The organism is Kolteria novifilia, assembly GCA_007748055.1.
GTDB classification, from domain to species: Bacteria; Planctomycetota; Planctomycetia; order Kolteriales; family Kolteriaceae; genus Kolteria; species Kolteria novifilia.
In genome coordinates this window covers 3114262-3171932 of record CP036279.1, presented here as the reverse complement: position 1 = coordinate 3171932, position 57671 = coordinate 3114262, and the positions used below count along the sequence as shown (strand labels likewise).

General features: G+C 62.0%; 40 protein-coding genes (2 of these 40 only partly in view). 24 read left to right on the top strand and 16 right to left on the bottom strand.

Going from position 1 to position 57671, the window contains the following annotated elements:
• Positions 1-156, top strand: partial view of a hypothetical protein gene (locus tag Pan216_RS11615; protein WP_145258156.1) — the end only. It extends 1629 nt beyond the left edge of the window; 156 of the gene's 1785 nt are visible here — the last part of the coding sequence; the start codon falls outside the window, past its left edge; it ends in the stop codon at positions 154-156.
• 327 nt (positions 157-483) lie between these two features.
• Here the strand turns inward: Pan216_RS11615 and Pan216_RS28280 are convergent, their stop codons facing one another.
• The gene (locus Pan216_RS28280) at positions 484-3879 is read right to left on the bottom strand and encodes a tetratricopeptide repeat protein (RefSeq protein WP_419193545.1); all 3396 of its coding nucleotides are present in this window, start codon (positions 3877-3879) and stop codon (positions 484-486) included.
• Positions 3880-4182: 303 nt separating this feature from the next.
• Between Pan216_RS28280 and Pan216_RS11605 the strand changes: the two genes are divergently transcribed.
• Entirely contained in the window at positions 4183-6258 is a 2076-nt protein-coding gene (locus Pan216_RS11605) for an ABC transporter permease subunit/CPBP intramembrane protease (protein WP_145258155.1), read from the top strand.
• Between the two features lie 147 nt (positions 6259-6405).
• Here the strand turns inward: Pan216_RS11605 and Pan216_RS11600 are convergent, their stop codons facing one another.
• A complete protein-coding gene (locus tag Pan216_RS11600) occupies positions 6406-8352 on the bottom strand; it encodes a hypothetical protein (RefSeq protein WP_145258154.1) in 1947 nt (648 codons plus the stop codon).
• A gap of 357 nt (positions 8353-8709) precedes the next feature.
• Between Pan216_RS11600 and Pan216_RS11595 the strand changes: the two genes are divergently transcribed.
• Together Pan216_RS11595 and Pan216_RS11590 are read left to right on the top strand one after the other, a co-directional pair.
• Positions 8710-9849 carry a M14 family metallopeptidase gene (locus Pan216_RS11595; protein WP_145258153.1) on the top strand — a complete coding sequence of 380 codons (1140 nt, stop codon included), beginning with the start codon at positions 8710-8712 and terminating at the stop codon, positions 9847-9849.
• Positions 9850-10103: 254 nt separating this feature from the next.
• A complete protein-coding gene (locus tag Pan216_RS11590; RefSeq protein ID WP_145258152.1) occupies positions 10104-10616 on the top strand; it encodes a YbaN family protein in 513 nt (170 codons plus the stop codon).
• 56 nt (positions 10617-10672) lie between these two features.
• On the opposite strand, the gene Pan216_RS11585 is transcribed toward Pan216_RS11590, so the two are convergent.
• A complete protein-coding gene (locus Pan216_RS11585) occupies positions 10673-11143 on the bottom strand; it encodes a GAF domain-containing protein (RefSeq protein ID WP_145258151.1) in 471 nt (156 codons plus the stop codon).
• A 139-nt stretch (positions 11144-11282) separates the two neighbouring features.
• On the opposite strand from Pan216_RS11585, the gene Pan216_RS11580 reads away from it, so the two are divergent.
• Positions 11283-13946 (top strand): PEP/pyruvate-binding domain-containing protein, encoded by a 2664-nt coding sequence (locus tag Pan216_RS11580; RefSeq protein ID WP_145258150.1) that lies wholly within the window; start codon positions 11283-11285, stop codon positions 13944-13946.
• Between the two features lie 589 nt (positions 13947-14535).
• On the opposite strand, the gene Pan216_RS11575 is transcribed toward Pan216_RS11580, so the two are convergent.
• On the bottom strand, positions 14536-14949 hold the full coding sequence (locus Pan216_RS11575; RefSeq protein ID WP_145258149.1) for a ferritin-like domain-containing protein: 414 nt from the start codon (positions 14947-14949) through the stop codon (positions 14536-14538).
• 283 nt (positions 14950-15232) lie between these two features.
• The gene (locus Pan216_RS11570; protein WP_145258148.1) at positions 15233-16987 is read right to left on the bottom strand and encodes a cation:proton antiporter domain-containing protein; all 1755 of its coding nucleotides are present in this window, start codon (positions 16985-16987) and stop codon (positions 15233-15235) included.
• A gap of 558 nt (positions 16988-17545) precedes the next feature.
• On the opposite strand from Pan216_RS11570, the gene Pan216_RS11565 reads away from it, so the two are divergent.
• On the top strand, positions 17546-18646 hold the full coding sequence (locus Pan216_RS11565; protein WP_145258147.1) for an AI-2E family transporter: 1101 nt from the start codon (positions 17546-17548) through the stop codon (positions 18644-18646).
• A gap of 138 nt (positions 18647-18784) precedes the next feature.
• On the opposite strand, the gene Pan216_RS28275 is transcribed toward Pan216_RS11565, so the two are convergent.
• Positions 18785-19423, bottom strand: a complete 639-nt coding sequence (locus Pan216_RS28275) for an IS66 family transposase (protein WP_419193544.1) — start codon at positions 19421-19423, stop codon at positions 18785-18787.
• Positions 19424-20315: 892 nt separating this feature from the next.
• Complete coding sequence (locus Pan216_RS11555) at positions 20316-21392, bottom strand: DUF4240 domain-containing protein (protein ID WP_145258145.1); 1077 nt, start codon at positions 21390-21392, stop codon at positions 20316-20318.
• Between the two features lie 461 nt (positions 21393-21853).
• Here Pan216_RS11555 and Pan216_RS11550 point away from each other — a divergent pair, with 461 nt between their 5' ends.
• Complete coding sequence (locus Pan216_RS11550; protein ID WP_145257603.1) at positions 21854-23098, top strand: ISL3 family transposase; 1245 nt, start codon at positions 21854-21856, stop codon at positions 23096-23098.
• Positions 23099-23133: 35 nt separating this feature from the next.
• Here the strand turns inward: Pan216_RS11550 and Pan216_RS11545 are convergent, their stop codons facing one another.
• On the bottom strand, positions 23134-24276 hold the full coding sequence (locus tag Pan216_RS11545; protein ID WP_145258144.1) for an IS66 family transposase: 1143 nt from the start codon (positions 24274-24276) through the stop codon (positions 23134-23136).
• A 246-nt stretch (positions 24277-24522) separates the two neighbouring features.
• Here Pan216_RS11545 and Pan216_RS11540 point away from each other — a divergent pair, with 246 nt between their 5' ends.
• Genes Pan216_RS11540 through Pan216_RS28265 form a run of 4 tightly spaced genes read left to right on the top strand, consistent with a single transcriptional unit; the run spans position 24523 to position 26205 of the window.
• The gene (locus tag Pan216_RS11540) at positions 24523-24927 is read left to right on the top strand and encodes a hypothetical protein (protein ID WP_145258143.1); all 405 of its coding nucleotides are present in this window, start codon (positions 24523-24525) and stop codon (positions 24925-24927) included.
• 41 nt (positions 24928-24968) lie between these two features.
• Positions 24969-25457, top strand: coding sequence for a hypothetical protein (locus Pan216_RS28270; RefSeq protein WP_419193543.1), 489 nt, complete (start codon positions 24969-24971; stop codon positions 25455-25457).
• Complete coding sequence (locus tag Pan216_RS11535; RefSeq protein ID WP_419193542.1) at positions 25397-25969, top strand: IS66 family transposase; 573 nt, start codon at positions 25397-25399, stop codon at positions 25967-25969. The genes Pan216_RS28270 and Pan216_RS11535 overlap by 61 nt, the downstream gene beginning before the upstream one ends.
• Positions 25867-26205 (top strand): IS4 family transposase, encoded by a 339-nt coding sequence (locus tag Pan216_RS28265; RefSeq protein ID WP_419193669.1) that lies wholly within the window; start codon positions 25867-25869, stop codon positions 26203-26205. Before Pan216_RS11535 ends, Pan216_RS28265 begins: the two co-directional genes overlap by 103 nt.
• A gap of 114 nt (positions 26206-26319) precedes the next feature.
• Here Pan216_RS28265 and Pan216_RS11530 read toward each other — a convergent pair whose 3' ends face one another.
• Both Pan216_RS11530 and leuS read right to left on the bottom strand, forming a co-directional pair.
• A complete protein-coding gene (locus Pan216_RS11530; protein WP_145258141.1) occupies positions 26320-27168 on the bottom strand; it encodes a glycerophosphodiester phosphodiesterase in 849 nt (282 codons plus the stop codon).
• Positions 27169-27406: 238 nt separating this feature from the next.
• Positions 27407-30202, bottom strand: a complete 2796-nt coding sequence (gene leuS / locus Pan216_RS11525; protein ID WP_145258140.1) for a leucine--tRNA ligase — start codon at positions 30200-30202, stop codon at positions 27407-27409.
• 354 nt (positions 30203-30556) lie between these two features.
• On the opposite strand from leuS, the gene Pan216_RS11520 reads away from it, so the two are divergent.
• The 5 genes from Pan216_RS11520 to Pan216_RS11500 all read left to right on the top strand — a co-directional run bounded on the left by Pan216_RS11520 (position 30557) and on the right by Pan216_RS11500 (position 36418).
• A complete protein-coding gene (locus Pan216_RS11520) occupies positions 30557-32152 on the top strand; it encodes a c-type cytochrome domain-containing protein (RefSeq protein WP_145258139.1) in 1596 nt (531 codons plus the stop codon).
• 230 nt (positions 32153-32382) lie between these two features.
• Positions 32383-32886, top strand: coding sequence for a GNAT family N-acetyltransferase (locus tag Pan216_RS11515; RefSeq protein WP_145258138.1), 504 nt, complete (start codon positions 32383-32385; stop codon positions 32884-32886).
• 95 nt (positions 32887-32981) lie between these two features.
• Positions 32982-33701 (top strand): hypothetical protein, encoded by a 720-nt coding sequence (locus Pan216_RS11510; RefSeq protein ID WP_145258137.1) that lies wholly within the window; start codon positions 32982-32984, stop codon positions 33699-33701.
• A gap of 728 nt (positions 33702-34429) precedes the next feature.
• The gene (locus tag Pan216_RS11505; RefSeq protein WP_145258136.1) at positions 34430-34621 is read left to right on the top strand and encodes a carbon storage regulator; all 192 of its coding nucleotides are present in this window, start codon (positions 34430-34432) and stop codon (positions 34619-34621) included.
• A 723-nt stretch (positions 34622-35344) separates the two neighbouring features.
• Positions 35345-36418: a PD40 domain-containing protein gene (locus Pan216_RS11500; protein ID WP_145263870.1), complete on the top strand. Its 1074-nt coding sequence runs from the start codon at positions 35345-35347 to the stop codon at positions 36416-36418.
• A gap of 362 nt (positions 36419-36780) precedes the next feature.
• Here Pan216_RS11500 and Pan216_RS11495 read toward each other — a convergent pair whose 3' ends face one another.
• Both Pan216_RS11495 and Pan216_RS11490 read right to left on the bottom strand, forming a co-directional pair.
• On the bottom strand, positions 36781-37614 hold the full coding sequence (locus Pan216_RS11495) for a glycosyltransferase family protein (RefSeq protein ID WP_145258135.1): 834 nt from the start codon (positions 37612-37614) through the stop codon (positions 36781-36783).
• A 4-nt stretch (positions 37615-37618) separates the two neighbouring features.
• Positions 37619-39673: an ArnT family glycosyltransferase gene (locus Pan216_RS11490; RefSeq protein ID WP_145258134.1), complete on the bottom strand. Its 2055-nt coding sequence runs from the start codon at positions 39671-39673 to the stop codon at positions 37619-37621.
• Between the two features lie 257 nt (positions 39674-39930).
• Here Pan216_RS11490 and Pan216_RS11485 point away from each other — a divergent pair, with 257 nt between their 5' ends.
• The 6 genes from Pan216_RS11485 (at position 39931) to Pan216_RS11460 (ending at position 46531) form a co-directional block, all read left to right on the top strand.
• The gene (locus Pan216_RS11485) at positions 39931-40836 is read left to right on the top strand and encodes a PfkB family carbohydrate kinase (protein ID WP_145258133.1); all 906 of its coding nucleotides are present in this window, start codon (positions 39931-39933) and stop codon (positions 40834-40836) included.
• Between the two features lie 144 nt (positions 40837-40980).
• Complete coding sequence (locus tag Pan216_RS11480; RefSeq protein ID WP_419193541.1) at positions 40981-41508, top strand: GNAT family N-acetyltransferase; 528 nt, start codon at positions 40981-40983, stop codon at positions 41506-41508.
• A gap of 573 nt (positions 41509-42081) precedes the next feature.
• Positions 42082-43188: a hypothetical protein gene (locus tag Pan216_RS11475; RefSeq protein ID WP_145258131.1), complete on the top strand. Its 1107-nt coding sequence runs from the start codon at positions 42082-42084 to the stop codon at positions 43186-43188.
• Between the two features lie 524 nt (positions 43189-43712).
• A complete protein-coding gene (locus Pan216_RS11470) occupies positions 43713-44204 on the top strand; it encodes a DUF2203 family protein (protein WP_419193540.1) in 492 nt (163 codons plus the stop codon).
• Positions 44205-44443: 239 nt separating this feature from the next.
• Positions 44444-45700 carry a histidinol dehydrogenase gene (gene hisD / locus Pan216_RS11465; RefSeq protein ID WP_145258129.1) on the top strand — a complete coding sequence of 419 codons (1257 nt, stop codon included), beginning with the start codon at positions 44444-44446 and terminating at the stop codon, positions 45698-45700.
• Positions 45701-45790: 90 nt separating this feature from the next.
• Entirely contained in the window at positions 45791-46531 is a 741-nt protein-coding gene (locus Pan216_RS11460; RefSeq protein WP_145258128.1) for a TVP38/TMEM64 family protein, read from the top strand.
• Between the two features lie 166 nt (positions 46532-46697).
• Here Pan216_RS11460 and Pan216_RS11455 read toward each other — a convergent pair whose 3' ends face one another.
• Positions 46698-48875 (bottom strand): TonB-dependent receptor, encoded by a 2178-nt coding sequence (locus Pan216_RS11455; protein ID WP_419193539.1) that lies wholly within the window; start codon positions 48873-48875, stop codon positions 46698-46700.
• Here Pan216_RS11455 and Pan216_RS28260 point away from each other — a divergent pair.
• Both Pan216_RS28260 and Pan216_RS11450 read left to right on the top strand, forming a co-directional pair.
• A complete protein-coding gene (locus Pan216_RS28260) occupies positions 48814-49503 on the top strand; it encodes a hypothetical protein (protein WP_419193538.1) in 690 nt (229 codons plus the stop codon). The genes Pan216_RS11455 and Pan216_RS28260 overlap by 62 nt on opposite strands.
• Positions 49504-49985: 482 nt before the next feature.
• Positions 49986-53744, top strand: a complete 3759-nt coding sequence (locus tag Pan216_RS11450; RefSeq protein ID WP_419193537.1) for a serine/threonine-protein kinase — start codon at positions 49986-49988, stop codon at positions 53742-53744.
• A gap of 47 nt (positions 53745-53791) precedes the next feature.
• Here the strand turns inward: Pan216_RS11450 and Pan216_RS11445 are convergent, their stop codons facing one another.
• The 3 genes from Pan216_RS11445 to Pan216_RS11435 all read right to left on the bottom strand — a co-directional run.
• Entirely contained in the window at positions 53792-55645 is a 1854-nt protein-coding gene (locus Pan216_RS11445) for an adenylate/guanylate cyclase domain-containing protein (protein ID WP_145258125.1), read from the bottom strand.
• A gap of 66 nt (positions 55646-55711) precedes the next feature.
• Positions 55712-57058 (bottom strand): hypothetical protein, encoded by a 1347-nt coding sequence (locus Pan216_RS11440; RefSeq protein WP_145258124.1) that lies wholly within the window; start codon positions 57056-57058, stop codon positions 55712-55714.
• Positions 57059-57445: 387 nt separating this feature from the next.
• A protein-coding gene (locus tag Pan216_RS11435) for a glycosyltransferase (RefSeq protein WP_145258123.1) crosses the window boundary here: on the bottom strand, positions 57446-57671 show its 3' end. 5018 nt of this gene lie beyond the right edge of the window; 226 of the gene's 5244 nt are visible here — the last part of the coding sequence; the start codon falls outside the window, past its right edge; it ends in the stop codon at positions 57446-57448.

The following is a 57671-nucleotide window of genomic DNA, read 5'->3' as shown; positions in this document are numbered from 1 at the left end:
TCGGGACTCGAACGAGTCTACCGAGAAACCGAACGGGGTCGTGTGCCGGTCCTCACCCATCGACGCTCGGACGATCACCGCGTGGTCATCGAACTGCCTGCCGGGGAACACCAAGTCACCGTTCGGCTACCAACTCTCGGCAATCTGCTGAGATGAAACGTCACACCACTCGTGAAGGTTGCCAACGAGTTCGTTTGATGGAGCCAGCCGACATCCGCGGCCCGCTTCAATCAATGGACTGCCATGCACTGGCTGGCAAGCAGCCAGTGGCACCCAGTTTGGATCCAAATCCAGCATCCCGGTTGGCAAACGGAATGCTCAACAACTCTCTTGGGTCCCAACTCTCTTAGATCCCAACTATCCGGGGTGGCATGCCCACGCTCGCCGTGGGCATGCGCGAAACGCCCCTGATTCAGTAAGTTCCCACCCAAGCGATGGCCGACCTTACTTGTCGGCGAACTTGCCAGTCAGGTCGTCGGTTGCTCACTCGGTCTTCGGAGAAGCCGACTTGGACCCGGCCTTCGGAGAAGCCGACTTGGACTCGGTCTTCGGAGAAGCCGACTTGGACCCGGTCTTCGGAGAAGCCGACTTGGACTCGGTCTTCGGAGAAGCCGACTTGGACCCGGTCTTCGGAGAAGCCGTTGTCGTCTTCGCCTTCTCCGACGGCTCCGTCACCGGTGCCTCGGGCTTCTGCGGTTCCGTCGGCGGCCCCTCCGCCTTGGCGGACGCGGGCGAGGCACTTGGCTTGGCCGGCTTGAGCAAGAGGTCCTCAAGCATCAAATCGCCCGGAGCCTCACCGAGTTTCTCGTCGGTCAACAGCGACCAATAGGCGGCGATCAGCGGGCGATACTGGAAACGTGGCGTCAGCTTGAGAGCCTGCTCGAACGCTTCCTTGGCCTTGTTCGGCTCTCCCGCCTCCAGGCGCATCATGCCGAGCGTGAGCGAAAAGTCGCTCTGGGCCGATCGGCTCTGGGCCAAGGTCTGGGCGCTGCCCGTCACCGTCATGAGGTTGCCGGCCAAAGCGGTCTGCTCGAAGAGACTCAACTGAACCGACATCCGCTCGAACCGAAGCTCGGCCAACCCGACTTCCAACAGGCGAATCGCCTCCTCGTAGTTGCCCTGGAGGTTCTGAACGACGCCCATGAACCAGTTCCATTGACCGGTACCAAAACCCGTGCGGCGCCCCGCTCCGGCATCCCGAAACTTGGCGAACGCCTTCTCCGCGAACCCGAGTTCCAGGTAGAGCGGTCCGATCATGCGTGCCGCCTCCTGCGACTCCGGACCGAACGGCCCCACAAGTTCGAGTTGCTCCATCGCCAATAGCGGAAGTTCGAGCTGCATCGCCAGCGCCGCCCGCTCGAGCGGCCGCTCCTCGGAAACGCCCGCTTTGGCCAACTGTTCTTTCTGTTGGGCGACAAGTTCGTCGTAACGCCGGCGCCGAGCGTCGACTTCCTTGGTGATCCCCGGGAGATAGCGGCTCTCCAGTTCGCCCGCCGCTCCCTTGGGAAGCTTCTCCAAGGCCTCTTGCAGTTGTTGCAGCGCAACGTCGAAGTGGCGGTTCGCCAACGCGATGTCGAAGAGCTTCAAGTGAACCGCCGCATCTTCCGTCCCGGCGATCGCGGCACTCTGATACGCGAACATCATCTGGTAGTGCCGCAAGGGCAACAGCACGCGCGATGGCGGCAACACAAGTTGGCGCGGCGTCGTGGGAGCCTGAGCATTGGCTTGGGCCGAGGTGTCCCTCTTCGCCGGAGCGTTCTCCGTTGGAGCTGTCGTTGACGGCGCCGCGTCGGGCGTGGCGTCGGCGCCCTTGCTCTTGTTGGTCGCGGTCTTGTCCGTCTGTTCGGTGGCGCCTTTGTCGGTCTTGCCCTCCCGCTCAAGCATCCGCTCGGCGGCGGCGCGGGCAAGCGCCTCCCGCTCCCACACGAAGATGTTCGAGAACGCGCTGCCCAGCCGCAGGTACGCGCGCGGGCTGTCGGGCTGATTGGCGACGGAGTTGCGGAGTTCGGTCAGTCCCAGATAGTCGCGACCCGGACGCTCCAGGGTTTGATTGGGAACGAGAAAGACCGATCCCGAGACGAAATTCTTCGGCACGATCAGTCGCGTCCGCCAGAGCCAGTCGATGATGCCCGGCTCGCTCACGAAACGACCCGAGAGCTGCGGTGCCTCTCGATCTTCCCGAAAGACCGCCTTGTTGGCGCGAATTCGGTTGGCTTCGATCAGGTCCTTGTCGAGGGAGGAGACATCGCCGAAAACGACGGCCGCGTCACTGACGTAGAGGGGGGCAAGTTCCGGCGTGGCGAGCATCGACTTGAGCGCCAGCTCCATTCCCGGTTCGCTCGGATCGATGATGATCATCGACACTTCTTCGTCCGCGAAGGTCTTCTTCCAGGTCTCCGGCTTGCGTTGGACCAGCGCCTGCCGGACTTCCGAGTACTCGTCGAGAACGTCGCCGTAGACCTGCCAACGGCTGTCGACGAAGTTGCGTCGTTCCGGGTTCCCCCACGCGAGGTAGGAAGCGATGCGATTGGAAAACGCGAACTGATTTCCCTTCGGTCTGACCTCCGAAAGCCACGCGTCGGCATCGACCATGTAGCGGCTCATGTCGAAGCCCAAGCCGAACCGACCGACCATCCCCTGGAGACGACCGGTGAACGCGCCGACCAGCGCGACGAAAATCAAGACGATGCTGAGCGCTCGTCCAATCTGTGACCAGAGAAACCAAGGTGTCTCGATGCGGGTCTTGTCGCCGAACCGTGAGAGGAAGAACTCTTGAGCGTTGAGCGAGAGGGCGTAGGCGAGCAGAAGGGCCGAGAATCCCTCCAAGCGATGGGCCAGCATCGGCAATCCCAAGGCGAGCAGCGTCACCAGGAAACGACCGATCGGTAGTCGCGGCAGGTTGAGCACGAACGAACTGAGTCCGCCGACGATCAGCATGCCCCACGCGACCCCTTGCCAGGGAATCGTCCCCTGTTGCAGGCTCTCGAAGTAGGTCTTCCACGAAAGCGGCGCCCACGCCGTGGCGACCCGCTCGTATTTGGGTACCTCGGGCAGAACGCTTCCGAACCACTCGAAGGGGAAGGTCAGCGTCGACCAGCCATAGGGGGTGACCATGCCGGCGAGCCAACACAAGAGGGCGACGCCAAAGAGTTGGGCGATCTGTCCCTTGGAGAGGCGATCGCTTCCGAACTGGCTCCATGCCGGAAGGAACATCGCGGCGACTTCGCCAAGAACCATCAGCAGCAGGAAGAGGGCGACGAGCACGTACCCCATGCCCGAGTTCGCCCAGAGAACCGCCACGGGAATCGCCAGGTAGATCAGACCGAAGCGCTGCCGGTAGCGGGCCTGGAACCAGACCAGCAACAAGAGCCCCAGAAAGAACAGTCCGACCACTTCGGGGGAGATCGACAGCCAGGAGGAGAATCCGATCATCGCGAGACTGGCGACCATCACCGACCACCAAAGGGTCGGCCCCGAATGGCGTACCCATAATAGGGTCAACGCGATCAAGGAAACGAGCAGCGCCTTGAGGAAGATCAGTCCCGCGGGGCCGAGTGTGGAGTAGCAACGTTCGGCGCCGGTGTTGAAAAGCCACCACGGGCAAACCCACGGTTTTCCCTCGGCGGTGTAGCTGAGCGAGTCGCTATCCGGAAGCGAGGGAAAGGTGGCGGCGAAGATCTCCCCCGACTTCAGCCGCATCCACAAGTCGGCGCCATCGTCGCGGAAACACCCGAGAAAAAAGGAGAACAACAACAGTCCACCGGCCAGGATCAGATCGATGCGCCGATTCTCGCGCCGCATCACCTCCGGTGTCAGGACGAATTCCTCTTCCTCCTCCGGATCGTTCTTCGGCCCCGATGACGACGCTGACTCGGCCACGTTCTCTCCATCTTCTCGATCGGCGCTTCTCGGACGGCGGAATCACTTCCGCCATCGTTGGCGTTGCTCTTGAGGTCCCACGAATGAGGGTCGGCCGGTGTCACGTCGCCGCGCCCGACCACTCGGGTAGAGGGGAATCCATTCGACAAGTCGTCCAAGGTAATCGAGCCCGGCCCAACTCGCAAGCCATGGCTCGTCGCGTCGGCTCCGCTTGAGCTACCCTTGCGTATTCGTACGGAAGCGATACCAAAATGGTGCGACAAGCACGTTGAACTTCACCAAGAGGGGTCTTTCCACGCAACGATGGAAGCGCGCACCGTCAAGTTGATCTTTCTGCGAGAGGTGCGCGATCAACTTCGGGACCGCCGAACCCTCTTCATGATCGTCCTGCTTCCGGTATTGCTCTACCCGACCCTCGGACTTGGCCTCGTCCAGCTCACCCTCAACTTCGGCGCCCAAACGCGTCGGATCGGCATCGTCGGCGTCGATCAAATCCCGGCCTCCGCCCCGCTCCTGAACGCCCAGCGCGACCGCTTCAACGTCGAGCTCTTCCGCGACCCCGACTCCCAAGCCAACTATGTCGTGATTCCCAGGGACGACTGGAGCGAGTCCGACGTGATGTCGGGCAAGATCGACGCTCTGATCATCTTCGCTTCCGATGCGAAACGGGATTATGAGGAGGGGGGAAGGCTGCGGTTGCGCGTCCTTCACAACGGAACCGACGACGACTCCGAACTCGCCTATCGAGTGACCCTCAGCCTCTTGGAGACTTGGGAAGAGGATCTGGTCGCCGCCCGGATGCGGCAACTCGGGCGCCCCGACGAATTCGCCCAACCTTTGGAGATCGAAGAGGAGGACTCCGACATCTCCCCACCCGCGGCCCGTTCCGGCACGGTTTGGGGCAAGGCGGTTCCCTTCCTGCTGGTGATGATGGCTCTCACCGGGGCCTTCTATCCCGCGGTCGACCTTTGCGCCGGCGAGAAGGAACGCGGCACGATGGAGACACTGCTGATCACGCCCGCGTCGCGTGGGGAGATCGTGACGGGGAAGTTCCTCGCCATCTTCCTCTTCAGCGTCGCCACGAGCATCTTCAACCTCGGCAGTCTCGGCCTAACGCTCGGGCAGATTTCGATGCTGGTTCCCGAGACGGCGCGCAATGCCGCCGAGTTCACCGCACCGTCGTTGGTCGCGATCCTGTGGATGCTGGTGTTGATGCTTCCGCTGGCGGCCTTCTTCAGCGCCATTTGCATGGCGATCTCGGTCTTCGCCCGCTCGACGAAAGAGGGGCAGTACTACCTCATGCCGATGTTCGTCATCGTCATGCCGCTGGTCTTCCTGACGCTCGTTCCCGGCGTCGAACTCAACTTCGCCTACAGCCTGCTGCCAGTGACCAACGTCGCCCTGCTTCTGCGGACGTTGATGCTCAACCAGTACGAAGTGGCGATGACGTACCTCTTTCTCGTGCTGGTGCCGACCCTGCTCTACAGTGTCTTGGCGCTACGATTCGCGATCGAGCAATTCAACCGCGAGGAGGTCCTCTTCCGGGAGGCCGAACGACTCGACCTAGGGCTTTGGATCCGCCATCTCCTGCGCGACAAGGAAGCGACGCCCACCAACGCCGAAGCGTGGAGTTGTTTCTTCCTACTCTTGCTGCTTCGCTGGTACTCGCAAGGACATCTTCCGTCAAACCTGATGGCGCAAGCGGTCTACCAACTCGCATTCATCGGGTTCCCGGTCGTCATGATGGGCATGCTGCTGACAAGTCGGCCGGCGATCAGCCTCGGGCTGCGCCGTCCGCTCTTGTTACCGACTCTCTTGGCGTTCGGAGCGGTCTTCAGTCTACACCTGGTCGAGAAATCGTTCGTCCCGGTCCTCTATCGACTCTTCCCGATCCCCGACGAGGTCGTGGTTCAGCTCTCGGTCTTGCTCCAGGGCAATTCAACTCTCTCCAAGCTGATCGTCTTCGCCGTCGTGCCGGCGATTTGCGAGGAGCTCGCGTTTCGCGGATTCATCCTCTCGGGACTCGAGCGCCGTCACGGACCGTGGATGGCGATCCTGATCAGCAGCATCCTTTTCGGCGCCTTTCACATCGTCACGCCGCAAGTCATCAACGCGACGATGCTCGGCGTGGTGCTGGGGATCATCGTCACTCGCTCGGGGAGCATTTGGCCCGCCATCGGCTTCCACATGCTGCACAACGGCATGATGGTGCTCAGTTCGAGTGGCGACGGCGCCGAAGCCGCGGCGGGCTACTCCCTGCCGCTCGTCGTGCTGGGTTCGCTGGCCTCGGCGATGCTAATCGGCTACTGCGCGACCCTTCCCTGTCGTCTCCCGCGTCATGCCGATGCGGAAAACCAAACGGCCGCGAACGCCGGTTGATTGGTCCAGCCCCGAGTCCGGAACCAGCGATCCTCCCCCATCAACGCGTTCCCAAGAAAGCAAACATGCCCGCGGGAATCCACGGGCACGTCGCGTTTCGCTGTCCTTGGTGGGGCTTCGCGGGGATCGCTCTCCCCGGTGGCCGCCTTAGAAGGTCACTTCCATCGAGCCGGCGAAGCCGTTGAAGAAGACGCTGTCGTGGTGCTTGGGCCGCGGGCGTTGATCGAGCTGGAAGACGATCTGCTCGGTCGCCGTGCCGACCCCGATCAGCCAGAGGAATTCCCAAGCGGCTTTGAACTTGACGCAGCGGTGCGGGATGAACGAGAAGCCGACATCACCCTCGATGATTCCGCTGGTCGCGGCGACTTCCTTGCGGTAGTCGATCAGGTTGAGGTAGCTTCGGGCGTCGCCGGGAACACCACGATAGAGCTGAATGTGATTCTCAAGGAAGTTGGCGACGAAGCCACCACGCCCCGAGACGTCGAACTCGAAGTAGCGCCACAGCGGCAAGTGGGCCTCGGCCCCGATCTGCGGACCGACCAGGTCGTTGTCGATCGCGGTCCGGTAGGTCGCATAGGTCTCGGCCGAGTCTTGGGGGCGAACAAACGCCGGTCCGGTGTTAACCGCGGCATCGTAGAAGTACTCGTTGCTGTTGAAGAAGCCGAGTTCGTCGTTCAAACGCGTCTGGCCCGCCCGATTGAAGGGACTACGCACCGAAGCACCCAGCGGGGTGTCTTGGCCCGCGACGTCCGCGAAGAAGAACGAGAACATCTCGTCCAGGGCGATGTAGCGGACGCTCCCGGTCACGTAGACGCGCCAATCGGAGGCGACGAAGTCCTCGAAGACACGTTGCTTGTAGGTGATGTCGCCACCCTGCACGTTGAACGAGTAATTGGCGATGGCCAGTTCACCGTCTTGCCAAAGGAGACTGATCGGACGATCGTCCTCGGTCAGGTCGGTGTTGTCCAAGAGTGTCGGGTCGTCGGTCGTGGCCTCTCGTGGGATGTCACGACTCTTGAGTCCTTCCTCGTTCCCCTCGGCGACGACCGCGAAGACCCGCGAGTCGGTGTCGAAGAAGGCACCCAAGGCCGGAATCTCGTTGAGCGGGTAGTGCGGCCCGGCCTCTTCCCAGGCGGGTGCCGGCAGGAAGAAACCCAACGGATGCTCGACGAGAATCGTCGCTTGCCCGTTGGCGTTGCGCTGAACGCCCACCGGCCCCGGAACGATCGAACGGTCGCCGACGGGAATACCCGGACCGCCGTCGTCGATGTCCTGAGGCGTGTCGGCGTTGAAGTACTCGCGCCGCGATTCCCCATTGAGCAACCCGTTGAACGCGTCGACGTTCAGGATGAAGGGGGCGGAAAGGTAGCCGAAGCGGAAATACTCGAAGTTGTTCGTCGGCGACTCGCTCACCTGCTGCGTGAGAAACCCGGCTCCACTGACGTCGTCAACAAGTTGGGTGGCGTTCCAGTCCTGAAACCAGAAGTAGCCAGCCTCGATCTTGTTTCCACCGGAGAATTCGATGCCGAAGCGGGGTTCGTAGCCGAACCGCTGCCCGAAGTTGAAGTCGTCGGTCTCCATCCGGACCTCGCCGGGGATCAGGACTTCATCATTGGGAACGTCGACGCGGTACGCGGGATCGTTGGCCGATCCGGAACGTCCTTGACCACCGTTGTAGGGATCGAACGTCAGGGGAAAGAGCAACGCCCCCGGCGTCGCGGTAACCGCTTGCGGGTTGTCGATGAAGATGTCGGTGTTGCCCTTTTGAGGAATCACGTCGAACAGGTTCTGCGTCGTGGTGACGAGTTCCTTGTTCGTCGGCTTGCTGCGGAAGTAGTACTTCACGCCCGCCGAGAAATAGGGCTTCCAGCGGTTCTTGAGCCTCCACTTCGCCTCCCGCATCTCCTGCGTGGGGGCAACGTGCTCGGGCGCCCAACACTCCGGGTTGTAGAAGCGATCGGTGTACGTCGAATAGACGTCCGTCCGCTCCGGAATGGGACCACCGTCGAACTCCTCCTGTCCCCGCGCCGCACCAGCCATTGCCAGCAGCAGCAGCCAAGGCCCAGGCCGACAGATCGACATCATCCTTCGCATGCTCCGACTCCTCGGTCTCTCCCCGCTCGCATCGGCTGGGGCCGCGTTCGATCGCTATCCCACCTCGTTCGTGGGGACCCGGCGCGATCAGAACGGAGGGAACCGTTCTGACGCTGGTAGCGGTTGTAGAGCTAATAGGGTTATCGACGTGGGGACTTCGACCCTTGAGTGGATTGGTGGAAATATGGGAAGATCCGGCACTACCGGTACAACCATACTTCCGCGATAAGTTGCCTCTGGGAACGATCGGATCGCGGGCCCTCCCAACCCGGCGCCGAGCCCCCTCCCCGGGAGCCGACTCGGCCAAAAATTCGCCCGGCGACATGACTCGGCGCTCAGCGCCATTAGAATGTCCCGATGGCCACCATCGATCTTCCAGAACACGCCACGGCTCTCGTTCCCGCCGATTACGCCACCGCCCGAAAGCGGTTCGTCGAGCAGTGCTCGCGGGTCGGCGTGACCTGCCAAAGCTACCCAATCGCCGCAAACTCCCCCGCCGGGGAAGAGCTGTTCATCGACGTCTGCCGGATCGGATCGCCCTCCGCCTCCCGCGTCGTCTTTCTCTCCAGCGGCGTTCACGGGGCCGAAGCCCCCTTTGGCTCGGCGGTTCAACTCGCGTTCCTCGACTCCCTCCGCGAGGAGTGGACGCCACCGGTCGACGTCGCCGTCGTGCTGCTGCATTGCCTCAATCCTTACGGCTTCGCCTGGAACCGCCGCGCGAACGAGGACAACATCGACCTGAATCGCAACTTTCTCCCCGAGGAGGAAGAGTACGAAGGCTGCCCAGACCTCGTGCCCGGCATGAGACGGGTACTTTCACCCCAACGACCGCCTCGACGACGCAATCTACTTTCCCCAGGCTGCATCGCTTACGTACTTTTCCACGGAAAGAAGAACGCGATGCGTTCGCTCGCCGCCGGGCAGTACGAGTTCGACGATTGGCTCTTCTACGGAGGACGGGCGCCGGCCGAATCGAACAGAATCGTCGCCGCCAACATCGAGCAATGGCTCGGTCAACCCGAGGAAGTCGTGCATCTCGACTACCATACGGGTCTGGGCAAGAGTGCCTCCTATTCCCTACTCCTCGACGATGCCTTGGGATCCGACGAAAACACCTGGTGGGAAACACACTTCGGGGAAAAGAACGTCGCGGCCTCCGACAGCCCCTCGACCGCCTACCGACCGCGCGGCTCGTTCGGCAGTTGGTGCCAAGCCCGATTCCCCGACACCGATTATCACTTCGCCACCGCCGAGTTCGGCACCTATCGTCCGCGACAGGTCCTCAACGCCCTCATCGCCGAGTTGCGGGCCTACAACCAAGGCCACGATGCCACGAACGCGCAGTACGCGTGGACTAAGGATTTGATTCGCGAGACCTTCGTGCCCGGCGACAAGCAGTGGCGTAAGACGGTCATCAACCAAGGCCAGATGTTGATCGACGAAGCCTTCGAGGCACTTGGCAACTCCCTCGAGACCCGACTCACCTCAGGAGGCTGAAGACGCCGAGATTCCGGTGAGCCTCCTTCCGCGGCCATCACGTATCAACCGCCCCCACGGCCTGTGGGAAGTGGAAACCGAACTCTTTCCGCGCCACGCCCTTCGCCGGAAGACCCTATACTGAGTGCTGGCGATTGCTTGGCCCGATTGCCCACCTGGCCGAGCGAGCCGACGGAAGAGTAGACGTTTCCAGGGCAACGTCACGGTCGCCACTTCGATTTGCTGACGTTGAGTTCGGGGCAATAGTTCGCACCATGATCGACGCAAACCAGTGTTGGAACGTGCCCCGCGATCCCGACGAGGCGAACCGCGATCCGCGTGTGTCGGCACAACCGGTCGCCGTCGCCGCAGAGACCGATTCCATTTCGGTCGCCCCGGTCCCCGATGCCATGTCGGTCCCTCGTCGCGCCTTTTCCCTGATGCTGGCGGGCGTCTTCTTCACCCTCGGCCTTCTCGGCGCCTTGTTGCCTCTCCTACCGGCGACCCCGTTCCTCTTGCTGACAAGTTACTTCCTCGCGCGGTCGTCTCCCCGTCTGCAAGCCGCCCTGCTCCGCTCGCGCTTCGTTGGTCCGATTCTCGTCGATTGGGAGTCGCGCGGCGGTATTCGCCAACACGTAAGGATCAAGTCCATCGTGATCGTGCTGCTCGCGGTCGCCTTGACGATCTATTGGAGCGGCGCTTCGCTTCCGATCGGCCTGGCGACCATCGGACTAGCGTCGATTGGCATCTTGGTGATTCTTCGCTTACCCGCCGTACGGGAGGCATAGCCCCCCAAGCATCGTCTCTCGAGGCCGTTCACCCCCCGAAACCATGAGTGAGCGGCTTACTCCAACGGCAAGACCGCCGCGATCTGCTCGAGCGCGGTTCGCTGGGCGTCCAGGTCTTGCGTGCTGAAAAGCGCGATCGCCAGAATTCCGGTGACCCTCTCCCCCGCGTGAAGCGGGATCGCGACCGAACACGCGGCTCCGAAGCGTTTGAGCCAACTCGACGAGTCGACCGGTCCCGCATCGGTCCGCGCCACCGCGGTCGCGTCATCGACCGCCGCCTTGACGATGCCTAGCCCGGTCCGCTCAAGGCTGACCGACTCGACCGCCGCCATGAACTCGCGTGCCACGTCTTTGTCGAAATCGGGGGCGAAGGCATGCCCCAGCACGACAAGATGCTCTCCCTCCCGCCGCCAAAGGCCCGAAGCCCGCGCCTGGAATCGGGATCGAAATCGCTCGAGCCACGCCTCGACCTCTTGCGGTTCGCGGAGTTCCTCGGTCGTCAAGATGCGTAGCGGTGTCTCATTCATCCCGAAATGATGAGGGTTTCCCCCTTGGACGGCAAGGGGGACTCGAGACGAGTAACGCCGCCAGCATGTTCCTCGCGTCAAATCACCGTAGGATGCCCCAAGACGATGGTGACCACATCGTCATCCCTACGGGCCGACCATGCAAACGAATCCATCCAAGACATCGCCATGGGTGATTCCCTTCACCACTCCCGACACGCTCTCGATCGGAGAGGTTGGCGGCAAGGCCTTCTCGCTGATCGAATTGGCTAGCGCCGGCTTTCCGGTTCCCACCGGAGCCGTCCTCGCGGTCCCTTTTTTCGAGCCATGGCTCCGTGAAATCAAAGCCTCCTCCCTCTGGGCATCGTTCGTCGACGCTCCGCGTGAGCAGTGGACCGCGCTGTGCGACGAAATTAAGCAGTTCGCGCGATCCCTCTCCCTGACCGAGGAGCAATGTCAGGCACTCGACCGGCTTCGCGTCCTGCTCGCCGAGCGCCCCGAGGAGCACTTCTACGCCGTTCGCTCTTCATCTCCCGAAGAGGATCTCTCCGCGGCATCGTTCGCCGGCGGCTACGAAACGCGACTCGGCGTCCGTCGGGACGACCTCGAGTCCGCGATGCGCGCCTGCTTCGTCTCCTGCTTCGACGAACGCGTCTTCGTCTACAAACAAGAACATGGTTTTGAGACCTACACGCCGCGGATCGCGGTGGTCGTTCAAGAGCAGCTCGCCAGCGAGATCTCCGGCGTCGGCTTCTCCCTCAACCCGTTGACCAACGACTACGACGAGGCGGTCATCGATGCCTGTTGGGGGTTGGGGGAATCGGTTGTCTCCGGCGCCACCGCCCCCGACCACTTCGTCGTCGACAAGGTCGAACGAACGATCCTGGAGCGAACGCTCGGCGACAAGCGTCTTTCGGTCTGGCTCGGCGGCGACGGCGGCACCGAGGAGCGCCACGATCACTGCTCCGGCGAATGCTCCCTCTCCGACGATCGAGTCTTGGAACTGACCGACCTGATCGGCCGCGTCGAAGAGCACTACGGACGGCCAATGGACATCGAGTGGGCCTACGCCGACGGCCGACTTCACTTGCTCCAGGCCCGCGCGATCACCGCGTACGTCCCGCTGGCCCCCGAGATGCGAACCGAGCCGGGAGAGCGGCGCCGCCTCTATGCCGACGCGGCGCTTTCGAAGGGCATCACCACCAACGCCCCGATGTCGCCGCTCGGTCTCTCGTGGTTCGAGGAGATGCTCTATTCCAACGCCGCCCGCAACCTCTCGGGAATGGAGGACCGAACCCCCGCCGGCGGCTTGGTCTTCGCCGCGGGTTCCCGTCTCTACATGAACGTCTCGAACCTCATGCGACTCGGTTTCACCCCCGAAGCGATGGGAAAGAGCAATGCTCCAACCGACGCTCTCGTCGCCGAAATCTTCGCCCACATCGACGCCGAACGCTATCGCCCCCAGGGAACCTCACGGACCCAGACGCTGCGCAAGCTTCTGTTGATCCCGACCTTCCTCGGGGCGGTGGGCGGCGTTGCCGGCAAGGTCCTCCACGCCTTTCTCGCGCCGGAGCGATGCGAGCGGATCTTCGCCCGAACCATCGACGACTTCGCCCACGAACTGCGCGAACGCCTCGACACCAGCCTCTCCCTGAAGACCTTCGCAAGACGCACCACGATGCGGCTTTGGAGCAAGATGTTCGGCGTCATGCTCCCCGGCCTGCTCGCGGGCTTGGTATCGCCTCACTTCTTGTTCCCCAAGGAGGCCCACGAGGAACGGGCCCTCGCCGACAAGCTCCGTCAGGGCTTTCCCGACAACCTCGTCGTCGAACAGGGAATCGCGCTCTACCGACTGGCGAAGCTCCTCGATCGGGAGGACTTCGCCGACATCGCTCGACTTGGCGAACGTCTGCGGCGACGGGAATTGAACGGAGCCTTCCTCCAGGCCTGGGATGCGTTCCTCACGCACTTCGGCCATCGGGGACCGCTTGAGATGGACATCGCCAGTCCGCGCTACGCCGACGACCCGACCCTGGCCCTCGAGCAGATGGCCATGATGGCAATCGAGGATGGCGTCGACCCCGAACGTTCCCACCTCGACAATGTCGAGCATCGGCTTCGCGCCTATCGGGAACTCCACCAACGACTTCGCTGGCCGAAGCGGGCCATCCTGACGCGGATTCATCGGTTGATCGAGTGCTTCGGAGGCAAGCGGGACACGCCCAAGTATTTCGTCGTCATGCTCACCAACGCCATTCGCAAACGAGCTCTCATGGAGGGACAGCGCTTCGTCGCCGCCGGTCGGCTCGACGCTCCCGAGGAGATCTTCGACCTGACGTTGGACGATGCCGCTCGGGCGACGCGCGAACCGAAGCTCGACCTACGTCGCCTTCGCCAAGACCGGACCGCGTTCCAGAAGCAACTCGTCGCCCACGTGCGGCACTTTCCGCAAGTGATCGACTCTCGCGGCCGCATTCTCCGCCCCCCGAAACGCGAGGGCCGACCGGATGAGTTGATCGGCATGGCGGTCTCCCCAGGCGTCGTGACCGGTCCGGTCAAGGTCCTGCATCATCCCCGGGAAAAGCCGATCGCCAAGGGCGATATTCTCGTCGCTTACACCACCGATCCCGGTTGGACGCCCCTCTTCGTCAACGCCGCGGGCATCCTCTTGGAAGTCGGCGGAATGCTTCAACATGGCGCCGTCGTCGCGCGGGAGTACGGCAAACCCTGCGTCGTCGGCATCGATCGCGTGTCGACCAAGCTTCACGACGGCCAACAGGTCGAAGTCAACGGCAGCGAAGGCATCGTTCGCGTGCTTTCCTAGAGTCCCGATTGGTTCATTCATTGTCTAGGTGACTCTTGGGTGCCATGTCCACGCTCACCGTGGGCATGCGAAAAACGCGTATGATTGGGCAATCCTCCGCACGATCACAGGGCCGAGATTTCATGAACGAACTTGCCTATCAGAACACTAGGCTTCGTCTCAAAAGTTGATCGTCGGCCCGAGGCACAGCGAGTTGGTGGGGGACGAGGAGGTCGAAACAGGCGAATCCGTTGGATTCGTCGATGCAGACCGACAAAGTCCCGCGGCAACGTAGCCAGCCGAAGCCAGAGCCGACTTTTGAGACGGAGCCTAGCAGTCCGTTGATTTGAGCGGGCCAAGGCGAGAACGAGCCATGTTGGCCAAAATCGAGGCGAAGAGACGCAGGCGAATCGGTCGATTCGTCAAATCAATTCAACGCCGAGACTGGTCGAGACAGACGTTCGTGGCCGGGATCGCATGAATCAACGGGTTGCTCGGGTGATCGCAAGACCGTCGGGTTAGTGTCGTCCCCGACGGTCGAAATGGACGCCGGTTCACCTCGACGCGACCACGACGAAAATGATCGACCGTTCAAGGCGACAAGTCGACTTCAGCCCAACAGCCGTTGCATCTCTTGGCCGTGGGCGTCCTCGTCGGCGGCTTGGTCTTCCATCTGCATCTTCAGCGCGACCAACCCTTCCTTCTCCGCCAAGGACGCGAGTTCGATGTAGTTGCGCACATCGATCCGTTCCTCTTCGCTGTCGCGTTGGAGCATCTCTCGGACGTCGCTCGGTGGAGGGGTGAGGTCGGGATGGAGATCGGGCTTGCCACCGAGCATGACAATCTGGTCCGCGAGGTACTGGGCATGTTCCACTTCATCAGTCACTTCCGACTGGTACATGTCCCGCACACTGTGCCACTGAGCTCCTTTGATGCTCGCCACCTGAAGCATGTACCGCAGGAACGTGGTCACCTCGCGGTTGAGTTGGTCATTCAGTCCGCCGATCAGTTCTTGACTTGCCATCGTTCGGTCTCCTTAGCCTAGAGCCAATTACCTTCCACTCGTGTGAACTGCCGCCCCCACCAATCAAACATATAGATACATCTAGACATATCAACCTATTGGCTCGGGAAACACTCAAGGAGGCGTCCGTCTGGCAATACCTCCTTCCCCACCTCATGGTGACCGGTAGTGCCCGTTCCCGTCGCGGCGCTCGACTGCCAGCGGGAAAGAGGCATGTCGCCCGTTGTCCCGAACCGGGCCTCGCTCAACGCCCCCCGACTCCATCCCGATCAGGCGCGTCGACCTAACCCTCGTCATTCTCGCTCGAAGGGCTCTTCATCTCTTGAGTTTCTTGGCGGTCGACGCGGTCAAAGGCCTGGCGGACCGCGGCGAAGTTGTCGGCCCGGAATCGCTTGATCGTCGGCCGAACCTCACGCTCCTCGAAGCCGAGCATCTGCAAAATCGCCTGTGCCACGGCGAGGGTGCTCGCGACGTAGATCGGATGGGCGGCGTCGATGCCTTTCTCGACGAGTTCGTCGACTTCCCGCAACGTCTGCGTCCGCGCGACGACCATGACCTCGGGAAAGAGTCGCTTCAGGGAGATCGCCAGATCCTTGTCGTCCTCGCTGCCGGAGCAAACGACGATCATCGACGCGTGCTCGATCCGAACGACCTCCTGCACCTCCGCGAGACTGATGTTCCCGAAGTGGACGTTGCTCTTCTCCCCCTTGACCGCTTGAACGCGGTTCCAGTCACGCTCCACCACCACGTGGGGAACGTTGAACTTCTCCAACACAACACAGAGGAGTTGGCCCACGCGGTCGTAGCCGACGATGACCACGTGCTGCTTGAGCTTATCGGAGTCCTCGATGTCGGGTTTGGATCGTCCCGGACCGAGTCGCCTCGCGATCATCTCGCCGATCTGCACCATCAGCGGCGTAAAGCTCATGCTGATCGCCACCACGAGCAGCGCGAAGGTGAAGTCGCGATCCGACAGGAGCTGATAAGAGTACGCCGCCCCAAAGAGCACGAAGGCGAACTCCCCCGCCTGCGACAGAAGAAACCCGACCCGCACCGCCGTCGCTTTTGTCAACCCGAAGAGGAGTCCCAGAAGCACCAGGATGACCAGCTTCGACGAGAGGACAAACGCGACATCGCGAAAGAGATTCACCCAGTCCGCGGCGATCTCCTGCGGGTTGATCGACATCCCCACCGTGATGAAGAACATGCCCAAGAGGATCTGCTTCGAGGGGGCGACCGTCGCCTCGATCTGATAGCGAAAGTCCGACGTCGCCAGCAGCATGCCGATCACGAACGCCCCCAACTCCATCGAGATCCCGACCAGTTGCAGAATGAACGCCGCGGCCGCCACGCTCAGGAAGATGTAGATGCCGAAGAGTTGCATGTCGCGCCGGCGCGCCGCCCAGTGCAGCGACAGCGGGGTCAGCCACTTGCCGATCATGAAGACGGCGATCGCCGCCCCCGCGACCTGGAGGCCCACCGTCAGCATCGGCTGCGTTGCGGTGTTGGTCACGCGCGGCCCGAGGATCGGAATCATGGTCAACAGCGGAACCGCGACCAGGTCCTGCGTCAACAGCACCGCGAATGACGCCTTGCCATGCTCGGTGTCGGTCTCGTTTCGCTCCTGAAGCAGGATCATGCAGATCGCGGTCGAAGACATCGCCGCCCCCGCGCCGAGAATGAACGACGACTCCAGCGCGTGCCCGAACTGCATCAGGTAGAGTGTGATCACCCCTGCCGTCAGCGCGAACTGGGTCAGCCCAAGCCCGGTGATCAGCTTCCACATCCGCAGCACTTTTCTCAGCTCGAATTCCATTCCGATCAAAAAGAGAAAGAGCACGATCCCCAACTGCGCGACCTGCTGCAACTGCTCGACGTGCTCGGTGAGGACATAGGCCTTCGTATGCGGGCCCACGATGATCCCCACGGCGATGTACGCCAGAACCGAGCCGAGCCGCAATACCTGAAACAGCGGCAGACAAAGCCCGGTGACGATCAGCAAGATCACGGTGGCCAGCAAAATCGAATGGAGTTCCATGACAATCCTTGGTCGGAACAAGAGGCCTAGAACTTGTGATGCACGCCCCGAAGTGACCTGCCACGATGGCGACCGCCGACCACTCCCGCCGCGTCACTCACCCTGGAACCACCGTGATACATGCGACACCTTCGGCAGGCAATCCCCCGCACCACAGAGCCTCCATTTCCTCCCCATCCTCCCCCGTGTCCAAGGGAAACCTCTTCTGCTCCCCCTTGTCCAAGGGGGAGATAGAGGGGGTCTTCCGCCCCCAGAGCGGAGTCCCACTTCCCCTTCTCGACTTGCCTCACACCGAGCTGGAGAAGCCTCCACGGAATCCCGACGACCTGAACACTTAACGGCCGATTGCGACGACGGCCCCGTTCCCACGGACCGGTCAACTCCTACAACCGGGCGCACCGCGTCAATCTTTCCCACCGACCGCTCCGCCGGTGCAACTTCGCGTTCATCGTGCGGGATCGACCGTTTAGACTCGACCCACTCCCTGCGCGATCGGGCAATCGACGCTGAGTCCCGAAGCCGTGCGCACAGCCACCGCGCTCATTGAGGAAGGTCGACGTGGATCACGACAGCACGCCCGCAACGCCTCCGGCGACCCAGGAGTTGATGACGGAACTCCGCTGGCAAGGTCGCTGCCTGTCGGTGGTCGCCCTTTCCACCGTGGTCGGCATGCTCTACCTGCTCAGCTCCGTGCTCGTCCCCTTCGTCGTCGCGATCTTCCTGACCGTTGGGCTCAAGCCGATCCTCGATCTCTTCCAGCGCTACCTGTTGCAAAGTCGCCTTGCGGCCGTCACCGCGGCCTTCGTCCTCGGCGTCGCCCTGCTCCTGATTCTCGGCCTCGCCGTCACCTCGTCGGTCGACGAACTCACCCACGACGCCGCGTATCAGCGCAGCGCCGCCATCGCGACCGAGCGCATCGCGGACCTCGCCGAAAAGCTCGGCCTCCTGCCCGAGATCTCCTCCGACTCCCCCAACGCCCTCTCGAGTTCTGATCGGCTGGAAATCGTCCTGCAAAAGGCCGCGACTTCCGCGCAGCAGTGGTTGCTCAACGGGATGGCGTCCCTCTCGAGTTCCCTCGGAATCGTCCTGATCTACATGTACTTCCTGCTATTGGGAGCCAGCGCCTCGCCCGAGGCGAGCAGCGAGCTGTGGGAGATGATCGAAGGGAAACTGCGCGAGTACATCGTCCTCAAGACGGTCATCTCGATCGCCACCGGGCTTGCCGTCTGGGTCGTCCTGGCCCTTTTTCAAGTCCCGCTCGCCTTCCTCATGGGGTTGCTGACCTTCCTGCTGAATTACATCCCGAACTTCGGGCCGCTGGTGACGTGCATCCTGCCGCTGCCGCTCATATGGCTGAGTCCCCACCTCAGCGTCGTATCGATGATCGCCGCGACCATCCTCACCTGTGGTGTTCAGACGGTCAGCGGCAACGTCATCGAGCCCCGGATGATGGGTTCCTCGTTCGACCTGCATCCGATCGTGGTGTTACTCGCGCTGATGGTTTGGTACGCCATCTGGGGGTTCGTCGGCGTGCTCCTCGCCGTCCCGATGACCGCCGCGTTGAAGGTGATCCTCCAGCGTCTCGACCGCACCGCCCCCCTTGCTCGTCTCCTCGGCGGCGATCTCACCGTCCTCACCGTCGGCTCTCAGCCCGCGTAGCGTTTGCTCCCTCTTGTCCAAGGGTGGTTTCCTATGCTCCCCCTTGTCCAAGGGGGAGATAGAGGGGGTCTCTTGCCAGGCAGAACATCTCGATTGCCGAAATGGACAACGCCCTGAGCCACCAACTTTACGTAACTGTTAACCCGCTTCGCTGATCGGAAGGGGGAGCGGTTGGTTTGGCACGCGGGAAGTGACGGCGTCGAGGGCGTAGCGAAAGAAGTTTAGGCCGTTCTTCTGGCAGGTGCGGACGATCGTCTTGGCCACGGCGAAGGCGTCGGCGCTCCACGCGGCGCGGTTGACGCCACCGTCGGAGCGGGCGGCGGCGACACTGCGGATGTCGCGTTCGGCCAAGTTGTTCTCGGCGGGAACGGCGGGACCGTCGAGGAAGGTCAGCAGTTCCTCCTTGTGGCGGCGCAGCGGATCGTAGATCCGTTGGCAATCGGGATCGCTCGACGAGCGCCACCAACGTGCATCAAACCGTTCGCGGATCTGATCGGATTCGGACGCGAATTCATCAGGCGATAACTCCTCGCGCCGGCGTGCCAGGGTGATGGCATCTTGGAATAGGTCGATCAGCGGATGGATATTTTTGGCGACCAGCCGGGCGGGCAACTCCTCGCGAAGCTTCGCCAAGTCTCGCAAGAGATGAGTCAGGCAGCGTTTTTTCTTCGCCTCGAGCCTGTGGTAGGCGGCGTAGAAGTCGGTGACCAAGACGCCCGTTAGCAATGAGTCTCGGGCTTTGGTTCGGGGATGTCGGTCACGAACTTTTCGTCGCACGTGGCAGTCGCTTCGAGTTCGCCGCCGCAAAGGGGGCAAGCGTCGAGCTCGACTTCGTGAACGATGGCGTTCTCGGTGTCGGGAGGATCGGGACGGGTCGTTCCGCCATGACGGCGAAACTCCTTGCAGCGCCCGTCCGGCTTGTTCTGGGGTCGTTTGGGAGTATTCGCTTTGGGACGATACCGCTTGCCCCGGCGTGCCAGCTCGGCCTCGAGTTCCCGGTTGCGTTCGGTCGTAACCGTTCACGGATTGGTGATAAGGGATGGGCAGGGTCGCGATCGGAAATGAGCGTCGACGGCGTCGGTGAGGTAGGTGAAGAGGTCGCGGGATTGTTGTCGGCAGGTCTCGATGACGGTCAGTGTGGTTTCGACGAAGCGACTTCCCGCGGCGCTCTGAGTACCGAAGGAGAGCTTCCTCCCGGCAGAATCTCCGAACGCTCTGCCCGCTCTCCTCTTGCCGACGAACGACCTGCCGCCAATACGCTTCCTTCTCCGCGCTGCGATCTCGCATCTTCCGCCTCGCGACAAACCAGGGCCAACCAACCCAAGCCTACCGCAACCCACAAGACGCCACCGTTGCAACGCTCACCCTCACGCGTCAGTTGCCCTGCAAGATCGAAGGTGTAGTCGTAGTCGAGCAAGAGTTGGTCGAGGTTGTCTCGGTGAGTGAGGTCGGTCAGCCGGCCGACATCGTCGTACTCGAAGAGCGTGTTGCCCACGGCCGACGTCTGGTCGATCGACGCGAAACGATCGGTCCGCGTTCGTTCGCCACGAGCATTCCGAGTGCATAGGCTTTGCGCTAACGGAGGGAACTCGGAGATGCAGCCATGCTGTCGATTGGACGTCGATCTAGGACAGAATGTTTGGCCCGTTGACTAACCGGGTCTTCGGAGTTACTTCTTCTTGACGAAACGCTTCCAAAGTTGCGGATAGAGCTTCGGCAAGTCCTCTTCCTGCCACGGTTCGCCGACAAGATCTAAAGGCACCTCTCGGAGATGTTCGTCGATGTCCCCGCCACCCTTGCTGCTGTAGGCCTCCGGAGCTGCGTAGAGCAGTAGCTCGCACTCGACATTTTCGCTGGGTTCAATTGTCTCGGCCGCCTTTTCCGGTGCGTCGAGCCAACGCTGATAGGCTTCGGATCCCTGAGAGATGATCCATGCTCGAAAATACTCGAATCCATCGTCTGAGCAAAAGCCACCGCTAATGATGGACGCGATCGCCCAAAGGTCTTGGCGATAGAGTTTGCTCATCCGCTCGCTCAGGATGTTCTGGAAAGATACGATGCTTCGCTTGCCGAACGACTCAAGCTTCTCCTCGAGTAGCCCCGGATAGTCCTCGTCCTCTTCGGCTTGTTCACGACACGTCGATATAACGTCCCAGAACACCTCTTCAGACATCTTTCGTCGGTCAGCTGGAAAGCGACTTTTCGGCTTCCGTTTCCTGCGAACACTCTCAAGGAGCGATTCTCCTCTAAGCCTTTCAGTCGATTCAGGGTCGCTATCCACGAGTACCAGGTACTCATGGATGGCAGTCTCAGCACCGTATTTGTAGAACTCCGCATACCGTTCGTGCAATAGCCGCTCCTCGCTTGACATCTGCTGGAGTTCATGCTTGGTCGGAAGCGATTCGAAGAACTGTCGGACCCGATCCTTAGCAAGGCCAAACCAGAACCTCCGAAGGAGTAAAAGCTCGCCATTCGCCCTGAGGACTCTCGCAAGCCTCTCAATCCTTTGAGATTGCCTGAGGTTCACACCGTTTTGCTGGTTTTTGTCAATATCGTCAATTTCACGCAAGCCGTCAGAGAGCTGTACGAAACGTGATTCTACCAAATATTTCTCAAAAGTGCGCTGGATTGCCAAGTGTAGCGCATCAGACAATGTGAAGTCTTTGCCCAGTGTCTCGCCGTTCCTTGTCCGTTCTTGTACCAGGTGATTCATGGCTGCCGTGCTATCTCTATCAAATGCAGACATCTTCACGCTCCAGGCATGGCGATCTTGGTGCTACTTTAGTTCTTAGCTCACCGAGGAGCAAGCGTCTGGACGATAAGAGAGCCTTCGAGATCACGGGCAAATATACGGATTGTGTTTGGCCGGGTTCCGGATATTCTTTGTGGCTCTATTGCCAAATCTGTGGGTGGTGAGTGTCTTCTCCGTTCCGCTTGGTAGTGGAGGTTACCGCCGTATGCCAAGGGCCGCGTCCGGCTGCTGCTTTGCCTGGTCTTCTCGCTTCGCTCGCCCTGCATCCTCGCCATCGTGGCTCGGCTTCGGTCGCCCGGCAAAGACTCCTCCTTGGCCGTTGGCGGGGAGGATGTTCCACTGGTCAAGCGGAAAGGAGAGAAGTCGGCAGGAGGGAGTAAAAGAGCATCCCGCTCTCGAGTGGCGCATGATGGAGTTTGCGAGGACTTCTTCAAACGCCAGCCGCGAGAGACGGGATGCGACTTCAGGTTATCCTCAACGCCTTGGAGCGTCACGGGAGTTTCGTCTACGAATCGGCGGCTTGGGCCGATTCGTCGAAAGAGGGACTGCTGGTTCGGGTTCGCCCACGGCGTCGCAGCCGGCCGATCTGTTCGGGTTGCGGGAATCGTGGCGGCACGTACGACCACTTGCCGGAGCGCCGTTTCCAGCATGTGCCGCTGTGGGGCCTGGCGGTCTGGTTCGTCTACGCGGCACGGCGGGTCGCATGCCCTGTTTGCGGGGTGAAGGTGGAACGCCTTCCCTGGGCGTCGGGCAAGGAGCGAACGACCACGAGTTTCCAATGGTTCCTGGCCCGTTGGGCCAAACGCTTGAGTTGGCGTGAGACCGCCGCGATCTTCGGCACGAGTTGGCACACCGTCTTTCGTGCGGTGAAAATGGCGGTTTGCTGGGGAATCCGCCATCGCGAGCTGGAAGGGATCGAGGCGATCGGCATCGACGAGGTCGCCTACCGCAAGGGCCATCAGTACTTCACCCTGGTCTATCAGATCGACCGCGGATCGCGTCGTCTGCTTTGGGTCGGGCAAGACCGGACCAAGGAGACGCTCGGTCGTTTCTTTCGCTTCTTCGGCAGGCGGCGAACCGAGCGGCTGAAGTACATCTGCAGCGACATGTGGAAAGCCTACCTGTCGGTCATCGCTCGCGAGGCCAATGGGGCCCTGCACATCCTCGACCGCTTCCACATCATGCAGTTGTTCAACAAGGCGATCGACAAGGTGCGGGCCCAGGAGGCACGCGAACTCAAACGCAAGGGCTTCGAGGTGCTCAAGCGGACGCGTTGGCTGCTGCTCAAGCGTCGCGGCAACCTCAAACGCAAGGAGGTCCTTCGTCTCAACGAGTTGTTGACGCACAACCTCAGGACGGTCAAGTGCTACCTGATGAAGGAAGATTTCCAGCGGCTTTGGGACTACAAGGCTCCCTGGCGGATCGGATCCTTCTTCCAGGAGTGGCTCGACCGGGCCTTGAGCACACGGATCGAACCGATGCGCAACCTGGCACGAACCCTCGAGCGTCACGCCGAGCAGATCTTCAATTGGTTCGAGGCAAAAGGAGAGATTTCCGCGGGCGCCGTCGAGGGAATGAATCTGAAGGTCAAATTGACGACCCGCCGATCCTACGGCTTTCGCGACCCCAGCACCCTCAAATACGCTCTCTATCACAATCTCGGCAACCTCCCCGAGCCACCATCGACCCACAAATTCTGAAGACGAGGCTGAATAGTAATCGCTCCCGTAACCGTTCACGGATTGGTGATAAGGGATGGGCAGGGTTGCGATCGGAAATGAGCGTCGACGGCGTCGGTGAGGTAGGTGAAGAGGTCGCGGGATTGTTGTCGGCAGGTTTCGATGACGGTCAGTGTGGTTTCGACGAAGCGACTTCCGGCGTTGCTCTGAGTACCGAACGAGAGCTTCCTCCAGATCACGGCGTGACGTAGCGAACGTTCGCTGAGGTTATTGGTCGGGTCGACGCCATCTTGATCGAGAAAGGTCCAGAGCCATTCGCGATGGTCGTAGAGTTCCCGACACATGCCGATCAGTTTCGGGTTGCCGCTAAAGAGACCGCGCAGCAGCAAGTGTTCGATCTCGCGACGAACGGGAGCCAGACGACGTTTGAGTGTTCGGCGTGTGATGGTTCCGTCTCGGCAGCGTGCCCATTCGCGAAAGAGTCTTTTCGTCGGTCGCATCAGGTCATGACCCAGGCGTTTGACTTGGTGGTCGCTGCTGTCGATCAAGGCTTGGAAGTCACGCTTGAGATGAGCGCAACAACACTGCAGGCGGCCAAGCTGCCAGTACATCTTGGCTCGGTCACACATCACGACGCCCGAGAAGTTCTCGCCAAGCAGTTCGTTCAGCACGGTAGCCGCCCGCGAGCCACGCATCGTGAAGAGGGTGAAGGTGCTGGCCACGAAGGTCCACAACCAAGCCTTCTGACCCGCTTGTTTGGTCGGCGTCTCGCCGCAGCAAGGACAAGCGAGTCGATGACGACGGTATTCCGTGATCATCGGCTTGATCTCGGGGAGTTCCCACACTTGATGCCGCAACGGATCGGCGTCCTCTCCCGTCAGCGGTGTGTCGCAACGCCGGCAGGTCTTCGGCAGCAGAGTCACGACTTCCTGGCATTCCTCGGTGGGAACCAAAGAACGTTCGTGTTTCTTATGACCTGGTTGGCCACCGCGTTTGCGCTTCGATCGCGGCGCCTTGCGTGGTGTCTTGGCATGAGGGTGCTGACAGCCGGGAGGCAGCGACGAGTTCCGCGGGTTCTTGGGAGGGCCAAGTGCCTCTTCCAATTCCGCGATTCGCAGCAGCAACGACTCGACGAAGGCACGCACCTCCGGCGTCATCTGGGCCGCGAGTTCAGGAGGTATCTTCGACTTCCCTGTCATGAGCGAATTCTCTCACGAACTCCCTTTCGTGAAAAGACCAACTCACAGGGTGTGAACGGTTACGGGAGATGAGGTATCCGGTTCAATCACGGGATGGAGGATACAAGAACTCTTCAGGACAAGCCCTATGGGTCAGAGTGGTGGTCAATACCACAATTCCGCTCAACAAGTGGAAGGCGATATGCTGGCCTGGCTTGAAGAGCAAGGACTCTTCAAGTTCATTGATGGCGAATAGGAGTTTAAAGCGTGCGCGATCGAAAAGGACGAAAGAGATTTGCGCTGAATACCATCGAGACGGCTGCATGGAGAGACGTAGACGACCTTGATGAGATGATCGAGGCCATAGAGTTTCATCTGATTGCGCCTTGTGAAGTTGCTCGATTCATTCCGTGCGTCGCTTGGACAGTCGATGCTTCGACGGTAGATGAAGAGGTATCTAAAAAACTTGGCCCCATCTACGCGGAAAACCTTAAGAAGAGAGTAGTGAATCTCTATGAGTATGGGCTAGATCGAATAGTGGAGACGGAGGCCGATTACCCGACGCACCAGCACTTTATCGTTGACGGTAAGCTCGATGAACGGTACGCGAAGGGGCTTGAGAAACTCTATCGCTATTACAACCCCGGTAAGCCACCGGAAGGTAACTGTTGAGCCGGATTGGCCCGTTTGGGGACGCGTGTCAATCTTTGGGCATGATGGACGACCGCGAGGAACTGCGCCGACGAATCGAAACGCTGGAAAAGCTCGTTGCCGAGTGGATGACTCGCAACCGTGAACTGACCGAGCACAACTGTGAACTGACCGAACGCAACCGCGAGCTGACCGAGCGCAATCGGGAACTCGAGGCCGAGCTGGCGCGTCGGGGCAAGCGGTATCGTCCCAAAGCGAATACTCCCAAACGACCCCAAAACAAGCCGGACCGGCGCCGCAAGGAGTTTCGCCGTCATGGCGGAACGACCCGTCCCGATCCTCCCGACACCGAGAACGCCATCGTTCACGAAGTCGAACTCGACTCGTGCCCTCTTTGCGGCGGCGAACTCGAAGCGACTGGCGAGTGCGACGAACGGTTCGTGACCGACATCCCCGAACCAAAGCCCGAGACTCGTCGCTGCCGGGAGTCTTGGTCACCGACTTCTACGCCGCCTACCACAGGCTCGAGGCGACAAAACAACGCTGCCTGACTCATCTTCTGCGAGACTTGGCGAAGCTTCGCGAGGAACTCCCCGCCCGGCTGGTCGCCAAGAACATTCAGCCGCTGATCGACCTCTTCCAAGATGCCATCACCCTGGCACGCCGACGCGAGGAGTTATCGCCCGATGAATTCGCGTCCGAATCCGATCAGATCCGCGAACGGTTCGATGCACGTTGGTGGCGTTCCTCGAGCGACCCCGACTGCCAACGGATCTACGATCGGCTGCGCCGCCACAAGGAGGAACTGCTGACCTTCCTCGACGATCCCGCCGTTCCCGCCGAGAACAACTTGGCCAAACGCGACATCCGCAGTGTCGCCGCCGCGCGCTCCGACGGTGGCGTCAACCGCGCCGCGTGGAGCGCCGACGCCTTCGCCGTGGCCAAGACGATCGTCCGCACCTGCCAGAAGAATGGCCTGAACTACTTCCGCTACGCCCTCGACGCCGTCACCTCCCACGTGCCAAACCAACCGCTCCCCCTTCCGATCAGCGAAGCGGGTTAACAGTTACGGAATGGGAACCGACGTGGCGGATCGTGAAGAAGACAACCCCACCTAAACGTCCCCCACGACTGAGTGAATTCATGAAACTGATCGCGGAACTGGGCGGCTATAACAACCGCCCCAGCGAACCCCCTCCAGGACCGGAAACCATCTGGAGGGGCCTACGCCGCATGCTTGACTTCGCGATCGCCTGGCAAGCCTTCGAGAAGGCTCAACCAAAAGATGTGTATAAATGACAGCACTCACGTGCCAGGCTCTACGCGGCCGCCTCGCGGCTACCCACTGTTCCGACCGATCGCGTGGATACACCCTCTCTTGGGTGCCATGCCCAATCGAACGAGCAGCAACGATCACTCCCGATCCTTCGCGACCAATTCACGGAGCTCCGCGGGACGGTTGGTGATCAACCCATCGAGTCCGGCGTCCAAGAGTCGCGTCGCCTCGGCCGGATCGTCGACCGTCCACGCGAAGACCCGAAGACCTTTGGCATGAGCGGCGTCAATGGCCGATGCGGTTAGGTCGCGGGCGCGCCAACCGATCCCTTCGGCACCGGTCGCGGCGACCAGCGCGAACGTCCGCTCGTCAATGGCCTCTTTCCCGAGACAGACCACCACCGTCTCCGGTGACAGTCGACGGACATCGGCGAGGTAGTCCCAGTCAAACGCTTGCACGATCACGTCGCCGGTGAGCTTCTTCTGTCGCAGCAGATCGACGAGAGTGGCCGCATCGCCCGCCTTGCGTTCGATGAGCGTCATCGCGCCTGGCTGGATCGTGTCGAGCGATTCGGCAAGCGTCGGCACCGCGGTCCCGGCAAAATCGGAGGAGTACCAACGGCCGCCGTCGAGCCGCAGGAGGTTCCTTGTGGAGGTCTCGGCGATCTCGAGATCTCCCTGGCCGAGGATGTCCTTCGCGTTGGTGGTCCGCTTGAGGTCCTTGTCGTGAAAGCAAAAGGGAACGCCGTCGGCCGAGTGGTGATAGTCGAGCTCGACCATGTCGACGCCGACCTCCAGCGCCGATCGGAACGCGGGGAGGGTGTTCTCCGGTGCTCGGCTGCTATTACCCCGATGGGCGATCAGGAGGGGGCGTTTCGAGTGCAACAGCCGACGAGCGGGCGTTTGGGGTCGGGGCAAGGAGTCGTCGGCGATGGCGAAGGCGCCGAAGAAGAGGAAAACGAAGAGAATGAGAAATGAAGCATTCAACGGACGTGACTCCGAGTGCCGTGATCAGCCGAATCGTACCACCATTTGTTGGACGTTGAATCCGCGAACGGAGCCCCCCTCTATCTCCCCCTTGGACAAGGGGGAGCAATCGGACCGAACACCTTGGACAAGGGGGAGCAATTGGACCGAACACCTTGAGCGTTCGGAAGTCTTTCCAATGCATGCCCACGCTTGAATGCATGGGCATGGCACCCAGAACAATCATGCCATCGACGCGTTAGTCCTTGACGACGAAGTTGACGAGCTTGCCCTTGCGGCTGGCGACGACGAGTTCCTTGATCACCTGCTTGCCGGAGGTCATCTCGACGATCTTCTCGTCTTCGCGGGCGGCGGCGATGAGGGCCGCGTCGTCGGCGTCGGCGGCGGCCTTCATCCGCGAGCGGACCTTGTTGTTGATCTGGAGCACGACCTCGATCTCGTCCTCCTGGCAAAGCTTCTCGTCGAAGGCCGGCCAGGGAACGTAGGCCAATGTCTCTTCGTGGCCGAGCGCCTCCCAGAGTTCTTCCGCCATGTGCGGCGCGAAGGGGCTGAGCATCAAGACGAGCGGTTCGAGCAACGCCTTGGGTCGTTTCTCGAGCGGGTTGAGGAAGTTGACGAACTCCATCAACTTGCTGATCGCGGTGTTGAAACGCATCGCGTCAATATCGTCGCCGACCCCACGAATTGTCTGATGAAGTACCCGCAACTCGTCGCGCGATGGCTCGGCATCGACGACAGCGGGCAAGAGGGCCATTTCCTCGGAGCGATCATCGACGATGACGCGCCAGACGCGGTTGAGGAAACGCCAGACGCCTTCGACCCCCTTCATCGACCACGGCTTGGTCGCTTCGAGGGGCCCCATGAACATCTCGTAGAGACGAAGCGCGTCGGCACCGTACTCGTCGACGACGTGGTCGGGATTGATCACGTTGCCGCGACTCTTCGACATCTTGTAGGAGCGGGCGTCGACCTTGATTGTCGGGTCCTCGGCGAGGACGAAGTCGCTCCCCTCCTTCTTCACTTGGTCGTTCGAGAGGGAAACGGCCTCGAGCGCCGTCTTCGCCCCCTTGAGAAACCCCTTCCCGTCGGTCCGCTCGAGACTGACCCATCCCTCCGGGGAGCGGTAGCCGACGAATTCCATCTCGCCGAGGATCATGCCTTGGTTGACGAGTTGCTGGAAGGGTTCGGGCGTGTGGACGTAGCCGAGGTCGAAGAGAACCTTGTGCCAGAAACGGGCATAGAGCAAGTGCAAGACCGCGTGCTCGGCGCCGCCGACGTAGAGGTCGACCGGCATCCAGTAGTTCTCTTTCTCCTTGTCCCAACCCGCCCCGGAGTTCGTCGGGTCGATGTAGCGAAGGTAGTACCAACAAGAGCCGGCCCACTGCGGCATCGTGTTGGTTTCGCGGCGATAGTTCTTGCCGTCCCGCTCGACGGTGAGCCAATCCTTGGCCTTGGAAAGTGGGGGCTCGGGAGTGCCGGTCGGCTTGAAGTCCTCGAGTTCCGGCAACGGCACCGGCAAGTCGTCGCTCTCGACGGGATAGTGGTTTCCCTCGTCATCGAGCAAGACGGGAAAGGGTTCGCCCCAGTAGCGCTGACGACTGAAGAGCCAATCGCGGAGCTTGTAGTTGACCGCCTTGCGACCGACGCCCTGCTCGCCGAGCCAGTCGCTGATCCTCGACTTGGCCTTCTTGGTGGGCAAGCCGTCGATCAAGCCGGAGTTGATGGCGGTCCCTTCGCCGGCGAAACAAACACCCTCCTTGACCTTCGCGTCCTTGGGTGGTTCGACGACCGGGATGATCTCCAAGCCGAACGCGGTGGCGAATTCGTGGTCGCGCTCGTCGTGGGCGGGAACGGCCATGATCGCGCCGGTGCCGTATCCCATGAGGACGTAGTCGGCGATCCAGACGGGAATCTTCCGCTTGTCGACGGGGTTGATGGCGTAGGCGCCAGTGAAAACGCCGGTCTTGTCCTTGGCCAAGTCGGTTCGGTCGAGATCGCTCTTCGCGGCGGCTTCCTCGCGGTACGTCGCGACCGCCTCTTTCTGCTCGGCGGTGGTGATGCGGTCGACGAGCGGGTGCTCGGGAGCGAGGACCATGTAGGTCGCGCCGAAGAGGGTATCCGGGCGCGTCGTGTAGACGCGGACCACCATCTCTTCGGCCTGCTTGGGAAAGCCGGACTTGCCGCGATCGGCGAACCACTGCTCCGCCCCGTCGGCCTCCGCGAGAAGGAAGTCGACCTCGGCTCCCTCGCTACGGCCGATCCAGTTGCGTTGCATCTCCTTGATCGCCTCGGGCCAGTCGAGCGGCACGAGGTCGTTGATCAAGCGTTCCGCGTAGGTGGTGATTCGGAGCATCCACTGCCGCATCGGCAAACGGGTCACCGGATGGCCACCTCGTTCGCTAACACCGTTGATGACCTCTTCGTTGGCGAGCACCGTGCCGAGGGCGGCGCACCAGTTGACCGGCGCGTGGGCGATGTACGCTAAGCGGTGCTCGTTCCGATAGTCGGCGATGGCGCGCTCGCCGGCTTTGGTGACGTCGCCGGGAATCGGGAGTTCGTCGATCGGCCGACCCCGATCGGCGGCTTCGTCGTACCAGGTGTTGTAGAGGTTCAAGAAGATCCACTGCGTCCAATGGACGTAGCCCGGATCGGTGGTATTGACCTCCCGATCCCAGTCGTAGCTGAAGCCGAGCGACTGGATTTGGCGGCGGAAGGTGTTGATATTCCGTTCGGTGGTGATCCGCGGATGGGTGCCGGTTTCGACCGCGTACTGCTCGGCGGGCAAGCCAAACGCGTCCCAGCCCATTGGGTGCAGGACGTTAAAGCCCTTCATCCGGCGATAGCGGGCGAGGATGTCGGTGGCGGTGTATCCCTCGGGGTGGCCGACGTGCAACCCGTCGCCACTCGGGTAGGGAAACATGTCGAGAATGTAATATTTCGGTCGGGAATCGCCATCAACGGCGCGAAAAGTCTTGTTTTCGAGCCAGTATTGTTGCCATTTCGGCTCGATTCGTTTCGGAAAATAGGTCGGCATGGGTCAACCCGCGGTTCCATTCCATCGGAGGTCGGAGCGTCGACGTTTCGCCCCATGGTCCTTTGGACACCGTTGTTTGCGTCGTTGTTCGGGGAACGATTCCCAATTCGATTGGATAGGGAACCACTCGCGGCCCGGCAAACCGGGGCGTCGCGTCGAGGGGGCTTTGGCGCGAGAAATCGCCCTTTCTCGTCGACTTCAGGCTAGATAGGATAGGGAATCGGCGATTCTGGACGTCTTTTGGCAAAAAAGGTCCTCGATCGGCCCCGCGGCGGCCGGGAACTTTTTGCCCGCCAGGGACGTCTAAGACCGTACAGGGTGATTGTGCGCCTACTTGCGAAACCAGAGGACATCATGCGGAAGATCCCGACCCGAGGATGGACGAGTTCGGCCCTGCCCCTGTTGGCGGCCGGAGCGGTACTCTGGGGACTGACCGGACCGGCGTCGGCCGAGGAACTGCATCCCATTCTCCAGCAGGAACTCAAGGAGATTCGGGATCACATCGACACGATCAACCGCCGGGCGACCCGCTACGAGCCCGATCACATCCGCTCAAGCGTGACCGAGCTCAAAAATCGCATCGAGGAGTTCACCTGGGACGCCGACGTTGAGCGTGATGACCCGATGATCGTCGAACTCAACGAGAACGTCGACGGCTTGCTGACCAACGCGCTAAAGATCTCGGCGGAACGAGCCGCCAAAGAGATGGCCCGCAAGGAAGCCGCCGAACGAATCATGTCGATGGGCCGCAAAGGCATGGGAATGATGGCGGGTGAAGGCCAGTACGACGACATCCCGGTCGATCTCAACAACGTCAGCTTCAAGAAGGATGTCGCGCCGATCGTGATGGGGGCTTGCGGCCGCTGCCACAACGCCAGACGCCAATCGGGCGACTTCGACGCCACCAACTTCGCCTCGTTCCGCCAGTACATCACCCCCGGCAAACCGGGCGACAGCCACCTTCTCGATCTCGTCACCGGGAAAGAGGAGCCTCGGATGCCGCGCGGCAACGTCGACTTCCCCGATCGCTGGCTTGAGATCTGGACCAAGTGGGTCGAGCAAGGCGCGAAATACGACGGCCCCAAGGGACGCGAACGCGCCGAGATCGCGACCTACATGGTCGACTTCGACACGCAGCGGAAGCAGTATTACGCCAAGTTGCCTCAAAAGGAACTCGAAACGCTCCACGAGGCCGAATCCGATCGCCAGGTCCGCATTGTCTTTGGCGATGAGGATGTCAACAAGTACGTCAGCACCAACGCCATCATCCAGACACCACTGAGCCCAGGTGACGCCGAGTATGTCGGCGTCCTGACCGATGCGGTCATCGAGAAACTGGTGCAGATGTTCGGCATGCCGAAGGACAAGCCGGTGTGGAAGGGCCGTCTCGGCGTCAACGTGCTGACGAGTCGCGCCGGGTATCTCTCCTTCAGCCGCCAGGTCGACGAGTTCGATCCCGCCGACAACATCACCGGGCATGCACGCAACGAGCCCAAGCACCAGTACGTCGCGACCTACCCGGCCGAGGAGACGGGCGTCGGGCTCGATGGATCGGTGACCGAGCACGTGACGTCGGCGTTTCTCCGCTGGCAGCCAACCGGAAAGATCGACGATTGGGCGGTTTACGGCTTCTCCCGCTACATGGCCCGACAGTTCGATCCCAGCTCACTCGGACTCCGCGATGAGATGCGGAAAGCCAACGAACTCGCGTGGCAGCAGCGATCATTGCTGGACGTCTTCGGGAAGAAATTGCCGTGGGTCGAGGCCGCTCCAATGGCGACGAGCTTCATCCAATACGCGATGGACAACGAGCCCAAGAAGACCGTCGCCTTCCTCAAGGACTTCTGTCGTTCCGGCGACTGCGGCGGCGCCATGGAACGGAATCTCGGCAACCCGCAACAACTCGCTCGCGGCTGGGTCCAATGGGCCGCCGGCCAGCACAAGAAGTGAGCCGGCGCGAACGCATTCGTTCGCTTCTCTGTCCGTGGGCATTTAGCGGGCATCCTGACGGGGTGAACATATTGCCGAGTACCAAGCCCACGCCACATGCCCATGAAGACGTGGGCATCGCACCCGAGCCGCTTGTCAGCCAGCGACAACGCTCAGTGCCTGGGGTCACGCTCGTGTGACTATGGAATCCCGCAAGTCCACGAAGTGAGCGAAGGATCGTTCGTGTCGTCATGATCATCCGCCTAGTCGAGGACGCGGACGTCGAGCAGATCTGCGAGATCTTCCACACGACGATCCACACCGTCAACGCGAGCGACTACACCGAAGAGCAACGCCTCGCCTGGTCGCCGCACCTGCCTCCCGCGGATCGGTGGCGGGAGCGTCTGTCGGCACGGACGACCTTCGTCGCCGACGACGAGGGCGTGATCGCGGGCTTCGGAGAGCTCAAGCCGGACGGGTACATCGACTGTTTCTACTGCCGCAATACCTACCAGCGCCGTGGCGTCGGCTCCCAGATCCTCGCCGCCCTCGAACAAGCCGCCCGTGACGCGGGCCTCCAGCGCCTCCTCGTCGACGTCAGCATCACCGCTCGCCCCTTCTTCGCGGCGAAGGGCTATCGCGTCCTGCGTCAGCAGGAAGTGATCATCCGCGAGGTCGCGTTGACGAACTTCGTGATGGAGAAACAGCTCGCATTGACCCCAGCCTCGGCGGAGCACACCTCCCCAAGTGGTTGAGGCCATCGTCGCTTTCAGGCATCACCTCCTATACTGCGTTCACGGCCGCGATGATTCACCGAATTCAATACCGTCACTCGTCGGGGAGGCAAGCGATGTCCGAAGTGCACAAACTTTACGAGCACATCAGCCGGGAGTTGCTCGAAAACTTCCTTTTCCAGGTCCAATCGACCCCCACCGAGTTCAATCGATTCCTGAACGCGGGGGTCGAGGAATACTCGGAGAGCGCCATCAAATACGTCTTCACCTGCCCCTCGCGCGAGAAGGCCCAGGCGCTCAAGGCTCGGATCGCCGAGGAGGTCCCGGAGGACGGGACGGAGATCGTCGAGGAGGATGACGAGATTTTTCTCGAAGGCACCTCGGTTGATGTCGAGTTCGATCTCGAGTCGATCCTGGAGTTGGTCGGGTGCTTCTGCGGCATGGGGGCGTACGAGGACTGCCGGTTCGAGGCCTGGGTAGTCGATGGTTGCGACATGGCTGCCGACTTCACCTTTGAATCGCACGATGCGGAGATCGAGTTCACGGAGAAGACGATCGCGATTCATCTTCCCGAAGCGATCGAGCCGTTGGAATGCGCCGACAAGTACCTGGTCCCGATCGAGTCAAGACTCCAAGCGACGGGGTTGGGAACCCTCACCGGCGGTGCGCCGCGGTTGGCGATCGAGGACGCGGACGTCGAGATCACCGGCGTTAGTATCTTCCTCGAGTCCGAGAAGCGGAGCGAGGCGGTCGCGATGCTCCGCAAGGAGTTGCCGAAACTCGGGGCCCCCGCCGACACGACGATCAAGACCCAGGACGAAGAGGTGGCGCTGTGAGGGTTTGACGTGCCGCATTGTCCTTAAGCTGCAACCAACGGGCGAAGGTCCAGCTTGAAGCTGGAGCGTGCGTCGCACCTTCCTCGTCGCAACGGACGTTCTCCTCCGAGGAAGGGTGGCCCAGATTGCTCGTCAATCTGGGTACGCGCGGCGTACAAGAGACCCCGAACAGGATTCACCATCGCTCATCGAACGATCGCGTCATCCGTGACCTCTAGCGGCTGCGCCGCCCCGGTAGCGAAGCAACCGGGGCTACCCGGACATCGCGGGAAGGAGCAACCGGGGAATGCCGGTGACGAGAACAGCCCCCCTCTATCTCCCCCTTGGACAAGGGGGAGCACCGAATGCAGGAAGGAACAACTCTGGGGATCGTCGCGTGACTTTGACGGTTGCGGAAGCTCTAGCGGTGGACGCTACGAGCATTTGGTGAAGTCTTACTGGATCATCGCGAATCACCACTCAAGGCTCGATCGACGACACGATAAGTACAACGACTCGACGCTGACTCGCGAATGACACCGTCGATCGCACGTCTTTGGATCGCAAATTTTGGAACATCTTTCCGCCGAGAATGCAGGGTTTTCCTCAAGTCAAGACAAAGAGCACTCGTGAACACCCCGATACCGCAAGAAACGGCTCTTTTGGCGAGGAATCTGACTTTGGCACGGTGGTTGCTCCTGTTGTTGGGCGTGACAACAACACGCAACAGGAACGAAAAGGAGTTCAACATGCTCGTGCTCACCCGCAAAGAAGGCGAACGGATTCTCATCGGTAAGAACATCTCCGTCCAAGTGGTGCGACTGGAAACCGGTGGCGTTCGGATCGGCATCGAAGCCCCTCGCGAGGTCGAGATTCTCCGCGAGGAGATCGCCAACCGCTACCGTTGGTCCCCCTCGCGCATGGAGCCGTCGGTCAACTGAAACGCTGACCCACTCATGAGAAGATGGAATCTTCAACGACAAGAAGGAGTTTGACCATGTACGCTCAGAAAGAAGAAGAAGTCACGGGAAAGTTGGTTGTCGTCATCTCGAGCTTGGCGACCTTCTTCGTGATCCTCGCCCTTCATGGAGCCATCTGACGGCTCCGTGAGCGGTTGCGGAGACGCCGGCGCTCGGTCTCAGGACCGGCGGAGGGACTCCGCGAAGGAAAGGCAAGTTCATCGCGTTCCCCCTCCCGGCCCCAGGTGCCGAGGCGAGTCCCTGAACGTGGCTCGTGGTGCGGACTCGAGTGAACTTGTCTCACGGCCATGACGATTCAACCCCTCACGTCGTTCTCTGAATCGAAGTGACCCGTGAATAGCCAGTCAGTTCAGAACCGATACACATCGACTCGCTGATCGTGTGATCGACAATTCGACCAAGTCGTCGACGTCCCGATGGGAACGGCCCCAGTGTCAGGATTCCCCTGGAAAGACGTTCACGATGAAAATGCGCGCCTCGCTCGGATTCCGGGAAGATCCCGTCCCGGGTCCAGGAACCCAAGGCGACAGTTGCCGCGACGGTCCCTGCCCGCATATCCTTGGGGAGTAGGTACGCCCCGCGCGAAGGGAAATCGTCGACGTGACGGCGTGAGGGGGAAGAGTTCCCCTCACGATTCCCCCGCGTGAGGGAAACATCATCCCCCCTTGGGAGGTCCCCGCCTTGATGCTTGAAATGCTGACGATGGCCGTGCTCGCCGCCCCCCCTGGCCCGCCATCGATGATGGATCCCGTGAAAGCCGCCAAGCTCGAACAGCGGTTCCTGGCCAATCCGCGGCAACTCACCGACGACGGGAAAAACGGCGAGGGCTACTTTTCGCCCGATTCGTCGAAGATCATCTATCAGTCGGTCCGGGGAGACCATCCGTTCTACCAGATCTACATGCGCGAACTGGGCAGCGACGCCGACCAGCTTATCTCGACGGGCGAGGGGCGAACGACGTGCAGCTACTTCCACCCCACGAACGGAAGAGTCCTCTTCGCGTCAAGCCACCTCGATCCCAACCGGACCCAGGTCACCGCGGACGAGATCAAACGACTCGAAGATCTTCGCAAGAACCCGCCGCAACGGCGGTCGTATTCGTGGTCGTTCGACCCCTACATGGACATCTTCGAGGCCAACCCCGATGGGACCGGCTTGCGTCGTCTGACGAAGACGAACGGGTACGACGCCGAGGGTGCCTACTCCCCCGACGGCAAAAAGATCGCGTTCTGCTCCTTCGAGCACGGCAACGGCGACATCTACGTCATGGACGCGGACGGCTCCAACCGCGTGCGCCTGACCGATTCCCCGGGCTACGACGGCGGACCGTTCTTCTCGCCCGACGGCAAGCGGATCATCTACCGCGGCGAGGCGGGCAAGCCGGACTACTTGCAGCTCTTCGTGATGGACGCCGACGGATCGAATCAGCGGCAGCTCACCGACAACGACGCAGTCAATTGGGGCCCCTACTGGCACCCCGACGGCAAGCACATCATCTTCTCGACGAGTTTGCAGGGCCACTACAACTACGAGCTGTACCTCATGAACGTCGACACCGGCGAGATGGCTCGGGTCACGTACATGCCGGGCGCGGACGTGCTACCGGTCTTCAGCCCCGATGGGAAGAAGTTGCTGTGGACGAGCAAACGCGGCAAGGACAAGACGGGCAACTACAACAGCGAGCTTTGGATCGCCGACTGGGTCATGCCCCCCGAAAAGGTGATCGAGACCGCGAAGAAGAGCAAGTCGAAGCCGTAGGGTGTTGAATGGTTCATTCATTGCCCAAACGACTCTTGGGTGCCATGCTCCACGCTCGCCGTGGGCATGCTCAAGAGACCCACGCTCGCCGTGGGCATGCTCAAGAGACCCACGCTCGTCGTGGGCATGCTCAAGAGACCCACGCTCGCCGTGGGCATGCGGGAATTGCCTCCGATTCAGCACATTCCCGCACGAGTGGGGAACGAGTCTTCATGAAACGGACGATTCGGTCAGGACTGTAGTGGCCCGTTGAATTGCTCACGACCCCAGCCGAGCGAAGAGACATGGGTCGCTCGTCGGCCAGGAGTCCCCTCACCCCTGGCCCCTCTTCCACTGGGAGAGGGGAAATCGGGAACGTCCCACTAAACCAATCGCCGCTTGGGAAAGATCGGTCCCCAAGGATGCCTCGGGTGGTTCCAGCGGTGGTTGCCGTTCGTCGCTGGTTCGGCGCTCTTCTCCGAGGGAACAGTCGCAACAACATCGGCCAGGACGGGGGGAAAGACCGGCTTTCTCCGGTCGAACTTCCAGAACTTCGGCCGTAGCCACAGTGCCCGATCCCTGCCGAGACTTCGAAGCACCGTCGCCACGAGCCCAGGGGACTTCGGCGACGAGCGGAGCGGGTACTCGTCAAAGAGCGACTCGCGGAAGGTCAACTTCGCGAGGACTTCCACATCGACCATCGCGCCAGCCGACTGAATGACCACACCTTCGAGCGCTCGCTTGCGAAACCCTCGGATCGGACAGAGCGGATCGCGCACCGGCACGCCCAGCAGCATCCGCAGTCCCCACGCGAAGGGCCGCAGGAGCCAGCGTTCACGGCGGGAGCGAATGCCCACGACAATGTCGGAGAAGTTGAGTCGATCGACTAGTTCGGCCAGGTCACGTTCCTTCAGCGTCACCGCGGCATCAGTCATGATGATGCTGGGCCAACGGCACATCTCGCCAAGAGCGGCGAGATCGGGAGAGGACGCGTCGGAATCCCAAGGAATCCAGCGAATGCGAATCCCCCGCGAGCGCGCGGGAAGCCGGCTGGGGATCGGCTCATCGCTGAGGACGATCACTTCGCCGGAAAGGCCGCAACCTTCGAGCAGGTCGACGGCCGACTGCCACACGGGCGCGACATCGCCCGGGCGAATCAGAAGGCTGATTGGCGATCCGGCGAGGGAGTTTCGGTGGAAGAGTGTTTCGAGATCCATGCACTCACAGCGAGCGGGTTGAGGTTTCCTCGTCCCGACGCGGATGATCGGCCACGGCGAAAGGCACGTTGGTCAGCAGAATGCGGGCATCGCGGTGGTCGCCGAACGAGGTGTGCCGGTTGTCGGCGACGACCTCCCAGTTCCGGGTTCGCGGATCGCGTTTGACCCAGGGCAACTGACTCGCCTTCATCACCACGAAGCAGGGCTTGTCGCCCTCGCCCAAACTGACCAATTCCTCCCAGTCGCCAACCAGACGCGCGGGCGGCCCCGCATGGAATACCAAATCGGGGTCGAACTTTCCGAAATAGTAAATCGGACGCTCGGGAGTTGCCAGTGTTCGAATGACTTCGGCAAAACGCGACATTTCCCGCAGCGGGTCGATCGCCGGCAAGATCAGATGGATCTGGAATAGGAAACAGACCAGCCACGGAAGCGCGAGCCCGGCAATCATGCGTTGATTGCGCCGCTCGTGCCAGCCCGTTTGGAAGAGCCACACGCAGCCGACAATGACGACGGCGCTGATGCCTAAGAGGGGCCAGTTCTCGCGCAGCAGTCGTTCGACGTGCCCCATCATGAATCGGTCGGTGAGATTCAGGTGGCGCTCGGCGAGGCTGAACTCCATCAGCGATTCGACCACGCCCTTTTTGAGGAACTCGATCGTCGCCCAAAGCAGCAGCGGCGCGGTGAGCGTCGCCATCGCGAAGGCCGAAATGAGCACCCAACGAGCCCGACGACGAGGATTGCGCTGCGGCCGGGTGGCATTGCGGTCTTCAAACCGCGCGAATCGATCGCGCATCCAGCCAGCGAGCAAGAGAGCGACCGCCGGGTAGACCGGAAGCAGGTAGTCGGCGCGTTTGAAGCTGACAAGCGTCAGCAGGACGAACTGTGAGATAACCCAGCTCAACAGAAAGAGATACTGCTGCGACCAGGGATCCTCGCGTTGGACGAGGCGTTGGCGATGCTTCCAAAGCGTCAAACCCGCCGCCGGGAGAAGGATCGACCAGGGAAAACAGTCGACCAAGAGCCGGGGGATGTAGAACCAAACCGGTCCCGATTTCAGGCTAGAACTCGTTCCAAGCGCCCGATCGAAGTTGTGATGAACGACAAATTCCCAAAAATAGGCTCCTTGGGTCGCCCAGAAGGCATAGGCGAACCACGGTCCGGCAATGAGCGCCACCGCCAAGAGTCCGGGCAATAGCCGCATGCGATGCCAGGTTCCCCACGCGCCCCGCTGGGCCACTGGAAGAATCGGCTCGCCGCGCGCCCACAGGTAAGTCGCGATCGGCAGCATCGTCAGCACGACCGCGATCGGGCCTTTGATCAGCACCCCGAGAGCGAGTAGCGCGTAAAAGCCCAGCCAACGTTTCGTCGTCCGTTCTTGCTCGTCGCGATGAAACTCCCGCCAAAAGACAAAGAGCGCCAGGAGGACGACCAGACTCAGCAGCATGTCGATCCGCCCCACCCTCGCGAGCCAGGCGTAGCGGGTCGTGGTCGTCAGAATGATGCCGGCAAGCAATCCGGTCTCGAGGTCCCAGAGTCGTCGACCGAAGAGGAAGACGATCCCAATCCCCGTCAGGGCCGCGAGGACGGAGGGAAGCCGGACGGTCCAGGCGCTGACCTCTCCGCCGCCGAGCAAGGAAAAGGCGGCGACCGCCCAGTAGTACATGGGCGGTTTTTGAACTTCGGGGTCGTTGGTGATGAGTGTCGGGATGAGCCAGTGGCCGGTGCGCAACATTTGTTGGGCGTTCTGAGCCGCGCGGCCTTCGTGCGAACTCCAGAGGCCTCGTTCCTCGACTCGCCACGCGAAGACGAATGAGGCGAAGGCCAAGAGCATCGAGACACTCACCCACAGGGGAAAGCGAACGCCCTGCCAAAGGGTGCCCGCACCCTCCTCGTTCCCCTCACCGGTGAGTGAGGTGAGGTCCGCACCGGAATGTTCGAGCGACGTCGCGTCCATGCTCGCTCTCGCGATGGCCTTTCTGGTCCCCCCTTCGGCCTGGGCGTGGCCGAGGTTCGCGACGGAGTGTACCGTCTCGTTCGTTTCGGTCAATCGGATCACGGCAGACTCTTACGAATCGTTGCCTGCCCAGACCACCTCAAGCCACCAGACAACCTCATCGCGTCGGTTGGCCTCTCGCGGGAGAGACCATACGTTAAGCGGATGCGTTCAATGATGTGAAGAAAATGGGTTCGCGAACCGTTCGGGCAGCGGCGACGTTTGTGGTTGCCGCTCGGAACAGATTCGCAGGATTGCGGCAAGACGGGACAACTCGAGGATCGTTCGAGTTCGCCCCTGACGGCACGAAAGGATTCAACATGACACTGATGGTTGTCGGATCGATCGCCATCGACTCGGTACAGACTCCGCGCGGCGAGGCGTCCGAAGCCCTTGGCGGGTCGGCGTGCTACTTCGCTTACGCCGCGAGCTACTTCGCGCCGGTGCGTGTGGTCGGTGTCGTCGGCGACGACTTCCCCGAGGACTTTCTGGGCATCCTCAACGAGCGCGACGAGATCGACGTCTCTGGTGTCAAGCAAGAGTCGGGCAAGACGTTCCGTTGGAAGGGCCGCTATCACCGCAACATGAACAACCGCGACACGCTCGAAGTGCAACTGAACGTCTTCGGCGAGTTCGATCCCGTCATTCCCGACGCCTATCGCGACAGCCCCTACGTCTTTCTCGCCAACGGCAGCCCGACGGTGCAGCGCAAGGTCCTCCATCAGGTCAACAAGCCGAAGCTCGTCGTTGCCGACACGATGGACCTCTGGATCGAGACGGCGCGCGACGACTTGACGCAATTGCTCAAGGAGGTCGACGGCCTCGTCCTCAACGATTCCGAAGCGCTGATGCTGACCGAGGAAGATCTCATCGTCACCGCGGGCAAGAAGATCCTCGACATGGGACCGAGCTTCGTCATCGTCAAAAAGGGCGAGCACGGCGCGATGTTCTTCGGCGAAGACGTCACCGTCACCCTCCCGGCATTCCCGACGGGCCAAGTCGTCGATCCGACCGGAGCTGGCGACAGCTTCGCCGGCGGCCTGATGGGGTATCTCGCGTCGCAGGACAAACTCGACGGCGAAACCCTCAAGCGGGCGATGGCTTACGGCACCATCGTCGCGTCCTTGACGGTCGAGGACTACAGCCTCAACCAGATCCGCGTCACCGACCGCGACCAGATCGACAAGCGACTGGCGACGTTCCGCGACATGCTTCTGCTGCCATAGCGCAAGCGGGTCATCTTCGCTTGCCCACGCAAGCATGAGCATGGCACCCAGAAGGCGCCCGGCGCTAACGGTTACCGGCTGGCGGCAAGCGACCCGCCAGCCCTCGCTGCGTGAGGCCCTATGAACCTCTCCTCGGAACTGACGGTGAGAGACGCCAAGCTCGCGGATCTTCCCGCCATCGTCGCCATCTACAATCAATCCGTTCCCGGCGGTTGGTCGACCGCCGACACTCGCCCGGTGAGCGTTGACGATCGCCGCGCCTGGTTCGAGAGACACGACCCCGCTCGCCGTCCCCTCTGGGTCGCGGAAACGGAGCGTGAGGTCGTGGCTTGGGTCGGTCTCTCCTCCTTCTACCAGGGTCGGCCCGCCTACGACGCGACCGCCGAGATCAGCACCTATGTCGCCACCTCCCACCAACGCCGTGGAATCGGTAGATTCCTCAAGGAGCGCATGATCGCGCATTGCCCCAACCTCGGCGTAACAACCTTGCTAAGCATGTACTTCGATCACAATCAGGCGACGCGCCGAATCAACGATACACTTGGGTTCGAGACGATGGGGCATCTTACGTCCATCGCCGTCGTTGATGGCATGCCGCGCGGCTTGATCATCGCGGGACTAAGAATCCCCCCAAACGTCCCAAACGATTCGCATGTCGCGTGCTCGACGTAGCGTCCCTGGGTGACATGGTCCTTACACTCCGCGTTGAAGACCTCGTCGAAAGAACTCTCGGAGGGGCGATTCGGCCCTTGATGGGACACTTCCTCCGGGACGATCCGTTCGATGAATCGAGCAAAGGCAAGCGGTGCGACACGTGATCGACACCTTTCCCCGGTTCGCTGACTTGTGCAACCGGCCGGCACCTCATTTGCCAATCCGCTGTAACCCTCACAATAGCACCGAACATGGCTTCTTTTTGCGAGAAGAGGTGATGGGTTCGATTGATGATTGGCCAATCGTCGCGTTACTCTGATGTCGGAAGAACTCGACGGCTGAAGCCGAGAGGCTTTGGGCCGCCGACCTCTTCCCGATCGTGCTGAAGGAAGCCAGGCGATCCGGGACTCGTCCCCGGCGCCTTCCGACCGCGAACCGTCGGGCCTGATTCCGAACCGTGCCCGCTTTGACCATTGACTCCGGTCCCGATCAAGGATCGAACGCACAGCGGCTCTGCAGCGCAGGACCGCGGGCAGAGAAATTGTGCGCCCGCCAAGGGGCGAGGCCCAAACAGGAATGGAGAAACATCTCATGAACGAGAAGCTTCGAGTGATGGCATTGGCCATTCTGGGCGGGACTGTCGCACTGGCGGCAGCTCGTCCGGCCGAGGCCTGTATCTTTCGATCGTGGCGGGCGAAACAGTGTTGCCGCCCCGCCAACTATTGTCGTCCCGCATGCCCCACCTGCCCGGCTCCCCAAGTGAGCTTGGCGGTTCCGGCGTGCACGAGTTGCCAAGCTCCGGCTCCGGCCCCGACCGTCGCGCTGGCGACACCGGCTTGCCCGACCTGCCCCACGGGCGCTTGCCCCGCTCCGCAGATGGCTTGCCCCGCCCCGCAACCGATCGCGGTGCAGCAAACCTGCATGCAGAAGCGCTGCTACATGGTTCCCACCACCCAGATGGTGACCAAGACGAAGATGGAACAAGTCACGACGATGAAGACGTCGTACTACATGCAGCCGGTCACGACGATGCGAACCAGCGCCTACTACGACCCCTGCACCTGTTCCTATAAGTCCGTCAGTTGTCCGCAGACGTGCTATGTTCGCAAGAGAGTCTGCACGCCGGTGACGAACTGGGTCACGCGGAACTACCAAGTTCCGGTCACCACCTATCAGCAGCGTTGCGAGAACGTCCCGGTAACGCGCACCGTGATGTACTACCCCGCGGGTGCCGCCCCGGCCGCCGCTCCGGCCGCCACGGTCGCTCAAGCGGTTCCGGCTCGACCGGCGACAGCGGCTCAGCCGCGGCAGGGTTCCTACTACACGCCGGCTCAGCCCCAGACGCAGTCACAGGCTCAGGCTCAGGCTCAGCCCCGAACCAGCAACGCCCTCCCCGCGACCCAGCAGCAGTCGCAGAACGGCACCACGCTCATCGAGCGTGTCGTTCGCGATGGCAAGGTCGTCGAGGAAATGAAGCGTTACTACGCTCCCGGCGAAACGGTCCCGGCCCCGCGTAGCCCGCAGCAGAACTCCTCCTCGAACGGGTCGTCGACCAACGACTCGTCGTACTATCAACCGCAGCAGCCGCAGCTCTTTCGTCCGATCCCGGTCCAATCGACCTCGGCGAGCCGCGAGCTGAAGCAACCCCGCCCGCTCCGCTGGAATCCGATCCAGCCGGTCGGTGGCGTGGTTCGCTAAAGTCACGCCCCGGTCCCCGAGGGAGTCTTCCTTCGGGCCCGGGTCAACAAATCACCATGTGGCCTGGGGTGGGCCCGATCGACGTTCGCGTCGGCCGGTCGCCCACCCCGCGCTTTCTTGAGCTCGTTTCGCATCCCAACTCCACCTCGAAACGCCACGCGACGGTCTGTCCCCATCAACGCGACTCTCGGCATTGGTGTGGTGGTGACGCGCTCACGACACCAGCTTCTCGCGAAGGAGCTCCGATTCACTTAAGTCGTTGCCCATCGGATCCCCGCGCGTGCCACGAGACGCCGCGACGCACCCCTCGCTTCCCGCGACCCCCAGCGTTCACGAGCATCATCCACGGCCAACTCTCGGCAATTCATCCCTTCTGGTTCCTGTTCTGACGGTCAGGACGTCCAGGGCAGGCACGCAAGAGTGGAAACCCAGCCAAAATGCGTCCCATGGGACATCACGGCAAAAGAGGGGTGATAAGGTTAGTTGACGGCTTATTCCGTATCTCTTTCCTGGCAGGCAGAACGATGATCAAGCGGCGAACATTCACGCTCTCCGACGCCACGGCGATGCTCCCGCTGATCAGTCGGGTCGTGAAAGACATTCGCGGCGAACGCAGTCGTCTCGCGAAGCTCGCCCGGCGTCTCGAGCGCGCCGACCTGAGTCGGGCCGACCGCGAGCTCCTGCAATCGGAGCGGCGCCGCTCGCGCCGGCTCCTGACCGACCATCTCGCGGAAGCCAACGGCCTCGGCGTCGAAATCACCAACGGCGTGCGCTGCGAAGCCCTCTTCCCCTTCGAGCACAAGTGGACCGGTTCCCACGGCGACCAGCGTCTCCGCGATGCCTATTTCGTCTACCAAGACGCTCAGGGAACGATCCGCGAGTGGTACTTCAGCGGCTGGCCCAACCAACGCCACCTCGTCCCCCAACGTTGGCAACAGGTTCCGCGAACGGTGCCCGCCAAGCGGCCGGCGACGCGCGACGCCCACCGGGCCATGGAACTTCGTCCCGCCGCCTAATCCTCATCTGAACCGCTTGGACGACCCTCTTCACGCCCACGCCGTCCCGTCTCGCGACCTGGATCGACGGTCGATGCGCCCGGTGTCCTCTACCTCATATGATGAACGGATGGCCGCATCGCGGTGCGGAGACGTCGAATTGGCCGGGGCCTCGCGTACCTACTAGGAGATGCCCCAGCACCGGTCCGATCGTTCGGCGCTCGGCGGAACACGAGACAATGGCAGCGGCGGAGTAGGCCTTGAAAACGACTCTCTTCGACCAGTGGCGGGACACGCCTTCCAGTGATCAAGACCCGGAAACCATCGAGACCGCGCAGCGGATCTTCGAGGATGTCCGCACGCGTGGCGCCGCGTCTCTGCGCGAGTACGGCGAGAAGTTCGATCGACTGGGCGACGCGGCCCTGATCGCCGACCACGACGAACTCCGCGACGCTTGGAGCAACCTCCCCGACGAGGCTCGCGGTCCGCTGCAGCGTTCCGCCGAGCGGGTGCGGGCATTCGCCGAGGCGCAGCGTGAAGCCCTGCAACCCCTCCACATCGACTTGGGCGGTTTTCGGGTCGGGCATCACGTCCTGCCGGTCTCGGCCGCGGGATGCTATGTCCCCGGCGGTCGCTATCCGCTGATCTCCAGCGCACTGATGACCGTCATCCCCGCCGCTGTCGCCGGTGTCGAGGAGATCACCGTCTGCTCCCCTAGCCCGGGCGCGATCATGCTCGCGGTCGCCCATCTCGCCGGCGCGAAGCGAGTCCTTCGCCTTGGTGGTGCCCAAGGAATCGCCGCGTTGGCGCTCGGCATCGACGTTCCCCGCTGCGACGTCATCGTCGGTCCCGGCAACCGCTTTGTGGTGGCGGCGAAGAGAATCGCCCAGGCGCAGTGTCGCATCGACATGGCCGCGGGAGCGACCGAGTTGTGCGTGGTCGCCGACGAACACGCCAACCCGGAGTACGTCGCCTCGGACATTCTCGCCCAAGCCGAGCACGACCCCGACGCCCGTCCGGTCCTGGTCACGCTTTCGGAGCCCTTCGCGAAGAAAGCGCTCGCGGCGGTCGAGCGACAACTCGCCATCCTCCCGACCAGGGAGATCGCCGAACAGTCGTTGGCCAACCGAGGCGAGATCGTCCTGGTCGAAACGCTGGAACAAGCGACGGAAATCGTCAACCGATTGGCTCCCGAACATCTCCAAGTGATGATCGACGACGAAGAGGCATGCCAACAGTTTGTCAACTCGGTTCGCAACGCGGGCGGGATCTTCATCGGATCGGAGTCGGCGGAGGTCTTCGGCGACTACGCCTCCGGTCCCAATCACACGTTGCCGACCGGTGGTTGGGCGACGCGCCGCGGCGGCTTGGCGGTTTATGACTTTCTCAAGGTTGTCACCTTCCAGCGCTCCGGCGATCAGCCCGTCGACGTCCGTCAGATCGAGGACGCGGCGTGGCTGGCGGAACAAGAAGGCTTGATCGGCCACGCTCGCGCGGCGCGGCAGCGCCTCGGATAGCAGTCCGTTAATTCCAACGGGCCAGATTGGTCAAGAGGGCCGTTCGTCGCCGGCAGCGAATAGATCAATGGGCTGATAGGCAACGGGTCGATGGACGAGCCAGCTTCGGGACGGAGCAACAACGGTATGCGGACGGTGGTCGGTTTTCTGAAAGTCTTCGTGGCCGTGCTGTTGATCGTCCTCGTGGTGATCGCGATCCGTTGCTTCTCGCTGATGGAGATCGAGCACCTCCACGAGCTGATCAAGCGAATCAAGAGTTGGCACCCCTACGACGAGTTGGTCTATGTCTTCCTCACCGGCATCGCACCGCTGGCTCTCTTCCCCGACACCGTGCTCAACATCATCGGCGCCGAGGTCTATGGGCCGGTGCTGGGGGCCCTGCTCTGCTCGGCGGGCGCGATCCTTGGCTCGATCCCGGGCTACTTCCTCGGTGGGTTCGTGGGGCGGGGCTACGTCGAACGAACGCTCGGCAACCACGTCGAGAAGTTTCAGGGATACGTCGATCGTCGCGCCTTCGTCGGCATCTTGCTGCTGCGCGTCCTCCCGATTCTTCCCTTCGGCGCCGTCAGCTACATCGCGGGGCTCTCAAAGATCCCGTTCGGTCGTTACCTCTTGGCGACGGCGTTGGGCACGGTCCCGGTCACGCTTTTCTACCAATACACGTTCGCGACCTTCGGGCGGGCGCTATTGAGTCATTCCAAGCACCTCGGCCACTTTCGCACCACCAACCTGATCGTCGGCGGCATCGCCATCCTCATGGTGAGTGGCATCGTCTTCTGGGGACTGCAACGCCTCAAGAGCTTTGGCAGCAGCCAAGAGAATGGTCAGTGAGGCGTCGGTCTTCGGATCCGTCTCCGTCCTCGGATCCGTCTCCGGCATCGACTCGCTGCGTCGGTGCCGGATTCTGCCGAACGGAAGGCGTCCTCCGCATGTCCACATCCAGAGCAGGCATGGCACGCAAGCGTCTCTTCGTCAATGGGATCAACAAGTCAAGACGTTAGAACTGCCACTGTAGGCCGAAGAGACCGTTGAAGCCCGACTCGGGGACGAAGAAGATGTCCATCTGGTTGACCGGATTGGCGATGGCGAGCGAGTTGATCTCCGAGTACTTGCGATTGAGGAGGTTCTCGAGCGCCAGCGTGAGGCGGACGTTGCGAAGAATCTGCCAATAGGCTTTCATCCCGAAGAGGATGAATCCCCGCGAGGGCAGCTCCCCGAACGAGTCGGCCACGAACGTCTGGTTCATGACCATGCGCGAGTCGAAGCGAATCTCCCAACGACGGCATTTGGGCTCGAAGAACCGCAAACCGATGGAGCCGTTCCAGGGATAGACCTGGGGAAGCCCTTCACTGGAACCCTTGTGGCCGATCACCGCGATCGAGCCGTCGAGCTGTTGCTGAAGGTACTCGGGGTTGCGGTTCGTTCCCTTCGCGTAGCTCGTGCGAGCATCGATCGCCATCCACGGCTTGAGTTCGAAGTCGCAGATGAAGTCAAGTCCGTAGATGGAGACGTACTCGGCGTTGCGATACTGGTAGGCGATGCTCCCGGTGTCGGAGACCGGGACTCCGTCCTGAATCGTCCTTCCGAGCGTGTAGCGCGGGTCGGGGCCCTCGATCGCGGCCGATCCATCGGTCCGCAGGTAGGGCACCGCGAGGATGTAGTTGAAGATGTTCGACTGGAACATGCGGAAGCCGAAGCTCGCGCGGTCCCAGTTCCCGAAGAGTCCCGCGTCGAACTGAAGGTTCGTCTCCGGGTCGAGGAACGAGTTGCCCGCGGAGACGCTATTGCCGAACCGGTAGATCGGCACGAAGGGATCGGTCGTGTAGAGTTCGGTCGTGTCGGGAGCCCGCATCGCGACCGAACCACCGATCTTGGTCGAGAGATTTTCGGTGTAGTGTTGCTCGAGGTTGGTGTAGACCATCCCCAGGAACTGCTGCGCGGAGTTCGTCCCCGTCAGATCCTTGAAGATCGCAAGCTCGCCGGCCTCCGCTCGCCCCTCGGGATCGAGGCTCGCGAGGTAGGCGTCAAGGCGTCCACCGACGATCGCCTTGGTGGAACTCGTGATCGGCAGCGTCGCGTTCGCGAGAATCCCGAAGTCGTTCGACGAGGCCTTGGGAACACCGAAGAAAATCGGGTTGAGCTGACCATTGGCATCGAAGTCGACTTCGGTGTACTCGTTCTCGACGTAACTCCAGTCGACCCCGAGAATGAGCTGGGCTTCGTCCTCATCCCCAAGATAGCTCAACATCCGCACGCCTTGGTTGGTCAAGCGACCGGTCGCCTCGAGCGCCGAGGTCCCGAAGACCTCGCGAATGAATGGGACGAAGAACGTCTCCTGCTTGGAGGACCGAAACGAGTTGCCGTCATAGCCGGTGCGGTTGTACCAATACTCGACCATGACCCGTTTGGGGCCCTTGCGTCCCTCGGTGATCGTCCAGCGAATGTTTCCTTGGTTGTTCGTCGAGTTGACGAGGTCGTAGACGACGCCAGGCAGTTCGACGCCGTTTTGTTCGGGATGTAGAAACTGAATCGCGACGTGGTTGGTGTCGGAGATGCGGAAGCCGACCGAGGTGAATCCGTCCCAGATCGTGTACTGGGCGGGGACCCGGAATCCGTCCGCGGAGAAGTAATCGGCGGCGGTTCGTAGCCCGTAGCTGGCGACGAAACTCCAGTCGCGTCCGCCACCTTGAGCCGTTTCCCGCTGATAGAGCGTGTGGGCGTTGGTGTCTTGTGAAAGGCTCAGCGTCCCGCGATAGGTCGGCCCGAGATACTCCTGGAGCGGGGTCAGTTCCGCCACGATGAACGCGAAACCGGGTCCGTAGAGCGAAGTGTACGGCCCATCGACGACCGTCAAGTTGTCGACCAACCCTGGCGGGATCTGGCTCATGATCGTGTCGATGTCGATCCGCGTCTTCAGCTCGGGCATGCCGTCGACCGCCGCGACCGTCTGACGCGGGTTGAACGCCCGGACCCGGGCATCGACATAGGTCGGCGAGGTCCGCTGCACGCTGATACTGATCGCGCGTTCGAGCAAATCGCCGGTCGACGCCGGCGCGGGTTGCGCGGAGGCTTGGGTCGAGACGACCGACGACGGGGCGGCGGGGTTGCTCTCGGTGGTCGCGGTCTGCGCCTGCGCGGAGCGTTGGGCGATCGCCTCGACGAGACTCGTTGACAAGTCGGTCGGGGCCGGCGTCGGCGAAGCACTCGAACCAGCGCTTGCCGAGGGAGTCGGTTCGGACGTCGACGACGACCCGGACTCGGGGGTCGGAACGGGAGCCGGGGTCGGGTCCGGGGTCGGCGTGGGCATGGGAGTCGGCATCGGCATGGGCATCGGCGACGTCGAACTCTTGGGCTCCCTACGCGGAGCGGGCGTCGGAACCACGTCGGGCGTATCCCCTGGTCTTGGGGGGAGCTGGGCCGCGACCGGGACGATCTCCCGCCCTGAATGCAAGTCCCAGAACGGAATTGGTTCGAACTGCCCCGATGTCGCCGACAACGGGATCCGGACGGGAACCGACCGAGTTCGTGGACGGTGTTGCTCGGTAGAAGGTGTCGACGAGGAGACATCGTCCGAGGCGCTCGGCGACGCGGGAAGGAACTCCGAGGAGACCTCGAAGTGGAACGTCCAGGTTTGCTTGCCCGCGGGACGCGTCGGCGACGACGCCTTTTGTCCCGCCGGAGCCCAGCCGTCGTCGTCGGCCGAAGTCGCGACCGCGGGCAATGAGAACACGACGACCGCCATGGTCGCGTGCAGCCAAGCCGTGGTTGCCGACTTCCTCATGGGCCCTCCAGTTGGTCGCTAGGTCCAGCAGACTAGGAAGCGAATCGACGTTCGACGGCACTCCCCCAAGGAGCCCACTTCGATCCTTCCCATCCACTTTGTCGGCATGACGCATCGTGCCAGTTCTCCATTTTCTGCTGATTCGCCCAATTTTGTGCGTTGTCGCGTTTGGAGGGACGCCATCACTTGGGCAACCCACGGCGACCTGGGGGAATGGGGAAACTATCGCCAACGATGGCAAGAGCCGGCGAACTCGGCGGACGGCCGACGCCGACACGCTTGGAGGCGATGCGGAAGGTTTCTCAACTCGGAGTAACTCCCCCGACCAGTCGCCCGAAGCACATGTTGAGGGGTTCCCGCCTTCCAAACGTGTTGAAAAGCTTGGGTATCTTGTCGACAATCGGGGAAGATAGAGTCTCATCCGCCGAAGCCGACGCAAAGCTTCCAGGCTTCTTCGTCCACGTTACTGCCTGGACGACCCCCGTCCTGTTGTGTGAGCATGCCGTGACAGAAAACACCACCGACCACGATACTCGGCAGCCATCAAGCGACGATCCATCGCGTTCCCAAGCGGAGACGTCCGTTCCCACTCCCGCTGAGCCAGGGACAGAACAAGCCGAGACCCCGACGACGCCGAGCCAATCCAGTACGGCCAAGCCTGACGAGCCAAGCTCCACGCCCAAGTCCAAGACGAACCAGTCCGAGGCCTCCGGCTCCGCGATCGAAACCCATCGCGCCGAGGGAGGCGACCCGGGTCAGTCCAATGCCGCCTCGGATACGCTCGCCGACGACCATCTTCCCCTGCCGAACCTCGCGGCTCCCAATGCGGCGTTCGATCGAACGGAAGTCGTCGCGAGCACCCAGTCGACGACGATGTCACTCAACGTCGGTCAGATGTTCGGACGCTACCGGATCGACAAGCTGGTCGGCACCGGGGCGATGGGCGCCGTCTACGACGCTCACGATTCGAAGTTGGATCGTCAGGTCGCGCTCAAGATCCCCCTCTTCGATGGCCGCAACGATCCCGAAGCCATCGAACGCTTCCAACGCGAGGCCCGGTCGGCCGCCAAGCTGCACCATCCCAACATCTGCCCCATCTTCGACGTTGGCGAGATCGACGGTGTCCACTACCTCACGATGGGTTTTCTCAAGGGACGTCTGCTCCTGGAACATCTCGAGGAGAAGAAACGGTTCTCTCTCGGCGAGGCGTGTCACATCATCACCCGCTTGGCCCAGGGCGTTCAGCAAGCCCATGCCATCGGCATCATCCATCGCGACTTGAAGCCGGCCAACGTGATGCTCAGCGATGAAGGCGAGCCGATCATCTTGGACTTCGGGCTGGCTCGCCCCGCGCAACAAGGGCCCGACGTGCTCACCCAGACCGGGGCGGTTCTCGGGACGCCGGCGTACATGTCCCCCGAGCAAGTCGACAACGAACGTGGCCCCGTCGGTCCCCACAGCGACGTCTATAGTCTCGGCGTGATCCTCTTTGAGATGCTCACCGGCGAACGCCCCTACGCGGCCTCGAATCTCGCGAATCTCTTCTATCAGATCATCAACGATCCGATTCCAAGGTTCGATCAGTATCGACTGGGCATTCCCGCCGAGCTCCAGGGCATCTGCCTCAAGGCGATGGCGAAGCGAATCGCGGATCGCTATCCCTCGGCGCGGGAACTCGCCGAGGACCTGGCCAGTTTCTCGCCCCCCGACTCTCCCTTCGAGAGTCGAGCCCCCCAAAGTCTCGCCGAGTTGCGACAGCAGCTCTACGAGGACCGACTCATTCCCGTCGAGGAGTTCGATCGGCTCATCGATCGCGGCAAGGAAGAGCTCTCCGTCGACGACGCCCTCGAGATCCTAAGGCGAAGTCCCGCTCCCTGGGCCGAAGGCTGGGAGATTCCGCAACCCTTGCTCACGGAGTTCCAAGTCGATCGCATCAAGGCGGAGGGGACGCGCCCGCTGATCTTCGGAGGCTATGTCGTCCGCAACGTGATCCTCACCACGCGAAACCGAGGCCGCGTCTACGAAGCGTTCGATCCGACCCTGGCGAGACTTGTCGTGTTGCGCCTCGTCAAGCACGATCACTCGACCGTCACCTACGCCGGGGCGAACGAGAGCGGCAACTATGCCGGCATCAACATCAGCATTTCCAAGCTCGCCCAAATGCACCACCCGGGGCTGGCGACGCTCTACAACGTCGGTCACGCCGGCGCGGTCGACTTCGTCGCCTCGGAGTTCGTTTTCGGCGAGTCTCTCGCCACTCTCGTCGAGAAGGCCAAGTCGTCGGGCGAGCACCTAAACCACCGTTGGCTTCTCGCGCGCATGGCCGATGTCGCCGAGGCCCTCGCGTACGCCCACGAACACAACGTCCTGCATCACGACATCACGCCCGAAAAGATCTACATCGGCCGGGAATGCACCAAACTCGTCGGAACGGGAACCTCGTTCCCCTTCTCCATCGACGTCGACGATCGGGAGAGTTCCGACGACCCATCAGCGGTCCTGGACATCCACTGCGCCGCCCCGGAACTTTGGGCGGACGTTCCCGACTCGAGCATCGCCAGCGATCTCTATGCCTTCGGATGCACGCTCTACTACGCGCTGACCGGGACGACTCCCTTCAGCGGCGAGAGTGACACCGAGATGCGAGTCCAACATCGGGGCGTCACGCCTCCCTGCGTCCGCGACCAGCGTCGAGAGGTCCCTGCTCGCGTCGATCTGCTGCTCCGCAAGTTGCTCGCCAAGGATCCCGCGGCGCGTCCGAAAAGCGCTCGGGACGTGGCCGCCGTGCTCGGACGCTACCGACCCAGCGCCTCGGGCTCCAAACCGTTGCTGGCGACCATCGCGGTCGGCGTCGTCGCCTTGGGGGCGCTTGGAGGACTCGGCTACTGGTTGACCTCGATGGGCGTCTTTCCGAGACGCTCCGTCCAGGATCCGACGGAAGTCGTCACCACGAAATCCGGGGAAGAGTCTCCAGCTATTCAAACGAGCACGGGCCCGGACGCCGCCGCGATCGCCTCGGTGCCCGGAACCGTCGACACCACCTCATCAGCGATGAACCCGACGGAGGAGAAGCCGGCACCGACGACGCCCGATCCGCCACCGAGTGCCCAGGCACTGATGAAGCAAGCCGCGGCCGCGGTCAAGAAGGGCGAGTTCCAAAGTGGGATTTCCCTGTTCCAGCAAGCACGAGCGACCAACCAGGTTCCGGCTTCGGACGTCGACACGTCCTTGGCGAGAGCCAACGCCGAGTGGGGCAAGCAGCTCCTGGCCGCTGGGGACGGTGAGAAGGCGATCGCCAAGTACACCCGCGCGATCGATCTCGATGCCAAGTCCCCGCAATACTACTTCCAACGGGCGTTGGCGGAGAAGAAGCTCGGGAGCATCGCCGCCGCCGCCAAGGACATGAAGCAAGCGGTCTCCCTCGCCGGAACAAATCCCAGTGCCGAGTTCGTCAACGCGCTGGTCGACATCAGCACGACGCAAGCCAAACAGCTCCTGCGCGCCAATCAACCGGACGAGGCGATCAAGATGATCGAGGACGTCTTAAGGACCGCCCCCGCCTCCGCCAAGGCAAACCTGCACGAAGTGCTTGCCAACGCCCTGGCCACGCAAGCGCAAACGGCGTTCTCCAGCGCCGCCTCGAGCTGGACCAACGACGACTTCGCCTCCGCCGCGACGAACTATAAGCGGGCCGCGGAGATCTACGCCGAGGCCGCCAAGCTCAACCCCACCTCGGAAGCGGGGTACGCGAATCTCGCGGCGCAGTCGTATACCTTCGTCGGCGCCGTCGAGGATCGTTTGGGAGACCAGCAGGACGCCGTCAAGGAGTACGATCGAGCGCTCACCCTCGACCCGACCTACACCAAGGCCCGCGAATACCGGGCGATCGCCTTTCAGAAGCTCGCGATCGACGCCCTCGACGCGAGCAACGACGCCGACGCGGTTTCCTACTTCAAGAAGGCTGTCACCGACGATCCGAAGGACGTCAAGTCACTCAACGCGCTGGCGTCAATCCTCGCCGCGAGCACGAACAAGAGTGTCCGCGACGGCAACCAAGCGGTGAAGTACGCCACCGCCGCTTGCGAGGCGACGAACTACAAGAAGTGGGAATTCGTCCTGACCCTGGCCGATGCCTACGCTCAGGCGGGAAAGCCGAACGATGCGAAGAAGTGGGCTCAGAAGTCGCTCACCCTGCCGGACGCCAATCCGACCATCATCAAGGCTCATCTCGAGTTCATCGACAAGGGAAATCCCCCTCCCTGAACGGGAGGATACTCCGCGCCGATCGCCAATCGACAACTCCAGGCCAGCTACTTGCTTCGCAACTGACGAACGGGCGAGAAGTCGGCGGGACGTCGATGCAGACAATCGAGCGCCTCGGAGAGTAGCGCGAGCGAGGGGGCGTCCCGCTTGCCCGCCGGCGTGCTGACGACCGAACAGAGGATCTCGACGGCCGACTCCCAGTCGGCTCGCTCGTAGGCGTCCAGGGCCCGCTCGTACGGCTCCCGCAAACCGAGCCATTCGGCATCGGGCTCGAGTCCTCCCAGTTCGTAGAGAGCGACTGCTCCCTCCATGCCGACGACCTCGACTTGGCAGATGCGCCGCACCGCGAGCTCGTCGTTCAGCCGCGAGCGCGTCGCGTCGGTGATCAGCACCGGAGCCCCCAGATGCTTGGTGGCTCCCTCGACCCGGCTTGCCAAGTTGACCGTCGCTCCCTGTGGCCCATACTGCAGATTGGTTCGCGATCCGGTATTCCCGACCAGCGCCGGTCCCGTGTGCACGCCGATCCCGAAGGCGATCGGTTCTCCCACCACTGGTTCCCAACGCTCATTCAGCGCCCGTAGCGAACACTCGAACTCAAGGGCCGCCCGACAAGCGCGAAGCGAGTGATCGGGTTGGTCGGTCGGCGCGTTCCACATCGCCAGCGCCCCATCACCGACGTAGCTGACAACCACCCCTTCCTGGGCCCGGACATGGAGCGTCAACTCCTCCATGAAGTCTTCGGTCAACTGAGAAATCTCTTGCGGATTCAGACGCTGCGATAGTTTCGACGATCCGCGCATGTCGAGGAACATGACGGTCACCTCGCGGTCCTGGCCCTCGAGCAGCGTCGGGTTGCGTTCGAGTTCCGCGACCACGTGTGGCGAGAAGAACTGTTGGAACTGATGACGAACGCGCAGCGTCTCCTCCTCACGCTGGGCGCGGGCCAATCCGGTTCCGGCCGAGGCGGCCAGGAGTTGCACGATCTGAGCCTCCAGCGGACCGATCGTCCCCTCGCCGACGATGCTACGACGACTCCTCGACCCGTAGAGCACTCCCACGACTTGATCGTCACACTGAAAGATGGGAGACGCGACGACGGTGTCGATGTCGACCAGGCTCATGACCGAACTGGCGTTCTCGTACGTCTGATAGAACGTCCGTTTCTCCTCCGCGACCCGCTCGACGATGGTCGAGCTGAAGTCGTAGCGAACGCGAGAGCCGCGCTGATGCCGGGCGACCACTTCCCAGTTGTCCTCGCGGCGAAGAAGCACGAGTCCGCGATCGAGTCCGATGAGGTCGACCAGGGCGCGAGCGGTCTCGTCATAGAACTCCGGCGAGCCGGCCGCGGCTCGCTGAACCGTGACGAGCTTTTCGATCCAGCCGACCAACGTTTCGGGGAGCACCCCTTCGCTCACGGAGACGAGCGTATCGGTCGCTTCATCGCTCTCGTAGCGCAAGCGGGCCGGACGCATCACGGTTGCGAGCCCGACATCGCCCTCCAGCGCGGGAGGCGACGCGGCGGTTTGGGGGACGGATTCCTCGGGAGGAAGATCGGTCGACTCGGCGCTCGCGACCGCGTTCGGCAGGGGTTCGGCGACGCTCACGTCGAGCATCGTCTGGCCAATCACCAAGCGGACCGGAAGATCGAGCTCCGCGCTCTCGCCGGGCGGAATCTCCTGCCCCTCGTCGATGCGAACGCGATTCTGACCACTGAGGTTCTTAGCCCGAACCCGCCCGTCGGCAATCTCCTCGACCCGCAAATGGTCCTTCGAAACGAAGCGATCGTCGACAATGGAGCGAGCCGTCTCCCCGCTGACGGGCGCTCGGCCGAACTCGATCGGGCCCTCCGGGTGAGTGAACTCGTGACGTTGTCGTTCGCTGACTATCCGAAACCGCAGCATCGCAGTGACTTCCTTTTCCTGGAGTCTAGCAGCTCGCTTCGTTGATCGCTGCTGGCTACGAACGATTCACGGCGACGGACTCGTCGGGGCGTCGATCGAAAGATTGAGCCAACCCTTCTCGAGGGAGACGTACGTGACTTTGTACTGGTCCTGCTCGCTGCTGTACCCGGGCAGCGCGATCTTGCGGAGACTGATCTCGAAGCTGAGGAGTTGGTTGAGCGGCTGGCTCAGGAGGTCCATCAACTGCCCCGTCACCGATTGTGGCTTGGGTGAGTTCGCCCGTTGGACCTTGATGGTGCCGCGCCGCAGCGACTCGCCGATGTTGCTGTCATCCGCCGGGGTGTAGGTCGCTTCGATACGCAGCGGGCCTACCGTCGCTTCGCCGACGTGAAGCGACTCGGCGTCGATCACGACGACCATTTTACCGTCACGAAACTGAATCACCACCGGTTCGACCGCGGCGAACTCGATCGTCCACGGCGGAACGTTCTCGTCTTCGACCCGTTCGAGAGCCTCCTTGAAGTTCTCCTTGAGGAAGCGCCGGATCTGCTTGTTGTCGAGTGTCTTGCCCGCGAGGTCGGTCTTCGCCAGGTCGTCCAAGAGCGATTGGTGAATCCGCAAGGAGAAGGCGGGATCTCCCTCGATGGGAGGAATCGCTTCCATCGGCGGCGCGCTGGGACCGCGCACCAGCCATCCCCGCATGAAGAAGTTCGCTTCGGTCGTCTCAAAATCGAGCGTTCCGGTGAGCAAGTGATCGTTGAAGGGACGGAAGAAAGCCTGGTCGAGCAGATCGCTGATCTCCTCGATCGTTTCGTCGACTTCACCCCGAAGATCCGTGAGACAGCCGTCGCGGATCTCTCGTTCGATCCGTCGCGTGTTCTTCGGGCGACGTTCGTGAAAGGCCTTGGTCGCACGTTTGACGGCAATCCGATGAAAGAGCCCCTTCAAGCGGCTCGACACCCCACAGAGATGGAGCTTGGTGTGGACGTCGACGTTCGGATCGCCGCTGGAGACGCCCGTCTTCTCGAAAACGATGGTCGTCCCGCCGGAGAAATCGCTGACACCCTTGGTCCGCAAGCAAACCGGATCCCGCTGGCTCGTCGTGTGCGAGATTGTCCGACCCGATGTGTCGACCTCGATCACCGCGCTGTTCTTGCTGGGCTTGAGACGCAACTGCACGTTGCCGTCGGTGGTCGACGTGCCGCGAACTTGCGCGCCATCGACCGTTCGAGCGACTGGAGCGGACCGGTGAAAGTTCGGCGGCTCGAGGCTCTCGAAGAACCGCTTCGAAATGACAGCTTCGAGCCGGAGAAGACGTGACGTGTCCTCCGTCAGGGGAACGACGGTCGGTTCGGTCTTGGGGGCGTCGTCTCCCCCACCCTGAGCCAGGAGCAAGACGAGACCAAGACTCACGCACCATCCCATGGCCATCCAGATTCTCCGATCACGAGATCACGGCGAGTGGCGCTCCGCCGAACGTAGTTTGTTCAATCTCCCAATGCCTATGACGACCGCCCGGCCCTGGCCACGATCCAGTTTGCCACCCACAGCCCGTCTCCCTTCGCAAGTTCACCGCCCAATGCGCCGATGGGTGTGTCGGCGACGTGTTCTCGTCTTGGCCACGCCCCGCCGTCAGGGTCCATTGCGTTGACCACGACGGTTCGATGTCGAGATGAGACGCAAACGGGATGGATCGCGGTCCGTCGTCGCGAGGGCGACTGAGCGCGCTGGGTGGGAAGCCCCATCACCGGGAGCGGCGCCGACCGGCCTCCGAGGACGGACCGGCGGGCGGGAGTTCGACTAGGAGGTCCGAAGAGTCGACCCTTCGGCCGACGACTGGTGAAGAACGCGACGAAGCAAGTCGACCATCGGCCGCTGCTTGAAGGTGTTGAAGCCCTCCTTGGCGACGCGATAGCGCTCCGCGTCGTCATTCAGACAGCGAAGGCATGTCTCCACGAGATCCTCGTAGGGCGCCTCGACGATGCCTCGGGAGAAGGGCCGATCGACGCTCTGTTCCGAGACGACG

What these genes read in the sequence shown, in the direction of transcription:
- Pan216_RS11505 (WP_145258136.1), top strand. Translation starts at nt 34,430, where the DNA reads ATGCTCGTGCTCACCCGCAAAGAAGGCGAACGGATTCTCATCGGTAAG.
- Pan216_RS11550 (WP_145257603.1), top strand. Translation starts at nt 21,854, where the DNA reads ATGCGACTTCAGGTTATCCTCAACGCCTTGGAGCGTCACGGGAGTTTC.
- Pan216_RS11485 (WP_145258133.1), top strand. Translation starts at nt 39,931, where the DNA reads ATGACACTGATGGTTGTCGGATCGATCGCCATCGACTCGGTACAGACT.
- Pan216_RS11580 (WP_145258150.1), top strand. Translation starts at nt 11,283, where the DNA reads ATGCAAACGAATCCATCCAAGACATCGCCATGGGTGATTCCCTTCACC.
- Pan216_RS11570 (WP_145258148.1), bottom strand. Translation starts at nt 16,987, where the DNA reads ATGGAACTCCATTCGATTTTGCTGGCCACCGTGATCTTGCTGATCGTC.
- Pan216_RS11555 (WP_145258145.1), bottom strand. Translation starts at nt 21,392, where the DNA reads ATGTCTGCATTTGATAGAGATAGCACGGCAGCCATGAATCACCTGGTA.
- Pan216_RS11600 (WP_145258154.1), bottom strand. Translation starts at nt 8,352, where the DNA reads ATGCGAAGGATGATGTCGATCTGTCGGCCTGGGCCTTGGCTGCTGCTG.
- Pan216_RS11585 (WP_145258151.1), bottom strand. Translation starts at nt 11,143, where the DNA reads ATGAATGAGACACCGCTACGCATCTTGACGACCGAGGAACTCCGCGAA.
- Pan216_RS11460 (WP_145258128.1), top strand. Translation starts at nt 45,791, where the DNA reads ATGGACGAGCCAGCTTCGGGACGGAGCAACAACGGTATGCGGACGGTG.
- Pan216_RS11590 (WP_145258152.1), top strand. Translation starts at nt 10,104, where the DNA reads ATGATCGACGCAAACCAGTGTTGGAACGTGCCCCGCGATCCCGACGAG.
- Pan216_RS11495 (WP_145258135.1), bottom strand. Translation starts at nt 37,614, where the DNA reads ATGGATCTCGAAACACTCTTCCACCGAAACTCCCTCGCCGGATCGCCA.
- Pan216_RS11520 (WP_145258139.1), top strand. Translation starts at nt 30,557, where the DNA reads ATGCGGAAGATCCCGACCCGAGGATGGACGAGTTCGGCCCTGCCCCTG.
- Pan216_RS11515 (WP_145258138.1), top strand. Translation starts at nt 32,383, where the DNA reads ATGATCATCCGCCTAGTCGAGGACGCGGACGTCGAGCAGATCTGCGAG.
- Pan216_RS11510 (WP_145258137.1), top strand. Translation starts at nt 32,982, where the DNA reads ATGTCCGAAGTGCACAAACTTTACGAGCACATCAGCCGGGAGTTGCTC.
- Pan216_RS28270 (WP_419193543.1), top strand. Translation starts at nt 24,969, where the DNA reads ATGATGGACGACCGCGAGGAACTGCGCCGACGAATCGAAACGCTGGAA.
- Pan216_RS11475 (WP_145258131.1), top strand. Translation starts at nt 42,082, where the DNA reads ATGAACGAGAAGCTTCGAGTGATGGCATTGGCCATTCTGGGCGGGACT.
- Pan216_RS11595 (WP_145258153.1), top strand. Translation starts at nt 8,710, where the DNA reads ATGGCCACCATCGATCTTCCAGAACACGCCACGGCTCTCGTTCCCGCC.
- Pan216_RS11605 (WP_145258155.1), top strand. Translation starts at nt 4,183, where the DNA reads ATGGAAGCGCGCACCGTCAAGTTGATCTTTCTGCGAGAGGTGCGCGAT.
- Pan216_RS11545 (WP_145258144.1), bottom strand. Translation starts at nt 24,276, where the DNA reads ATGACAGGGAAGTCGAAGATACCTCCTGAACTCGCGGCCCAGATGACG.
- Pan216_RS11500 (WP_145263870.1), top strand. Translation starts at nt 35,345, where the DNA reads ATGCTTGAAATGCTGACGATGGCCGTGCTCGCCGCCCCCCCTGGCCCG.
- Pan216_RS11445 (WP_145258125.1), bottom strand. Translation starts at nt 55,645, where the DNA reads ATGCTGCGGTTTCGGATAGTCAGCGAACGACAACGTCACGAGTTCACT.
- Pan216_RS11470 (WP_419193540.1), top strand. Translation starts at nt 43,713, where the DNA reads ATGATCAAGCGGCGAACATTCACGCTCTCCGACGCCACGGCGATGCTC.
- leuS (WP_145258140.1), bottom strand. Translation starts at nt 30,202, where the DNA reads ATGCCGACCTATTTTCCGAAACGAATCGAGCCGAAATGGCAACAATAC.
- Pan216_RS11575 (WP_145258149.1), bottom strand. Translation starts at nt 14,949, where the DNA reads ATGGCAAGTCAAGAACTGATCGGCGGACTGAATGACCAACTCAACCGC.